The organism is Streptomyces sp. NPDC033216 (genome assembly GCF_055577115.1).
Genome location: NZ_JBVIQK010000005.1, coordinates 111609 through 167980 on the forward strand (window position 1 = coordinate 111609; position 56372 = coordinate 167980).

A 56372-nucleotide genomic window follows, 5' to 3' on the forward strand; every position below is an offset into this window, starting at 1 on the left:
GGCCGTACCGGAGCTGTCGGCACGGCTGGAGCGGGCCGCGCGGCGCACCGCGCCCTTCGCACTGGCCCTGCGCGGCGGCGGGCAGTTCGGGCACGGACGGGCTCTGTGGACCGGGGTGGCGGGCGAGAAGGCGGCGCTGCGGCTGCTGGCCGACCGGGCGGAGGCGGCGGGCCGCAAGGCGGGCCTGGACCTGGGGGAGCACCGCCGCTACCAGGCCCACCTGACGGTGGCCCGCAGCCGCGACGCCGTCGACACGCGCCCGTACGTCGAGTCGCTGCACGCCTTCACGGGCCGCGAGTGGACCGTACGGGAGCTGACACTCGTACGCAGCCACCTGCCGAGGGCCGGGGTGCCAGGGGAGCAGCCGCGCTATGAGCCGGTCGGCCGCTGGGCGCTCGGCGGGGCCGGTTAGGCTCGAAGGGTGGACCCGAAGACCCGGAACCGGATCATGGCCGGTGCGCTCGTGCTGATGTTCGTCGTGGTGGCGCTGACGGCGGCGCTCGGAAGGTGACCGACCGCCGCCGCCGCGGCACACCCGCCTACCAGGCGAAGGCCTCCGGGGACGGACCCGGACCGGGGAACACCTCGTCGAGGCCCGCCAGCAACTCCTCGCTCAGCTCCAGTTCGACCGCGCGCACGGCGGACGCGAGCTGCTCGGCCGTGCGCGGACCGACGATCGGGCCGGTCACGCCGGGCCGGTCGAGCAGCCAGGCCAGCGCGACCTCGCCGGGCTCCAGGCCGTGCTTGTCGAGCAGGTCCTCGTACGCCTGGATCTGCGCGCGGGCCGTGGCGTTCGCGAGGGTGTCGGCGGCCCGGCCGCTCGCCCGGCGCCCGCCCTCGACCTCCTTGCTGAGGACGCCGCCCAGCAGCCCGCCGTGCAGGGGCGACCAGGGGATCACTCCGAGGCCGTACTCCTGCGCGGCCGGGATCACCTCCATCTCGGCGCGCCGCTCGGCCAGGTTGTAGAGGCACTGTTCGCTGACGAGGCCGATGGTGCCGCCGCGCCGGGCGGCGATCTCGTTCGCCTGGGCGATCTTGAAGCCGGGGAAGTTGCTGGACCCGACGTAGAGGATCTTGCCCTGCTGCACGAGCACGTCGACGGCCTGCCAGATCTCCTCGAAGGGAGTGCTCCGGTCGACGTGGTGGAACTGGTAGACATCGATGTGGTCGGTCCGGAGCCGCTTCAGCGACGCGTCCACCGCCCGCCGGATGTTCAGCGCGGAGAGCTTGTCGTGGTTGGGCCAGGCGTCGTCGGTGGCCGCCATGTTGCCGTACACCTTGGTGGCGAGCACGACCTTGTCGCGCCGCTCGCCGCCCTTCGCGAACCAGTTCCCGATGATCTCCTCGGTACGGCCCTTGTTCTCACCCCAGCCGTAGACGTTCGCGGTGTCGAAGAAGTTGATCCCCGCGTCCAGCGCCGCGTCCATGATCGTGTGGCTGGTGGCTTCGTCTGTCTGCGGTCCGAAATTCATGGTCCCGAGGACCAGTCGGCTGACCTTGAGTCCGGTGCGTCCGAGCTGCGTGTACTTCATGGAGCACAAGCCAACGACTTGGAGTGCGCTCCATGCAAGGGGGGACGCGGGCCTCAGACCCCGTACGGTCCGCCCAGCCCCCACCCCTGATACAGCGCCTCGGCGAAGGCGCCGGCCAGGCGGTGTTCGCCGTTCGCGTTCGGGTGGGTCCCGTCGTAGGTGTCGGTGCCGATGTCCCAGGTCTGCGGGACGGAGGCCAGGAGGAGGGGGGAGGGCGGCGCGCTCAGGTCGGCGGCGGCCTTGGCCAGGAGTTCGTTGAACTCGGTGACCTGCGCGCCGAAGGCCTCGTCGGTCGTGGCCCGGATGTTGGGGATCACCGGCAGGAGGACCATGCCGATCTCCGGGTTCGCCGTCCGCGCCTGCTCCACGAAGGCCCGGACGTTCTGCGCCGTCTGCTCGGCGTTGGTGTAGAAGCCCAGGTCGATCAGCCCGAGGGAGACCAGCAGGACGTCGGCCCGGCAGTCGCGGACCGCGTCGCCGACGAGCGGGGCCATGTGGAGCCAGCCCTCGCCCCAGCCGGCCAGGTGGTGGCGGGGGAAGCCGGGGTCGGCGTACGCCAGCGACGTGGGGGCGTCCGCCGCCTTGTCGTACAGCGTCTCGCGGGGGCCGACGAGCGTGACCGGCCCCCCGTACGTCGCGCACAGGTGTCGCCACAAGCGGTGACGCCAGGTGTGCTCGCCCGCGCTGCCGATCGTCATCGAGTCGCCGACGGGCATGATCCTGAGCATCCGCTCATCATGAGGGATGACCGTGGCGCGTGGGATGTGAGTCGGACCACGAGTGAGGAACAGGCGCGCGGGATGGCAGGCTTGGGGCATGCGCCGACCGTCCGCCCTCCTCGCCGGGGCCCTCCTCGTGGGTGCGCTCGCCGCGCCCGCCTCCGCCGCCGACGGCGACAAGAGCTTCACGATCGAGGACCCGCGCATCACCGAGTCGAGCGGTCTGGCCGCCTCCCGCCGGCACCCCGGCGTCTACTGGACCCACAACGACAGCGACGACGGCCCCTACCTCTACGCCGTCGACGGCTCCACGGGCAGGACGGTCGCCCGCCTCACCCTCACCGGCATCGGCACCCCGCGCGACGTCGAGGCGATCTCCGTCGGCCCCGGCAACCGGATCTACGTCGGTGACATCGGTGACAACCTCGGCGGCACCTGGCCGTACGTCTGGATCTACGAGCTGCCCGAGCCGAGGGAACTCAAGGACGCGACCGTACGCGCCACGCAGTACGTCGTGACGTACTCCGACGGCGCCCGGGACGCCGAGTCGCTGCTCGTCCACCCGAAGACGGGGCGCGTCTACATCATCGACAAGAAGGAGGACGGCGGCCACCTGTACGAGGGTCCGGCCGAGCTCTCCGCCTCGGGGAAGAACGTCTTCCGCCCCGTCGCCCCCGTCGACCTGTGGGCCACCGACGCCGCCCTCTCCCCGGACGGCGAACGGCTCGCCGTGCGCGGCTACTTCGGCGGCATCGACTACGACTGGAAAGCCGGAGTCCCCGAGCGGCTGGGCCGCCTCGACGTGCCGTTGCAGCGGCAGGGCGAGTCCGTCACCTTCTCCGCCGACGGCTCGAAGCTGATGTACGGCACCGAGGGCGCCGGGAGTGAGGTGCGGGCGCAGGACGCGCCCGGCGACACCGCGCCGAAGTCTCCTTCAGGAGACGGGCGTTCGGCGGCCTCGGACGGGGACGGGGGTGCCGGGTCGGGCGGGGAGGTGAAGGTGGGGGCGGTCGCGGTGGCGGCCGTCTGTCTGGCGCTGTTCGGCCTCGGCCGGCTGCGGCGGCGGCGCTGAGGCGGGCGTGGCGGCCGAAGCGCACCAGGTGACGTCGGCCATCTTGACGTGTCCATGCGATCCCTCTTCCATGGGGGGTGCGGTTGTGGGAGCGCTCCCACTCGTTCCGGTCCGCACCCTCGAGAGGAAGCAGCGACATGTTCCGCACCTTGCGCAGAGCACTGTGCGCGGCCGCCGCCGCACTCCTGCTACCGCTGATCCCCCTGGCCGCCGCCCCGCCGGCCCACGCCGCGGCCGGCGGAGCGGGGTACTGGCACACCAGCGGCCGCCAGATCCTGGACGCGGCCGGGCAGCCGGTCCGCGTCGCCGGCATCAACTGGTTCGGCTTCGAGACCTCCAACAACGTCGTCCACGGCCTCTGGTCCCGCGACTACAGGAGCATGATCGACCAGATCAGGTCGACCGGTTACAACACCCTCCGGATCCCCTTCAGCGACGACATCCTCAAACCCGGCGCCATGCCCAACAGCATCGACTTCTCCGCCGGGAAGAACGCCGACCTGCAAGGACTCACCGCCCTCCAGGTCCTGGACAAGATCGTCGGATACGCCGGCCAGGACGGGATCAAGGTCATCCTGGACCGGCACCGCCCGGACGGGGCGGGCCAGTCGGCGCTCTGGTACACCTCGGCGGTCCCGGAATCGACGTGGATCGCCAACCTCAGGTCGCTGGCGAGCCGTTACGCCGGAAACCCCACCGTCGTGGGCATCGATCTGCACAACGAGCCGCACGATCCCGCCTGCTGGGGCTGCGGCGACACGGCGAGGGACTGGCGGCTCGCGGCACAGCGCGCCGGGAACGCAGTCCTCTCCGTCAACCCGAACCTGCTGATCTTCGTGGAGGGCGTGCAGACCTTCAACGGCGTCTCCGGCTGGTGGGGCGGAAACCTGATGGGTGTCGCCCAGTACCCGGTGCGGCTCGACGTGCCGAACCGGGTCGTGTACTCCGCCCACGACTACGCGACCAGCGTGGCCCAGCAGAGCTGGTTCAGCGACCCGGCGTTCCCCGCGAACATGCCGGACATCTGGGACAAGTACTGGGGCTACATCTTCAAGCAGAACATCGCCCCCGTGTGGGTCGGCGAGTTCGGCACGACCCTCCAGTCGACGGTGGACCAGAAATGGCTTTCGGCGCTGGTGAGTTACCTGCGGCCGACGTCGACGTACGGTGCCGACTCCTTCCACTGGACGTTCTGGTCCTGGAACCCCAACTCCGGTGACACCGGCGGCATCCTGAAGGACGACTGGCAGACGGTCGACACGGTCAAGGACGGCTACCTGACGAGCATCAAGGCACCGGGCTTCCCGAGCGGGGGCGGAAACCCCGGTGATCCGGGCGATCCGGGTGACCCGGGTGGCGGTACGGCCGCCTGCGCCGCCGCGTACACGGTCGGCGGCGACTGGGGCGGTGGCTTCAACGCCGACGTGAAGGTCACCAACACGGGGACGAAGGCCATCAGTTCCTGGAAGGTGACCTGGACCTGGCCCGGTGCCCAGAAGGTCACCAGCATGTGGAACGCGTCGTACACCCAGAGCGGGACGACGGTCACCGCGACGAACGCGGCGCACAACGGGGCCCTGGCCGCCGGCGGTTCGGCGAGTTTCGGATTCGGGGCGGCGCCGGGGGGCGGGGGTGTGCCGAGTGTGAGCTGTACGGCGGCGTGAGCCGGTGGGCCGTGGGCGGGGGGTGCGCGGTGGCGGCCGGGCGACCCCCGCTGTCCGCCGCCCGCGCCCTCCGTCGTGCGTGCCGTCGGTCGCCCGTGCGGCCTGCCGTGCGCCGAGCGGCGGCAATCAGATCACGTCCGTCAGTGCCCGGCCGGTGGCCCACACCCCTGCCACGGTGAACAGGGCGGTGACGCTCCAGCCCAGCACACCCATCGGGTTGAGGCCGAGGAGGTAGTAGGTGAGCGTCAGATACGGCACGGGCAGGACGAGCCGGCCGCTCCCTCCGGCGACGCAGGCCGGCACGGTCCACACACAGCACGAGGCCGGCCACGGCGACCAGAAGCATCAGCGCCCCCGAGGATGACCAGTTCGGTGCCACGCCGCCCGAAGTGGCGGTTGCCCCCACGTGACACGGTGGACGCCCTCCCTCTGACGCTCTGGCCGGTCCCTCCGGCCCGACCAGGGTCCGTGCACCGGCTCGCGGATTCAATGCCTCGACAGCGGCCGGAGGTTGGGCGCCCGGCAGGTGATCGGAGGGTCCTTCGCAGCGTCGACGTCAAAGGACGTACGGCCGCACCACGTCGTCGTCGGTCTGCCAAGACGGTGACCCCGGTCGGGTCGGGGCCGTCCAACAGGCTTCCTCGCTGGGGAAGGGCAGGTAGCGGCCGGTGGTGCGGGATCGCTTGGACCAGCGGCGCCAGCGGGCGTCGTGGGGGTTCCGCAGCCGCCATACGTAGGGGTCAGGCGCCCGCACCACCGGCGCGAGGTCGGGCATCGCCGGTCCGCGGCGGCGGGGTCGGGCGATCAGTCGGGCGACCGCGTCATGGAGCAGCCGGAACATGAGCCCTCTCCCGGGCGGCCGCCTCCGTACGCAGGAACCGGGCCCACACACACTTCGTGTACGGCTCCTGCCGGCACCCCCAGGCGTCGGCCAGCGCCTCGACGAGCGCGAGCCCGCGACCGCGTTCCTCGTCGGGGTCCGAGTGATGGAGGCGGGGGAGTCTGTTCCGGTCGGGGTCCGAGACCTCCAGCACCAGCTCGGTCCCGTGGAGGGTGAGGGTGACCTGGACCTGGGCGTCGGCCACCCGGCAGTGTGTCACCGCGTTGGTGACGAGTTCGTTGGCCAGGAGAGTGACGGAGTCGACGAGTTGGGCGGTGACCCCCCAATCGGCGAGGGCCTTGCGTACGCGCTGGCGGGCGTCGGGAACGTGCCGTCTGTGCTGGGCAATGCGGAAGGTTTCGGTTGCGGGCATGGGGCCGCCGTACCTCCTGACGTGTCGTCAAGATGCGGAACTGCAAACATCGAACTCTCATGAGGCTAGGAGTGCAGGAGAGGTAGCGGCAACTATTTCAGGTGCATACATGCTGTTGGATATATGTTCGATCGCGTCATGCTCTACATTGTGTCTGCGACAGAGAGGGGGCCGGGATGCCCGTGGGTGGACGACCGACCGTTCGCAGCAGGCGACTTGGCGTTGCGCTCAAGACGTACCGGCTGGCCGCGAAAATGGACCAGGTCCAAGCCGCCGAGGTGATCGCGGCGCACCAGACCAGGGTCAGTCGCATAGAGACCGGGCATGTGTCCGCGCGCCCCCTCGAGATCCGGGCCATGCTGGATGCGTACGGAGTTCACGACCCTGAAGTCAGGCAGAAACTGGAGGAGCTGGCACGCCAGTCGAAGCGCCGTGGTTGGTGGTTGGAGCACGCGGCACACCTGCGGCCGGATTACCTTGACCACATCGCGTTGGAGGACGACGCGACGTATATCCGCGAGTGGCAACCGGTCATGGTGCCGGGGCTTCTGCAGACTCCGGCTTATGCGGAAGCGGTTATCGCCGGAGGTCCCCACTACATCGATCCCGAACGGGTCGCGCAACTGGTCAAGGTGCGCGTGGGGCGACAGGCGAAGATCGACGAGGGCGGAGCGTCGTACACGGCCATTCTCTGGGAAGCGGTCGTCGCGCATCCGCTGGTGAACGTCGAGATTCACCGGGAGCAGTTGTCCGCGATCCTCGAGATCGGAAAGCGGAAGAACGTCACTGTGCAGGTGCTGCCGTTCAGCGCGGGCGTCCTTGCCGGTTACTCCTCCGCCTTCTACTCCTTCAGCTTCGACGAAGAGCCGACGGTCGAAGCCGTCGCGATGGACAACCTACGAGGAACGTCGGTCCTTGAAGGCGCCGAGGACCTTGCCGCTTACGCCAATGCATACGACCTACTACGATCGTCGGCGTTGGCGCCGGACGCGAGTGCGAAGCTCATCCGGGGCGTACTGCGGAGCTTGAGGGAAGACTCATCGTGACCAAGGTTGTAGGCCCCTTCTGGAAGTCGTCGTACTCGGGGCAGGAGAACGCTTGCGTCGAGGTCGCCGACACTTCTTCCGGAGGCCGCGCCGTCCGTGACAGCAAGCAGCCGGACAGCCCGCTGATCGCCGTATCCGGTCAGAGCTGGCGGGCGTTCATCCGGCAGTTCGACTAGGCCACGCCTCAGGACGGCCCTGCGGGCTGGTACTCGGTCGTGGTCTCCGCAGACGGCGAAGGGCGCCCGGTGTGACACCGGGCGCCCTTGCTTGTCGTACGGGAACCGCTACAGCTGCTCGATCACGTAGTCGACGCACTTCGTGAGGGCCTCGACGTCCGCCGGGTCGATCGCCGGGAACATGGCGACGCGGAGCTGGTTGCGGCCGAGCTTGCGGTAGGGCTCGGTGTCGACGATGCCGTTGGCACGCAGGACCTTGGCGACGGCCGCCGCGTCCACCTCGTCGGTGAAGTCGATCGTGCCGATGACCTGGGAGCGCTTGGCCGGGTCGGTGACGAACGGGCTGGCGTACTTGACGTCCTCGGCCCAGCCGTACAGCGTGCGGGCGGAGGTGGCCGTACGGCGCACCGACCAGTCGAGACCGCCCTGGCCGTTGATCCACTCCAGCTGCTGGTTCAGCAGGAACAGCGTGGCCAGAGCCGGGGTGTTGTACGTCTGGTTCTTGCGCGAGTTGTCGATCGCCGTCGGGAGCGAGAAGAACTCCGGGACGTGGCGGCCGGACGCGTGGACGCGCTCCGCGCGCTCGATCGCGGCCGGGGAGAACACGCCGATCCACAGGCCGCCGTCGGAGGCGAAGGACTTCTGCGGGGCGAAGTAGTAGACGTCCGTCTCGGCGATGTCGACCGGCAGGCCGCCCGCACCGGACGTGGCGTCGACCAGGACCAGCGCGCCCTCGTCGGCACCCGCCACCCGCTTGATCGGAGCGGCGACACCGGTCGAGGTCTCGTTGTGCGTGAAGGCGTAGACATCGACGCCCGCCTCGGCCTCCGGGTCGGGGTGCGTGCCCGGGGCGGAGGAGATGACCGTCGGCTCGGCCAGCCACGGCGCCAGCTTGGCCGCCTTGGCGAACTTGGAGCTGAACTCGCCGAAGGCAAGGTGCTGCGACTTGTTCTCGATCAGGCCGTGCGTCGCGATGTCCCAGAAGGCGGTGGAGCCGCCGTTGCCGAGGACCACCTCGTAGCCCTCGGGGAGCTGGAAGAGCTGGGAGATGCCCTCGCGCACCTGGCCGACCAGGTTCTTGACCGGGGCCTGTCGGTGGGAGGTGCCGAGGAGCGACGTGCCGGTGGCGGCCAGGGCGTCCAGCGCCTCCACCCGCACCTTGGAGGGGCCCGCGCCGAATCGACCGTCGGCGGGCTTGATGTCAGCAGGAATCCGGATCTCAGCCACGGGGCGAGCGTATCGGGTGGAGAAACGTGGTCGAAACGTGGTCCGTCCGGTGAGACGCCGTTCGGACGAGGGTCGAGCGGGGCGGGACGGGAGGGGCGTCCCGGCCCTGCCGGCCGTGGGAGCTGCTTTGCTTGAGCCATGTCGGATCTCGAGACCGCGCTGCGCGAGGCCGTCCGCGGTGACGTCGGCTTCGATGTCACGTCGCGGGCCCTGGTCACCATGGACGCGTCCAACTACCGGCGGGTCCCCGTGGGGGTCGTCGCCCCTCGGGACGCCGACGACGTGGCCGCCGTACTGGAACTGTGCCGGGCGCACGGGGTGCCCGTCGTACCGCGGGGCGGGGGCACCTCGATCGCGGGGCAGGCCACCGGCACGGGGGTCGTCCTGGACTTCACCCGGTACATGAACCGGCTGGTCTCGCTGGATGCCGGTGCCCGGACGGCCGTGGTCCAGCCGGGGCTGGTGCTCGACCGGCTCCAGGAGGCCGCCGCCCCGCACGGGCTCCGTTTCGGGCCCGATCCGGCCACGCACAGCCGCTGCACGCTCGGCGGGATGATCGGCAACAACTCGTGCGGCTCGCACTCGGTGGCCTGGGGGACGACCGCGGACAGCGTGCGGGAGCTGGACGTCGTCACCGCGCGCGGGGAGCGGCTGCGGCTCGGGCCGGGGTGGGCCGGCGCGCCGGACGGGCTGCGGGCGCTCGTCGAGGGCGAGCTGGCGCGGCTGCGCACCGGGTTCCCCGAGCTGCCCCGCCGTATCTCCGGATACGCGCTGGACGCGCTGCTGCCGGAGAAGGGCGCCGACGTGGCCCGGTCCTTCTGCGGCTCCGAGGGCACCCTGGGCGTGCTCACGGAGGCGGTGGTCGATCTCGTCGAGGCGCCACGCGCGCGTGCGCTCGCCGTACTCGGCTACGCCGACGAGGGCGCCGCCGCCGAGGCCGCGGCCGGGCTGCCGACGTGGAGGTCCCCCGGCTCGAGCGAGGTCGAGAGGGGGGCAGGGCCGCTGACGGTCGAGGGCATGGCCGCCGACCTGGTGCGTTCGCCGGTGGGGCTGCCGCGTGGCGGGGCGTGGCTGTTCGTGGAGACGGGCGGGGACGTCGCCGGTGAGGCCCGCGCGCGTGCGGAGGCCGTCGTGCGGGCGGCCGACGTCGTGGACGCGCTCGTGGTGACGGACGCCGCCGGGCAGCGCGCCCTGTGGCGCGTCCGGGAGGACGCCAGCGGTACGGCCACCCGGATGCCGGACGGCACGGAGGCCTGGCCCGGCTGGGAGGACTGCGCGGTGCCGCCGGCCCGGCTCGGCCCGTATCTGCGGGACTTCCGCGCCCTGCTGGCCGCGCACGGCCTGCGCGGCACGCCGTACGGGCACTTCGGGGACGGCTGCATCCACGTCCGCATCGACTTCGACCTGCTCACCGAGGCGGGCGTCGGCCGTTTCCGCCGCTTCTCGGAGGAGCTGGCCGACCTGGTCGTGGCGCACGGCGGCTCGCTGTCCGGGGAGCACGGCGACGGGCGGGCGCGCGCCGAGCTGCTGCCTCGGATGTACGGCGAGGAGATGGTCGCCCTCTTCGAACGGGCGAAAGGCGTCTGGGACCCCGACGACCTCCTCAACCCCGGCATGCTGGTCCGACCCGCCCCCCTCGACTCCGGCCTGCGCTTCGCCGTCCTGCCCCGCGAGCCCGTCGACGTGGCCTTCGGCTACCCCGGCGACGGGGGCGACTTCACCGCCGCCGTCCGCCGCTGCGTCGGCGTCGCCGCATGCCGTACGACGACGGAGTCCGGACCCGCCGTGATGTGCCCCTCCTACCGGGCCACGGGCGAGGAACGGCACTCCACGCGCGGGCGGGCCCGGCTGCTGCACGAGATGCTCGCCGGTGAGGTGGTCACCGACGGCTGGCGGTCGGAGGAGGTGCGGGAGGCGCTCGACCTCTGCCTCTCCTGCAAGGGCTGCCGTTCGGACTGCCCGGTAGGGGTGGACATGGCCACGTACAAGGCGGAGTTCCTCCACCACCACTACGCGGGCCGCCGCCGCCCGGCCGCCCACTACAGCATGGGGCGCCTGCCGGTCTGGCTGCGCGGGGTGAGCCGTACGCGCACGGCATCGCTCGTCAACGCGCTGGCGGGGACGGGACCGCTGGCGCGCGTCGCGAAACGGGTGGGCGGGATCGCCGCGGAGAGGGACGTCCCGCGGCTGGCTCGGCAGACGTTCAGCGGGTGGTGGCGGGGCCGGGGGCCCGCGAAAGACCCCGGCGGCTCCGGTCCCCTCGTCGTCCTGTGGCCCGACACCTTCACCGAGCACCTCTCGCCCTCCGTCGGGCGGGCGGCCGTGCGGGTGCTGGAGGCGGCCGGGCTGCGGGTGACGCTGCCGCCGAACCTGCGGATGCGGGGGCGGCCGGTCGGGGACGGGCGGTCCAGGAGCGCGGCGGCCCTGCTGACGGCCCGTCGCGGCCGGGTCTGCTGCGGACTGACGTACTTCTCCACCGGGCAGCTCGACCACGCGCGCGTGGTGCTGCGGCGCACCCTCGACCTGATGGATCCGGTGCTGGAGACGGACGCGCCGGTCGTCGTACTGGAGCCGAGCTGCGCCGCCGCCCTGCGGAGCGATCTGCCCGAGCTGCTGCACGACGACCCGCGCGCGGCCCGCCTCGCCGCCCGCGTCCTCACCTTCGCGGAGACACTGGAACGGCACGCGCCCGGCTGGCGGCCACCGCGCCTCGACCGTCCCGTCGTCGGCCAGACCCACTGCCATCAGCACGCCGTCCTGGGCGACACGGCCGACCGCCGGCTGCGCGAGGCCGCCGGGCTCGACGGCGAGCTGAGTGGCGGCTGCTGCGGACTCGCGGGCAACTTCGGCTTCGAGAAGGGACACTTCGAGGTGTCACGAGCCTGCGCCGAGGAGCAGCTCCTGCCGTCCGTGCGGGACGCCGACCCGGACACGGTGGTCCTCGCCGACGGCTACTCCTGCCGCACCCAGCTCGAACAGCTGGCGGGCGCGCGGGGGCGGCACCTCGCCGAGGCGCTGGCGGACGGGCTGGCGGACGAGGCCGCGCGGGACACGGAAAGCCGCTGACGCGCCCTGTTGCCGGACGTACAGGACGGACGGCGACCTGGAACCGTGCGGTCGGGAGAGGGGAGCCGGGGGAGTGGTCCGGCTCCCTCCTCCCGCCGCACGGCCGGCACCTGTTTCTCCGTCGGCACTCGCGCGTCGGCACCCGCGCGTGCGGACACGCGGGCGCGGAAGGTGTTCGGTCCGCGGGACGGGCGTGGCCGACTCCTACGCTGGCCGGACAAGCCCGTCGAAGGAGCCTCGCGCATGAGCCTGCGTGTCCAGCCGATCACCCGCGACGAGCACCTGGCGTTCGTCGCGGGCCGTCCGTCCGTCAGTCATACGCAGCTCCCCGCATGGGGGGACGTGAAGCCGGACTGGCGGGCGGAGAGCCTCGGCTGGTTCGACGAGCGGGGGGCGCTCGTGGGGGCGGGGCTGGTGCTGCTGCGGCCGCTGCCGAAGCTGAAGAGGTACCTGGCGTATCTGCCCGAGGGGCCGGTCGTCGACTGGTTCGCGGCCGACCTGGCCGAGCGCTGGCTGAAGCCGATGCTCGCCCACCTCGCGGCGCGGGGCGCGTTCTCGGTGAAGATGGGCCCGCCCGTCGTCGTACGACGCTGGAGTGCCGAGGCCGTGAAGGCCGCGATCGCCGACCCGGACGCCCGGCGGCTGCGGGACGCGGAGCCCACCTCGACCGACGCGCGCGCCCTCGACGTCGCCGAACGGCTGCGGGGCGCCGGCTGGCGGCAGGCCGAGCCGGGCGGCGAGGACGGCTTCGCGGCCGGACAGCCGCGGTACGTCTTCCAGGTGCCGTACGCCGGACGGTCGCTGGAAGAGGTCCGGGGCGGCCTCAACCAGCAGTGGCGGCGCAACATCAAGAAGGCGGAGAAGGCGGGCGTCAAGGTCGTCCGCGGCGACCAGGCGGACCTGGCGGTCTTCTACGGGCTGTACACCGAGACGGCCGAACGGGACCGGTTCATCCCGCGGCCGCTGGCCTACTTCCAGCGCATGTGGACCGCGCTCAACGCCGAACACCCCGACCGGATGCGGCTCTACCTCGCCCACCACGACGGCGAGGCCCTCGCCGCCGCCACCATGCTCACCGTCGGCGAGCACGTCTGGTATTCGTACGGCGCCTCGACCAGCCGCAGACGCGAGGTCCAGTCCAACAACGCCCTGCAATGGCGCATGATGTCCGACGCCCACGAACTCGGCGCCGCGGTCTACGACCTGCGCGGCATCACCGACACCCTGGAGGAGGCGAACCACCTCCTCGGCCTCCTCCGCTTCAAGGTGGGCACGGGCGGCCAGGCGGTGGAGTACCTCGGGGAGTGGGATTTCCCGCTGAACCGGCTCCTTCACCGGGCGCTGGGGCTGTACATGGCGCGTCGCTGAGGCCCACGACGGGCCAGGGCTTCCCGGACCGCCGAGCCGCACAGCGGCCTCGCGGAGGGTGGCACGGCGGACAGCGGCCCGGTGAGTGGTGGCACTTCGGACAGTGGCCAATTCACTTCACACCCCTGATGCAGTCCATTACTCTGGACTGCGCAGTACATCGTGATGGACGCCATGGCAGCCGTGGCGCGGAGCCCGCCGAACCCCTGGACCGCCCGTGAACACCCCCGACACCACCGCGCCGACCCGGCAGCCCGCCACCCCGGCCGGTCCGGCCACTCCGGCCACTCCGGACACTCCGGCCGGTCCGGCCACCGGACCGGCCCGGTGGGCCGCCCTCGGTCCCGTCGGCCTGGTGCTCGCCGGAGGGGTGTCCGTCCAGTTCGGCGGCGCGCTCGCGGTGACCCTGATGCCGCGGGCGGGCGCGCTGGGCGTCGTCGCGCTGCGGCTGCTGGTCGCGGCCGTCGTCCTGCTCGTCGTCTGCCGGCCCAGGCTGCGCGGGCACTCCCGCTCCGACTGGGGCACGGTCGTCGTCTTCGGCGTCACCATGGCCGCGATGAACGGCCTCTTCTACCAGGCCGTCGACCGCATCCCCCTGGGTACCGCGGTCACCCTGGAGGTCCTGGGCCCGCTCGCCCTCTCCGTCCTGGTCTCGCGGCGCGCCCTGAACCTCGTCTGGGCCGGGCTCGCGCTCGCGGGCGTCTTCCTGCTCGGCGGCGGGGTCGGCGACCTCGACCCGTGGGGAGCCGTGTTCGCGCTGTCGGCGGGTGCCATGTGGGCGGCGTACATCGTCTTCAGCGGTCGTACCGGCCGCCGCTTCCCGCAGGCGGACGGGCTCGCGCTGGCGATGGCGGTGGGCGCGGTGCTGTTCCTGCCCCTGGGCATCGTCGAGTCGGGCACGAAGCTCCTCGACCCGGTGACGCTCGGCCTGGGCGCGGCAGTGGCGGTGCTGTCCTCCGTCCTGCCCTACACGCTCGAACTCCTCGCCCTGCGACGCATGCCCGCCTCCACCTTCGCGATCATGATGAGCCTGGAACCCGCCCTCGCGGCGGCGGCCGGCTTCCTCATCCTCGACCAGGCCCTGTCCGCCGTGGAGGCGGCGGCGATCGCCCTGGTCATCGCGGCGAGCATGGGCGCGGTGCGGACCCAGGTGGGACGGCGGGGGAGGCCGGCGGTTCCGGAGGCGTGAGGGGTCCGTCCGCGGCGGCACCGGGACGGGGGCCCGAGCCCATAAATCATGCAAGCATGCTTGCTTGTTTCTGGGGGCGCTGCCATGCTCCTGCCCATGGCCGACCCGACGCCCGTGCTCGACGACCTGCGTGCCGAAAGCGACGAACTCGACCGGCTGGTGGCCGGGGAGGGTCCGGATCGCTGGGCCCTGCCGACCCCCGCCCCCGGCTGGAGCGTCGCCCACCAGATCGCGCACCTCGCCTGGACCGACCACTCGGCCCTCCTCGCCGTCACGGACGAGCAGGGGTTCCGGGCCCTGGTCGAACAGGCCCTCGCCGCCCCCGACTCCTTCGTCGACCAGGGCGCCGAGCAAGCCGCCGGGCTGCCGCCCGCCGAGCTGCTGTCGCGCTGGCGGGACGGCCGCGCCGCCCTCGACGAGGCGCTGCGCGAGGCCCCGCCCGGCGCCCGCTTCCCCTGGTACGGCCCCCCGATGGCCGCCGCCTCCCTCGCCACCGCCCGCCTCATGGAGACCTGGGCCCACGGCCTGGACGTGGCCGACGCCCTCGGCGTCACCCGCGCCCCCACCGACCGCATCCGGCACATCGCCCGACTCGGCGTCCGCACCCGCGACTTCTCCTTCGGCGTGCACGGGCTGCCCGCCCCCGCCGACCCCCTCCGAGTGGAGCTCCGCGGCCCCTCGGGCGAGTGGTGGACCTACGGCCCCGAAGGCGCCCCTCAGCGCGTCACCGGCCCCGCGCTCGACTTCTGCCTGCTGGTCACCCAGCGCGCCCACCGCACCGACCTGGCCCTGCGCGCCGAGGGGCCCGACGCCGACCGCTGGCTGGACATCGCCCAGGCCTTCGCGGGGCCGCCCGGCACCGGCCGCCCGCCGAGGGAAGCCACCCGATGACCGCCCGGCCCCTGCGCGTGGGCAACGCCTCCGGCTTCTACGGCGACCGCTTCGACGCCCTGCGCGAGATGCTCACCGGGGGCGAACTCGAAGTCGTCACCGGCGACTACCTCGCCGAGCTGACCATGCTGATCCTCGGCCGGGACCGCCTGAAGGACCCCTCCGCCGGGTACGCCCGCACCTTCCCGCGCCAGTTGGAGGAGACCCTCGGCCTCGCTCACGAACGCGGGGTCAGGATCGTCACCAACGCCGGCGGTCTCAACCCGGCCGGACTCGCCGACGCCGTGAGGGCGTTGGCGGAGCGGCTCGGCATCGCCGTACGCGTCGCGCACGTCGAGGGGGACGACCTCGGGCCCCGGTATCCCGGCAGTCTCACCGCGCACGCCTACCTCGGCGGCTTCGGCATCGCCGCCTGTCTGCGGGCCGGCGCGGACGTCGTGGTGACCGGGCGCGTGACGGACGCGGCCCTGGTCACCGGACCCGCCGCCGCCCACTTCGGCTGGGGGCCCACGGACCACGACCGGCTCGCGGGAGCAGTCGTCGCCGGGCACGTCCTGGAGTGCGGGACACAGGCCACCGGCGGCAACTACGCCTTCTTCGGCGAGCGCGACGGCGACGTCCGCAGGCCCGGCTTCCCGCTCGCCGAGCTGCACGCCGACGGCAGCAGCGTCATCACCAAGCATCCGGGCACGGGCGGCTTCGTCGACGTCGGCACGGTCACCGCCCAGCTGCTGTACGAGACGGGCGGCGCCCGGTACGCCGGACCGGACGTCACCGCCCGGCTCGACACCGTACGGCTCACCCAGGACGGCCCCGACCGGGTCCGGATCGACGGCGTGCGCGGCGAGGCGCCGCCCCCGGACCTCAAGGTGGGCCGCACGCGCCTCGGTGGGTACCGCAACGAGGTCGTGTTCGTGCTGACCGGTCTCGACATCGAGGCCAAGGCGGCTCTGGTGAGGGCGCAGATGGCGGAGGCGTTCGCCAAGGCGACGCCCCAGGAGGTCCGTTGGGACCTGGTCCGCACCGACCGTGCCGACGCGAGCACGCAGGAGACGGCGAGCGCGCTGCTGCGGCTCGTCGTCCGCGATCCCGACCGGAGCGTCGTCGGACGGGCGCTGAGCGGCGCCGCCGTCGAACTGGCGCTGGCCAGCTATCCCGGCTTCCACGTCCTCGCGCCGCCCGGCGAGGGCGCCCCCTACGGGGTGTTCGAGGCCGCGTACGTCCCGCGGAGCGAGGTGGACCACGTCGCCGTCCTCGCCGACGGCCGCCGCGTTCCCGTGCCCCCGGCCGCCGACACCCTCGGTCTGGACGACGTGCCGCAACCGCCGCTGCCCGAGCCACCGCCGGACGGCCCCGTGCGCCGGGCGCCGCTGGGGCTCGTCGCCGGGGCCCGCAGCGGCGACAAGGGCGGGGACGCCAATGTGGGTGTGTGGGTGCGGTCGGAGGCGGCGTGGCGGTGGCTCGCCCACACACTGACCGTCGACCGGTTCCGCGAACTGATCCCCGAGAGCGGCCGGTCGCGCGTGACCCGGCACGTCCTGCCCGGCCTGCGCGCCCTGAACTTCGTCGTCGAGGGCCTCCTGGGCGCCGGCGTCGCCGCCCAGCACCGCTTCGACCCGCAGGCCAAGGCACTCGGCGAATGGCTGCGCTCCCGCCACCTGGACATACCGGAGGACCTGCTGTGACCGTCCTGTCGTCGGCGCTGGACCCCCACGGCCCCGACCACCGAGCCCGCCGCGAGAGCATGCTCGCCAAGCTCGCCGACCTCGACGCCGAGCACGCGAAGGCGCTGGCGGGCGGCGGCGAGAAGTACGTCGCCCGGCACCGCGGGCGCGGCAAGCTGCCGGCCCGTGAGCGCGTCGAACTGCTCCTCGACCCCGACACCCCGTTCCTGGAACTGTCGCCGCTGGCGGCGTGGGGCAGCGAGTACACGGTGGGCGCCTCCCTGGTCACCGGCATCGGCGTCGTCGAGGGCGTCGAGTGCCTGATCACCGCCAACGACCCCACCGTGCGCGGCGGCGCCAGCAATCCGTGGTCGCTGAAGAAGGCACTGCGCGCCAACGACATCGCGCTCGCCAACCGGCTGCCCGTGATCAGCCTGGTGGAGTCCGGCGGGGCCGACCTGCCCTCGCAGAAGGAGATCTTCATCCCCGGCGGCGCGATCTTCCGGGACCTGACCCGGCTGTCCGCGGCCGGGATCCCGACCGTCGCCGTCGTCTTCGGCAACTCCACGGCCGGCGGCGCGTACGTCCCCGGCATGTCCGACCACGTGATCATGGTCAGGGAGCGGGCGAAGGTGTTCCTCGGCGGGCCGCCGCTGGTGAAGATGGCGACCGGCGAGGAGAGCGACGACGAGTCGCTCGGCGGCGCCGAGATGCACGCGCGCGTGTCCGGCCTCGCCGACCACTTGGCCGTCGACGAACCGGACGCCCTGCGCCAGGCCCGCCGGGTCGTGGCCCGCCTCAACCACCGCAAGCCGTACGAGGACCCGGGACCGGCCGAGCCCCCCAAGTACGATCCGGAGGAACTCCTCGGGATCGTCCCCGGCGACCTCAGGACGCCGTTCGACCCGCGCGAGGTGATCGCGCGCATCGTCGACGCCTCCGACTTCGACGAGTTCAAGCCGCTGTACGGGACCAGCCTGGTCACCGGCTGGGCGAGTCTGCACGGCTACCCGGTGGGCATCCTCGCCAACGCCCGGGGCGTGCTGTTCAGCGCCGAGTCCCAGAAGGCCGCCCAGTTCATCCAGCTCGCCAACCAGCGCGACATCCCGCTGGTCTTCCTGCACAACACCACCGGCTACATGGTCGGCAAGGAGTACGAGCAGGGCGGCATCATCAAACACGGCTCGATGATGATCAACGCCGTGTCCAACTCGAAGGTCCCGCACCTCTCCGTCCTCATGGGCGCCTCCTACGGCGCCGGCCACTACGGCATGTGCGGGCGCGCCTACGACCCCCGCTTCCTGTTCGCCTGGCCCAGCGCCAAGTCGGCCGTCATGGGCCCCCAACAGCTCGCCGGGGTGCTCTCCATCGTCGCCCGCCAGTCCGCCGCCGCCAAGGGCCTGCCCTACGACGAGGAGGGCGACGCCGCCCTGCGCGCGATGGTCGAGCAGCAGATCGAGTCCGAGTCGCTGCCCATGTTCCTGTCCGGGCGGCTGTACGACGACGGTGTCATCGACCCGCGCGACACCCGCACCGTCCTCGGCCTGTGCCTGTCGGCCGTCCACAACGCCCCCTACGAGGGCGCGCGGGGCGGCTTCGGCGTCTTCCGGATGTGAGGGACCTTCCAGTGATCACTTCTGTGCTCGTCGCCAACCGCGGCGAGATCGCCTGCCGCGTCTTCCGCACCTGCCGCGCGTCGGGAATCCGAACGGTCGCCGTGCACTCGGACGCCGACGCCCACGCCCTCCACGCGCGCGTGGCCGACACGGCCGTACGGCTGCCCGGCGACACGCCCGCGCAGACGTATCTGCGGACCGACCTGATCGTGAAGGCGGCCGTCGCGGCGGGGGCGGACGCCGTGCACCCCGGCTACGGCTTCCTCTCCGAGAACGCCGACTTCGCGCGCGCCGTCCTGGACGCCGGCCTCGTCTGGATCGGGCCGCCGCCCGAGGCGATCGAGGCGATGGCGTCCAAGACCCGCGCGAAGGCGCTCATGGGGCTCGCCCCGCTGAGCGCCGACGAGGTGACCGAGTCCGACCTGCCGGTCCTGGTGAAGGCCGCCGCGGGTGGCGGCGGACGCGGCATGCGCGTCGTACGCCGCCTGACCGAGCTGACGCCCGCGCTGGAGGGCGCGCGCGCCGAGGCCGCGAGCGCCTTCGGCGACGGCGAGGTCTTCGTCGAGCCCTACGTGGAGAACGGCCGCCACGTCGAGGTGCAGATCCTCGCCGACACCCACGGCACGGTCTGGGCCCTCGGCACCCGCGACTGCTCCCTCCAGCGCCGCCACCAGAAGGTCGTCGAGGAGGCCCCGGCACCCGGCCTCCCCGACGAACTCGCCGACGAGCTGGAGGCGATGGCCGTCCGGGCCGCGCGCGCCGTGGACTACACCGGCGCCGGAACCGTCGAGTTCCTCGTCGCCGACGGCCGCGCCCACTTCCTGGAGATGAACACCCGCCTCCAGGTCGAACACCCCGTCACGGAAGCCGTCTTCGGCCTCGACCTGGTGGCCGAGCAGATCCGCGTCGCGGAGGGCCACCGGCTGGCCGCCGAGCCGCCGCCCGCGCGTGGCCACGCCGTCGAGGCCCGCCTCTACGCCGAGGACCCGGCGGCCGACTGGACACCGCAGACCGGCACCCTGCACCGCCTCGCCGTCCCCGAGGGGGTCCGCCTCGACACCGGCTTCGGCGACGGCGACACCATCGGCGTCCACTACGACCCCCTGCTCGCCAAGGTGGTCGCCCACGCCCCCACGCGCGCGGAGGCCGTCCGCACCCTCGCGGGCGCGCTGGAGCAGGCGACCCTCCACGGCCCGGTCACCAACCGCGACCTCCTCGTCGCCTCCCTGCGGCACGAGGAGTTCCTCTCCGCCCGCATGGACACCGGCTTCTACGACCGTCACCTCACGACCCTCACCGCACCGGCCCCCGACCCGTACGCCCCGCTGGCCGCAGCCCTCGCCGAGGCCCACGGCCGCTCCCGCTTCGGCGGCTGGCGCAACCTGCCCTCCCAGCCGCGGACCCGGCGCTATCTCCTGGCGGGCGAGGAGCACGAGGTCCGCTACCACCACACCCGGACCGGCCTCACGGCGGACGGCGTGCACGTCGTCCACACCGACGGGTCCCTCGTCGTCCTGGAGGTGGACGGGGTACGGCGCCGGTTCCAGGTGGCCCGCTACGGCGACCGCGTCCACGTCAACGCCGGCATTCTCACCGCCCTGCCCCGCTTCCCCGAACCCGAGAACCAGCGGGCCCCCGGCTCCCTGCTGGCCCCGATGCCCGGCACGGTCGTCAAGCTCGCGGACGGCCTCGTCACCGGATCGAGTGTCCGCGCGGGCGAACCGATCGTGTGGCTCGAAGCGATGAAGATGCAACACGTCATCTCGGCACCGGCGGCGGGGACGCTCACGGCGCTGCCGGTGACGACGGGACAGCAGGTGGAGGTCGGCACCTTGCTGGCGGTAGTGCGCACAGCCTAGGCGCGCGGGGCCGTGTCGACATGCGGCTCCGCCGCGTGGGCCCGCCCAGCCACACCCGATCCGCACGCGAAGGAGCCACCATGACCACCCTGATCGAGTCCGACGAGCACAAGGCACTGAGGGCAGCCGTCTCCGACTTCGCCCGGCACCACCCGCCCGGGACCGCGAACCTCTGGCAGGAAGCCGCCAAGCTCGGCTACATCGGCGTCAACCTCCCCGAGGAGTACGGCGGCGGGGGCGGCGGCATCACCGAACTCTCCCTCGTCCTGGAGGAACTCGGCGCCGCGGGATCCCCCCTGCTGATGATGATCGTCAGCCCGGCCATCTGCGGCACGGTGATCTCCCGCTTCGGCACGGACGCCCAGAAACGGGAGTGGCTCCCCGCCCTCGCCGACGGCTCCCGCCTGATGGCCTTCGGCATCACCGAGCCCGACGCCGGCTCCAACAGCCACCGCATCACCACCACCGCCCGCCGCGACCAGGTGAGCGGCGACTGGCTGCTGACCGGCCGCAAGGTGTTCGTCTCCGGCGTGGACATCGCCGACGCCACCCTCATCGTCGGCCGCACGGAGACCGCGTCCGGCGCAGCGGGTCGCACGGGCCTCAAGCCCTGCCTGTTCATCGTCCCGCGCGACGCGCCCGGCTTCACCCGGCGGCCCATCGACATGGAACTCCACGCCGTCGAGAAGCAGTTCGAGCTGGTCCTGGACGACGTACGGCTGCCCGCCGAGGCGCTGGTCGGTGGGGGCCCCTCCCACGCTATCGGCAGCGGGGGAGACGACGCGGGGTTGCTCCAGCTGTTCGCCGGCCTCAACCCGGAGCGCATCATGACGGCCGCCTTCGCGATCGGCATGGGCCGCCACGCACTCGGGAAGGCGATCGCGTACGCCCGCGAGCGCACCGTCTGGAAGACCCCCATCGGCGCCCACCAGGCCATCGCGCACCCCCTCGCGCAGGCCCACATCGATCTCGAACTGGCCCGTCTGATGATGCAGAAGGCGGCCCGTCTGTACGACGCGGGGGACGACGTCGGCGCGGGGGAGGCCGCCAACATGGCCAAGTACGCCGCCGGGGAGGCCTGCGTGAAGGCGGTCGACCAGGCGGTGCACACCCTCGGCGGCAACGGCCTCACGCGCGAGTTCGGCCTCGCCTCGTTGGTCACGGCCTCGCGCGTGGCTCGTATCGCCCCGGTGAGCCGGGAGATGATCCTGAACTACGTCTGTCACCAGACCCTGGGCCTGCCCAAGTCGTACTGACCGTCCGGACACCCGCCGGCCGGCGAGGAGGAACCATGTTCCGCAGCGAGTACGCAGACGTCCCGCCCGTAGACCTCCCCATCCACGAAGCCGTGCTGGGCCGTGCCGCCGAGTTCGGCGACCTGCCCGCCCTCGTCGACGGCACCGACGGCACCACCCTCACCTACGAGCAGGTGGACCGGTTCCACCGGCGGATCGCCGCCGCCCTCTCCGAGGCCGGCGTCCGCAAGGGCGACGTACTCGCCCTGCACAGCCCCAACACGATCGCCTTCCCGACCGCGTTCTACGGCGCCACCCGCGCGGGGGCCACCGTCACCACCGTGCACCCGCTCGCCACCGCCGAGGAGTTCGCCAAGCAGCTCGGCGACTCGGCGGCCCGCTGGATCGTCACCGTCTCCCCACTGCTGGGAACGGCCCGCAGGGCGGCCGAACTGGCCGGCGGTGTCGACGAGATCTTCGTCTGCGACAGTGCCGCCGGGCACCGTTCACTGATCGACATGCTCGCCTCCGCGGCTCCCGAGCCGCAGGTCACCATCGACCCCGTCGAGGACGTCGCGGCCCTGCCGTACTCCTCGGGCACCACGGGCGTCCCGAAGGGGGTGATGCTCACCCACCGGCAGATCGCCACCAACCTCGCCCAGCTCGAACCGGCGATCACGACGGGCCCCGGCGACCGCGTCCTGGCGGTTCTCCCCTTCTTCCACATCTACGGCCTCACCGCCCTCATGAACGCGCCGCTGCGCAAGGGCGCCACCGTCGTCGTGCTGCCCCGCTTCGACCTGGAGACGTTCCTCGCTGCCATCCAGAACCACCGCATCACCGGCCTGTACGTGGCCCCGCCGATCGTCCTCGCCCTGGCCAAACACCCGGCGGTCGCCGAGTACGACCTGTCGTCCCTGCGGTACGTCATCAGCGCCGCCGCTCCCCTGGACGCCGGCCTCGCCGCCGCCTGCGCCGCGCGCCTGGACCTGCCGCCCGTCGGCCAGGCCTACGGCATGACGGAACTGTCGCCCGGCACCCACGTCGTTCCCCTGGACGCCATGCGCGACGCCCCCGCCGGCACCGTCGGCAAGCTGATCGCCGGCACCGAGATGCGCATCGTCTCCCTCGACGACCCCGACCATGACCTCGGCGTCGGCGAAGCCGGCGAGATCCTTATCCGCGGCCCCCAGGTCATGAAGGGATACCTGGGCCGCCCCGACGCCACCGCCGCGATGATCGACGGCGACGGCTGGCTGCACACCGGCGACATCGGCCGCGTCGACGCCGACGGCTGGCTGTTCGTCGTCGACCGGGTCAAGGAGCTCATCAAGTACAAGGGCTTCCAGGTGGCCCCCGCCGAACTGGAGGCGCTGCTGCTCACCCACCCCGGCATCGCCGACGCCGCCGTCATCGGCGAGTACGACGGCGACGGCAACGAGGTGCCGCACGCGTACGTGGTCCGCCAGCCGACCGCACCCGACCTCTCCGAGGGAGAGGTCGCGATGCACGTCGCCGAGCGCGTCGCCCCGTACAAACGCGTCCGCCTGGTCACCTTCATCGACACCGTGCCCCGTGCCGCCTCGGGGAAGATCCTGCGCCGCGAACTGCGGGAGCGCCCATGACCGCACCGGAGAAGGCACCTCGGACGGCGTCGGAAGGAGCAGCATCCATGACCCCGCTGGTCGGCCGTACCCGTGACCGGGGCGTCGAGACGCTCAGCCTCGACGCCACCGACACCCGCAACGCCCTCTCGGCGCCCCTGGTCGCGGAACTCGCGGACGCGCTCACCGACTGCGCCGAGGACCCCGACGTCCGCGCCGTCGTCCTCACCCACACCGGCGGCACCTTCTGCGCCGGCGCCGACCTGCGCGAGTCTCCCCCACCGGCGGCTTCTCGCGAGCGGGGGGAGGCCCCTGGCCCGGACGTCTTCGTCGCCCTCCTGCGGCAGCTCGTCGAACTGCCCAAGCCGGTCGTCGCCCGCGTCACCGGGCACGTGCGCGCCGGGGGGCTCGGCCTCCTCGCCGCCTGTGACATCACCGCCGCGTCCACCGCGTCGACGTTCGCCTTCACCGAGGTACGCGTCGGGGTGGCCCCGGCGGTCATCTCCCTGCCGCTCCTCGCGCGCACCGACCCCCGCGCCCTGTCCCGCTACTACCTCACCGGCGAACGCTTCGACGCCCCCGAGGCGGCCCGCATCGGCCTGCTCACCGCGACCGGCGACGACGTCGACGCCGTGCTCACCCCCGTGCTGGACGGCCTGCGCAAGGCCTCGCCCCAAGGGCTGGCGGAGACGAAACGGCTGCTCACGGTTAGGGTGCTGGAGGCGTTCGAGCGGGACGCGGCCGATCTCACCGCGCTCTCCGCCCGACTGTTCGCCTCCCCGCAGGCCCGCGAGGGAATGACGGCCTTTCTCGAACGACGGGAACCCGCATGGGCGTTGTGAGCCCGGTCGACCGCGACCGCGCCCCCAAGCAGGACCGCAGCCGGGTCACCCGGCAGCGGCTCCTGGAAGCCGCCGTGGCCTGCCTCGCCGAACGCGGCTGGGCGGGCTCCACGGTCTCCGTCGTCGCCGAACGGGCAGGCGTCTCCCGCGGCGCCGCCCAGCACCACTTCCCCACCCGCGAGGACCTCTTCACCGCCGCCGTCGAATACGTCGCCGAGGAACGCTCCCTCGCCCTGCGCGCCCTGTTCCCCCAGGGCGCGGCGGGTGACCGCCGCGCCGTCGTGTCGGCCCTCGTCGACCTCTACACCGGCCCGCTGTTCCGGGCCGCCCTGCACCTGTGGGTCGCCGCCTCCAACGAGGAGCAGCTCCGTTCGCGCGTCACGGAACTGGAGGCCCGCGTCGGCCGCGAAACCCACCGCATAGCCGTCGACCTGCTCGGCGCCGACGAGTCCGGACCGGGCGCCCGAGAAACCGTCCAGGGTCTCCTCGACATGGCCCGCGGCCTCGGCCTCGCCAACCTCCTCACCGACGACGGCCCCCGCCGCGACCGCGTCGTCACCCAGTGGGCGGCCCTGCTGGAACAGAACCTCGGCCGCTGAACGAGAACCGGTCCCGGGCGACCGCGGGGAGGAAGCGGCACGCCCTCACGGGCTGAGCCGCTCCACCCGCCAGCCGCCGTCCGTCTCCGCCACGTACCGCAGACGGTCGTGCAGCCGGTTCTCCCGGCCCTGCCAGAACTCCACCGACTCCGGCACCACCCGGAAACCGCCCCAGTGCGGCGGCACCGGCACCTGCTCGCCCTCCGGATAGCGGGCCGCCAGCTCGGCGTAGGAGGCCTCGAGGTCGGCGCGCGACGCGATCACCGCGGACTGCGCGCTCGCCCACGCGCCGAGCTGCGAGCCGTGCGGCCGGGTCCGGAAGTACGCCGTCGTCTCGTCCCTCCCGGTGCGCCGGGCCACGCCCCGCACGATGACCTGCCGGGCCATCGGATGCCACGGGAACAGCAGGGAGACGTGGTGGTTCTCCGCGAGGTCGCGCGCCTTGCCGGAGTCGTAGTTGGTGTAGAAGACGAAGCCCTGCTCGTCGAAGTGCTTCAGCAGCACCGTGCGGGAGGAGGGCCGCCCCCGGGCGTCCGCCGTGGACACGACCATGGCGTTCGGCTCGAACAGGTGCGCCTCCGCCGCGGCCTGCTTGAACCAACGCGCGAACTGCTCCACGGGAGTGGCGGCCAGATCGGCCTCGTCGAGGCCCTCCGCCCGGTACTGCTTGCGCATGGAGGCGGGATCGGGAGAGACGGTTTCTGCGTGGTCCACGCCGTCATCTTGCCGCACCGGAGCCACCGGCAGCAGTACCCGCCCGTCCGAAGGTGGCACTGAGTGCCGCGGCACTCCCCAAAGGTGGCACTCGGGGATATGGTGCTGATGCCATCCCGGTCGGGTGACCACCGACCACACGGGGCATCACCGGGGTGACCGCCCAGGACCGCGAGTCCCCGCACGGACCGTGGATCCACCGGCGCCATCTGTCGCACACATCACGAGGAGCCGCCTGATGTCCGACTTCGTACCCGGACTCGAAGGAGTCGTCGCGTTCGAGACGGAGATCGCCGAACCGGACAAGGAGGGCGGCGCACTCCGGTACCGGGGCGTCGACATCGAGGACCTGGTGGGCCACGTCTCCTTCGGCAACGTATGGGGCCTGCTCGTCGACGGCGCCTTCAACCCCGGACTGCCGCCCGCCGAGCCGTTCCCCATCCCCGTCCACTCCGGTGACATCCGCGTCGACGTCCAGTCCGCGCTCGCCATGCTCGCCCCCGTCTGGGGTCTCAAACCGCTCCTCGACATCGACGCCGAGCAGGCCCGCGAGGACCTCGCCCGCGCCGCCGTCATGGCGCTGTCGTACGTCGCCCAGTCCGCCCGCGGCCAGGGCCGCCCCATGGTCCCGCAGAGCGAGATCGACAAGGCGCAGTCCGTCGTCGAGCGATTCATGATCCGCTGGCGTGGCGAGCCCGACCCCAAGCACGTCGCCGCGGTCGACGCCTACTGGACCTCCGCCGCCGAGCACGGCATGAACGCGTCCACCTTCACCGCCCGCGTCATCGCCTCCACCGGCGCGGACGTCGCCGCCGCCCTCTCGGGCGCCGTAGGAGCCATGTCCGGCCCCCTGCACGGCGGCGCGCCCTCGCGCGTCCTGGGCATGATCGAGGAGATCGAGCGCACCGGCGACGCCGAGGCCTACGTCAAGCAGGCCCTCGACAGGGGCGAACGCCTCATGGGCTTCGGCCACCGCGTCTACCGCGCCGAGGACCCCCGCGCGCGCGTGCTGCGCCGTACCGCCCGCGAGCTGGGCGCCCCCCGTTTCGAGATCGCCGAGGCCCTGGAGAAGGCCGCCCTGGCCGAACTCCACGCCCGCCGCCCGGACCGTGTCCTGGCGACCAACGTGGAGTTCTGGGCGGCCATCGTCCTCGACTTCGCCGAGGTCCCCGCGCACATGTTCACGTCGATGTTCACGTGCGCCCGCACCGCCGGCTGGTCGGCGCACATCCTGGAGCAGAAGCGCACCGGCCGCCTGGTGCGCCCCTCCGCCCGCTACACCGGCCCCGGCTCCCGCGCCCCCCAGCAGATCGAGGGGTACGCGGACATCGCCCACTGAGCCGGACGACAGGGGATCACGCGGGGCTGAGCAGCTCCGCGTGATGCCTCTCGGCCACCAGCGGATGGGCCCGCAGCTTGCCCTTCAGTTCGTTGAAGCCGTACTCCGCGAACAGCGGGTTGGCCGGATCGTCGGTCACCCCGGGGGCGGCGGACGCGTGCGGGAAGGGCAGGGGCTCCACCCGCGCGTCCAGCCGCGGGTTGTAGAAGAACGGCACGGAGAACCGCTCGACCGCGCTCGGCGGCGACACCACCCGGTGGTTGGTGGCCAGCAGGTACCCGTTCGTCGCCACCTCCAGCAACTCACCGAGATTGACGACGAACGCCCCCGGCAGCGGCGGCACGTCGTGGAACAGCCCGTCCTCACGCTGCACCTGGAGCCCGCCCACCTGGTCCTGGAGCAGCAGCGTCAGGAACCCGTAGTCCTTGTGGGCGCCCACGCCCTGCCCGGCTCCGTCCCCCGCGCTGCCCGGATAGCGCACCAGCTTCAGGTGCGGGTGCGCCCGCTCCCCGAACACCGGGTCGTAGAAGTCCGCGGGCGCCCCGATCGCGGCGAGCAACTCGTGCAGCAGCTTCTGCGCCACCCCACTGAGCCGCTCGACCCAGCGCAGCGCGGCCACCCGCAGCTCGGGCAGCCCGGCGGGCCACTGGTTGGGCCCTTCCAGCCACCAGTAGGCGGGCTCCCCGGGACCCGGCACCCGCGCCGGCCGCTCCGCCCCGATGTCCAGCTGGTCCCGCCAGTCCTGCCGGCCGCCGGTCCGCTCGTCGCCGGTGCGCGTGTAGCCACGGAAGTGCGGCGAGTTCACGTTGTCGATCGCCAGCCGCTCGGCCTCGGGCAGCGCGAAGAACCGCCGCATCGCGGAGAGCAGCGCCTTCGTCTCCTCCTCTGCCACCCCGTGCCCCACGAGCTGGAAGAACCCCACGTCGTGCGCGGCACTGTGCAGTTGTGCGCGCAACAGGTCGCGGGCCCGCGGCCCACGGTCGGCGGCGGAGAGATCGATGATCGGCAGTTGCTGGTACGACGGGTTCGTCGACACGTTCGTCATGGTGCGTCCGCAAGGTGTACGGGTCCCGCGCGAGCGCCGTGGGTGGGGCGGGCGCACGGGTGCCAAGTGGGCAGAGAGGTGGGACGTGGGCGGTTGCTGAACCGCGAAGGGGGCCGGACAGCTCAGAAGGAGCGTCGACAGCCCATGCTCGTGACGCGGACGTAGTCCACGTGGCGGCGCCGAACGAGCGAAAGCATGCGATCAGGGTACTCCCTGCCCACGCATTCGTACGTGGCGCACATCACGTACCGAAGATTCCACGGTGGGGCGGCTCTGCGCCGGTGGGGCCCGCGAACGCGGGCGACCCGCGAGTCTGGCCCTCCGAGGGAGGGGCCGGCCGGACTTACCGGCGACTCGCGGGTCGGGTGACTGCGTTGAACTGGCCGGCTACGTGCGCTCTCGCACACGTGGGTCCGGCACCGCACTACGGGGTGTGGTGGCAGGCCGCTAGCCCGCAGTCACCTCACGAGTCCGGGAATCACACATCTACCGGATCACCTCCTTTCAGCGTGTGACGACACCTTAAGAACCGCCCCGCCGCCCTATCAACCCTTTTTCGGAAGGCCGTGCGCGAGACCGGTGGACGTGGGTTCTCCGCTCACCTGGCGTTCCCGCACGACTTCCCCCATGGCCGAGCGGCGGGCCGTCCTCGGCGGCTCCCCCTCCGAGGAGCGGATCGGACACGCGCGGGCCGTCGTCGACGGTGAACCCGTGCACGTGTCGGGGACGACCGGCTTCGACCACGCGACGACGACGATCTCGCACGACGCGGTCGAGCAGGCCGAGCAGTGCCTGCGCAACATCGGGGCCGCGCCGACGCAGGCGCGGGGTGCGGGTTCGCGGACGTCGTGAGGGCGCGCTGCCTGCTGCCCGAGCGGGCCGACTTCGAGCCCTGCCGACCGGTGCTGCGCGGCTGCTTCGGCCAGGTGCGGCCGGCGGCGACGATGACGGTGTGCGGGCGGACGGACCGCGGATGAGGATCGGGACCGAGGTGTGCGCCCGCCGCCCCGAGGCCGGCCCCACGACCCCGTTGACCCCCGCCGGGCAGCGCGATTGTCTGGTGCCGTGACCGATCCTCGTCTTCGTATCGCGCCTGTTTCCGGTGCGGCCATGCTCGAACAGTGGCGGCAGGTCCACAACGCCGTCGTGCCCCCGGCCGCCATGTCCCCCGGCGACGCACGCGCGCGTGCCGACCGCTACCGCCTGGAGAACGCCTACCTCGGTGACGTCCTCGTCGGCTGCTCGACCGTACGGCCCCCGGAGGGCGACGAGGCGGTGGCGACCGTCATCGCGCGTGTGCTGCCGCCGTACCGCCGACGCGGCCACGGCACCGCGCTGTACGGCAACGGTCTGGCCCACGCGCGTGAGATGGGCGCCCGGGCCGTGGAGACCTGCGTGCTGGCCGTCAACGAGGACGGTCTGCGATTCGCCGAGGCACGCGGGTTCGTCGAGACGGAGCGGTATGTGTTGGACGGCGCGAGCGATGTCTGGGTCGACCTGCGGCTGGCCGCGCTCTAGCGGGCCGAGGGTATCCGGCGGGACGGAAGGCACCCGGCCGGACCGGCGCACAACGATTCCTCGGCAATCTTGCGGGAACCATATGTGGGCTGCGTCACGTTCAAGTTGAATGAGGGGCACGTGAGCGAACCTGAGGGGGTCCAGGTGAGTGCTTCCCGCCGTAGTGGGACCACCGACGAACTGGGACCGGACGAGCCCGAGCGGCCCGGCCCCGAGGGTCCCGACGGCTCGGATCTGCTCGCCGCGCTGCTCGACGGGATGGACGCGGCCCTGTGCGCCTTCGACGCCGACGGCGTCGTCACCCACTGGAACCGCGAGGCGGAGCGCATCCTCGGCTGGACCGCCGCGGAGGCGGTCGGCCGGCACGGCTTCGCCGGCTGGGCGGTGCGCGAGGCGGACGCCGGGGAGATCGAGGGCCGGCTGATGGCGGCCATGCGGTCGCCCGGCCGGCAGGTGCACGAGTTCGCGCTGGTCACCAAGGCCGGCGGCCGGGTACTCGTGCGCACCCAGTCCGCCGCGGTCCGTGGGCCCGACGGCGAGCCCGCCGGGCTGTACTGCGCGTTCAGCGAGGTGCACACCCAGATCGACCTGGAGCGCTCCATCGCGCTCAGCGAGGCCCTGTTCGAGGACGCGTCCTGGGGCGTGGTCCTCGTCGACGCCGACCTGCGCCCCGCCGTCGTCAACGCGCACGCGGCCCGCGCGCTCGGCACCGGCCGCACGGCGGTCCTGGGCCGTCCGCTGGGCGACCTGCTCACGCGGGGCGTCGAGGAACTGGAGAACGCGCTGACGCACGTCCTCGCCGAGGGCGCCCCGCCCGCGCCCGCCGAGATGTGGGTGGGCGTGCGGACCCCGGACGGCGGCGAGACGCGGCGCTGCTGGCGCAGCGGGTTCGTGCGGCTCGCCTCGCCGCTCGCCGAGGAGCCGGTGCCGCTCGGCGTCGGCTGGCTGTTCCAGGACGTCACCGAGGCCAAGCAGGGCGAGCAGGAGGCGTCGCTGCTGCGGTTCCGTACGAACCAGCTGCACCGGGCCGCGCGGGCGGCCGCCGAGTGCGAGGACCCGGCCGAGGCGGCGACGGTCCATCTCGACTTCGCGCTCGCCGGGTTCGCCGACCATGCCGTGATCGACCGGGTCGCCGGCGCCCCGAGGGCGGACGGGGAGTCGGGTGCCCCGCCGCGACTGGTGCGGGTGGCGGCCACGCCCTCGGGCGCGCCGGGCCCCAGCGTCCTCACCGGCCACGCCGGTCTGCCCGTGCGGTACGCGGAAGGCCACCCGGCCCTCCAGTGCGTGGCCCGCGCCGGCTCGGTGCGCGCCTCCGCGGGCAGTGCGGCGCCGGACCAGGCCCGCGAGTGGGCCCGCGCGCGGCAGTGGCCCGAGGACACCGTGCACGCGCTGTGCGCGGTGCTGCGCAGCCGGGGCCGCACCCTGGGCGTCGTGACGTTCCTGCGCACGGCGGGCCGTACGGCCTTCGAACGCTTCGACTCGGCGTACGCCGAGGACGTCGCCGTCCGGATGGCCGCCGGCCTCGACCTCGCCGACCTCGCGGCTCTCCGCGGTCCCGCCGGGAGCGGTGGCGACGCCTGACGCGCGCCCGGCGTTCGCTCCCGGCCCGGTTCTCAGTGCCGGTAGAAGATCCGGTCCCGGTACTCGTCCATGATCCGGCCGTTCCACTCGTGGCCGCCGTCGATGTTGCCGGAGCGCAACAGCGGGGGCTCGATGCCGCGCCCCGCGAGGGAGGCGGCCGCGGTGGCCATGACCGCCTGGAGAAGGGCCGTGGTGACGACGGTGGAGGCCGGCGCGAACGGCGCGGGGACGGTGTCCAGGGTCAACTCGGCGTCGCCGACCGCGATCTTCGAGTCGAGGACGAGGTCGCAGTGATCCTTGAGGAACGTTCCCGACGCGTGCCGGGACTTCGTCTCGGTGGCGTACGCCACCGAGGTCACGCCGATGACCTTCACGCCCAGGGCGCGCGCGGTGAGGGCCATCTCCACGGGAAGGGCGTTGCGGCCCGACAGCGAGATGATCACCAGGACGTCACCCGCCCGCACCGGCGAGGTGTCCAGGACGGCGCTCGCCAGGCCGTCGACGCGCTCCAGGGCGGAGCCGAGAGTGGCGGGGACGACGTCGACGCCGACGACGCCCGGCACCGCGAGCAGGTTCATCAGGGCCAGACCGCCCGCGCGGTAGACGACGTCCTGCGCGGCGAGCGAGGAATGGCCCGCCCCGAAGGCGAACAGGCGTCCGCCGGAGGCGACGGTGTCGGCGAGGAGGACACCGGCGGCCTCGACGGCCCCCGCCTCCTCGTCGCGGACCCGTCGCAACAGGCCGATCGCGGCGTCGAAGAACTGGGCGGCGGGCGTGCGGTCACTCATCCGAGGGGCCCCTTTGCCGAATCCGGTGTCCGTGTCCGTGTCGCGGATCACCGTGCGGTCTGGACCAGCACGCTGTCAATACGGCGGAGGAGGGCCCGCGGGGGCGGAGCGGGCCGCTCGGGCAGCGCCGGGAACGCGGCGGGGACGGCCCGGGGGCCGCGGGCGGCGGGGCGGTCCGGGAGGGGCCCGCTCCGCCCCTGGCGCCGCCCGGACGCGCCGAGCCGCAGCGCGGTGCCGCACGGCCGGCCGAGGACCGCGGCGCCGTCCCGCGGACGCGTCGGCGAAGGCGTCATCGAAGGCGTCATCGGTGTCCGGCGCCGTCGGCGGGCCGTCCGGGGCCGACCTGCCGGGATCCGGCCTCGAACCCGCCGTGACCCCCTCGTTCCGGCGGCGCGGCACGCTTGTCAGTGGTATCCGGCAGAATTGAGGCCAGGGCCAGGGCCAGCGCACGAGCCGGAGAGCCGTCCAGCCTCCGGCAATCTCATCGAGGGGCACGTATGTCCGGACTGATCGACACCACGGAGATGTATCTCCGCACCATCCTCGAGCTGGAGGAGGAAGGTGTGGTCCCCATGCGCGCCCGGATCGCCGAGCGGCTCGACCAGAGCGGGCCGACGGTCAGCCAGACGGTGGCCCGCATGGAGCGGGACGGCCTGGTCTCCGTGGCCAGCGACCGGCACCTGGAGCTGACGGACGAGGGCCGCCGCCTCGCCACGCGCGTGATGCGCAAGCACCGCCTGGCCGAGTGTCTCCTCGTCGACGTGATCGGCCTGGAGTGGGAGCAGGTCCACGCGGAGGCGTGCCGCTGGGAGCACGTGATGAGCGAGGCCGTCGAGCGCAGGGTCCTCGAACTGCTGCGCCACCCCACGGAGTCGCCGTACGGCAACCCCATCCCGGGCCTGGAGGAGCTGGGCGAGAAGGACATCGCCGACCCCTTTTTGGACGAGGGCATGGTGTCGCTGGCCGACCTGGACCCGGGCGTGGAGGGCAAGACGGTCGTCGTACGCCGCATCGGCGAGCCGATCCAGACGGACGCGCAGCTGATGTACACGCTGCGGCGGGCGGGTGTGCAGCCGGGCTCGGTGGTGAGCGTGACGGAGTCGGCCGGCGGTGTGCTGGTCGGCAGCGGCGGTGAGGCGGCCGAGCTGGAGACGGACGTCGCCTCCCACGTGTTCGTCGCCAAGCCGTGAACGAACCGGCGAGCGGGCGCCGGGCCACATGCTGAGCGCTGTTCAACTCAAGGGGTCGCCGGGTCGGTTGGCGCGTCCTGTCGATCTCGCCGAATCGGTGGTTCCCTGTGTCGAATCGCAGCGCTCGGGCGTCGCGCGTGCCAGGCTGTCGCGTGAGGCACACGACCTGAGGGGGCGGGATGAAGCGTCGCGGACCATGGGAGGGCCCCGGCGCCTCGCGGCGCCGGGGCCTGTCCTCCCCTGTTCTGACCTGGAGCCCCGAGCTCTCAAGGTCATTCCCCTCGGACCGGTTTCCCCGAGCGGTCCGCCTCCTGATGAAGGTCTCCCCTGGGCGGCGGCGATCATTCCTTGAGCGTGGTCACTCGAACGAGGGGTGTTGCTCGCCGAAATGGGTGTTTTCGAATGGGCATTCGATAGCCTGCCCGTGAAGTGCCGGCGGCGGTACGACGGCAGACACGACGCGTGACCGGACCGGCCGGCTCGAGCGGGAGCGAGGGGTCCGAGCGGAGCGAGGGGGTGCCAGGACCTATGGCGCGACGCATCGACGTGACCGGGGCCGGCGGCGTACGCCTGGCGGCCTGGGAGTTCGGCGATCCGCCCAAGGAGGACCCGACGGACAACCGGTCGGAAGCGATGATTCCGGCGCAGTCGACCGGAGAGAGCGGGGCGCGCTCCGGGCCGGCGGCACCCGAGCGCACCACCGGTGTGCTGTTACTGCACGGTCTGATGGGCCGCGCCTCGCACTGGGCGTCCACCGCCCGCTGGCTCTCCGAGCGGCACCGTGCGGTCGCCCTCGACCAGCGGGGCCACGGCCAGAGCGACAAGCCGCCGCGAGCCGCCTTCACCCGTGAGGCGTACGTCGAGGACGCCGAGGCCGCACTCGAACAGCTCGGCCTCGCCCCCGCCGTCCTGGTGGGGCACGCCATGGGCGCCCTGACCGCCTGGCAACTCGCCGCCAAGCGCCCCGACCTGGTCTCCGGCGTGATCATCTGCGACATGCGGGCCTCCGCGCTCGGCGCGGCCTCGCAGCGCGAGTGGGCCGACTGGTTCAAGTCCTGGCCCGTTCCCTTCGCGACCCTCGCCGACGTCCGCACATGGTTCGGCGAGGACGATCCCTGGGTGGAGCGGCCCAACCCCGCGCGCGGGGAGTTCTACGCCGAGGTGATGCAGGAGTCCCCCGACGGCTGGCGCCCCGTCTTCGAACCCGAGCAGATGCTGAAGTCCCGCGAGACCTGGGTCTACGACGCCCACTGGGAGGAACTCACCCAGGTCCGCTGCCCCACCCTGGTCGTCCGCGGCCTGGACGGCGAACTGGGGCGCGCGGAGGCGCAGGAGATGGTGCGGGTGCTGCCACGCGGGGAGTACGCGGAGGTGGCCGACGCCGGGCATCTCGTCCACTACGACCAGCCGGAGGGGTGGCGGACGGCGATCGAGCCGTTCCTGGACGGCGTGCTGGCGCGGTGAGCGGGCCGCCGAGGGCCGGCAGGCGCCGTCGGCCCTCGTTCACCGCGGTCAAACCCTCCGCCAGGCGGGCCGCCGTACGCAGGGGGCGAGGCGCGGGCCCGCGCCGTGACCGCGGCTCCGCGGGCCGCCCCCCAAGGCAGCGGTGTCACACCCCAGCGGTCGCCCCCGCGCCGACACGCGGCCAGATCGCCACGGCGCGCCGACCAGGGCGCACGGCAGGGTGGCGGTGACCATGCCGCCGCAGACCGCGATCCACGCCGGTCCCGCCCGACCGGGGGCCACGGGCCGGCAGCCCTGCGCGGGACGTGGGGTGGGGTACGGGAAACGGAGCGAGGTCCAGGCGACGGGCGCGGCGGGCCACTGTTGTCCACCGAGCCCGCCGGCATCGCCACGGTGGCAACAGCGGCCCGCTGCCACCAGCGAGGCCGCCGCCGGCGCCCGCACCAGCGGCCGGGGCCGCAGCGGCGGCAGCATCACCAGCCGCGCCGCGCACGGACGTCGTGGCTGGACCGTACGCCGGGGCACCGTGCCCGAAGAGGGGCGCGGCGTGTCAGCGGGCGCCTTTCCGATCCCTCCCGCAGGCGTACGCCAACGGGGAGACCAACTCCTCCGCATCCGGCAGCCAGCGATTCGCAGGCGTGGGACGGCGGGCCCACTGCACGGCACCGCGCGACCCGAACCGGGTCGGCGGCGCCGCCACGTACGCCCCCTCGCCCAGCGCGACGAGATCGATGGACGACAGCGTCCACCCCAACCCGCCGACCAGGTCCGCCACCTTGACCGCAGCCCCGGGAAGAACGAAGAAGTGCATCCGCCGGTTCGGCGCCAGCGTGACAGGACCCAGCGTCAACTCCATCCGCTCCATCCGCGCCAGCGCCAGGAACCCCGCCGTCTCCGGCACGGAGATCGCGTCGAAGGTGCGCCCGGTCGGCAGCAGGATCGACGCGTGCGGCTGCGACTGCCACATGCGCCGCGCTGCGGTCGCGCCGCCCGTCGCCTGCGTCGCCCAGTCGGGCCGGGACGGGTGCGCCCCGGGCGCCGGGCACGCCGGGTCGCCGCAGGAGCAGCGCTGCACCCCGTCGACGGCTTCCAGCCACGTGCCGGGGAAGACGTCCCAGTGACGTTCCTCGGCGTAACGAACGGCAATCTCCGGCAGCGATTCCCCGCGCTGCTTCGGGATCTGGGTGGCCTGGGCGCCCGCGATGGTCTCTTCCACGATGAACACAACTCCGGGTGTCACCGGGGGTTACGGGCCGCCCACGTGCGCGGGGGAGGAGCATCGATTCCGCGTCCGGGGCGCACGGGTGCATCGGTGGGGGCGCGCGCGAGGAAGGAGCGCGGCAGCGGGTAGGCACGCTTGGGGGCGGCTTCCGCCTTTACCCAGGCAATCCTCGCATGTCTCGCATTCTCGTCGTATCCGCGGGGCATTGATCTTCACGGCCGGAGCTTTTCGGTGGAAGACACATCAACTCGGTGCGCGGGCAAGGCACCGCAGCCACAGGGGGTAGTGCCCATGGCCGCAAGGCCTCTCGTCGCGCGGCAGCCGAACGAACGGTTGCAGGCGCTCATCCAGGAAGCGGGATGTTCGAACGCCGGGCTCGCCCGCCGCGTGAACATGTGCGGCGCGGAGCACGGTCTCGACCTGCGCTACGACAAGACGTCCGTGGCCCGTTGGCTGCGCGGACAGCAGCCGCGGGGCCGCGCCCCGGCGATCATCGCCGAGGCCCTGGGCCGCAAACTCGGCCGTACGGTCACGATCGACGAGATCGGCATGGCCAACGGCAAGAACCTCGCGTCGGGTGTCGGTCTCCAGTTCTCGCCGACGGTGCTGGGGGCCATCGAGCAGGTCTGCGAGCTGTGGCGCAGTGACGTGGGCCGCCGGGACTTCCTCTCGGGATCGTCCGTGGCCGCCTCCGCGCTGGTCGAACCCAGCCGTGACTGGCTGATCTCCTCGCCCGACGCGCAGGTGGCGCGCACGGCGGGCCCACGGGTGGGCCCGTCCGACGTGGCGGCCGTGAAGGCGATGACCCAGGCGCTGGTCGAACTTGACCACCAGTACGGCAGCGGGCACGTGCGCCCGGTCGTCGTGCACTACCTCAACAGCGTCGTCTCCGGCCTGCTCGCCGGCTCGTACCGGGAGGCGGTGGGGCGCGAACTCTTCGCCTCCGTGGCCCGGCTGACCGAACTGGCGGGATACATGGCCGTCGACACCGGCCAGCCCGGCCTCGCCCAGCGGTACTACATCCAGGCCCTGCGCCTCGCCCAGGCCGCGGGCGACCGCGGCTACGGCGGCTACGTGCTCGCCGCCTCCATGAGCCATCTCGCCGCCCAGCTCGGAAACCCGCGCGAGATCGCCCAGTTGGCGCGGGCGGCACAGGAGGGCGCGAGGGGGCGGGTGACACCGCGCGCGGAGGCCATGTTCCACGCCGCCGAGGCCCGCGGGCACGCCCTCATGGGCGACGTTCGGGCGGCGCAGGTGGCGTCCGGGCGGGCCGTGTCGGTGCTGGAGGGGGCCGATCCGGCGGCAGGGGACGACCCGGCGTGGATCGCTCACTTCGACGAGGCCTATCTGGCCGACGAGTTGGCCCACTGTCACCGCGACCTCGGGCAGGCCGAGGCGGCGGCCCGGTGCGCGCAGCAGTCGCTGGCCGGGCATCCGGAGAGCCGGGCCCGCAGGCGGGCCATCGGCTATGTGCTGTTGGCCACGGCGCAGGTGCAGCAACGTGAGGTCGAGCAGGCCTGCAACACCGGCCTCAAAGCAGTGGAGTTGCTGGAGACGCTCCGCTCCAACCGGGGCGCCGAGTACCTGGAGGACCTCCAGCAGCGGCTGGAGCCGTTCCGGGAGGAGCCCGTGGTCAGGGAGTTCGGGGCGCGACTGGATCTCCAGACCGCCGCGTGAACAACCGGGGCGCCGTGGCGTGAACGGCCGGCGAACGACCCGCCTTCGCACGACCAGTGCGTATACAGCGCACGGCGCTCCGGTTCCGTCACCCGTCGCACGGGAGGGAGATCATGACCTGAGCTGCGTGGCACGGGGTTCCGCGAACCCGGTAGCGTGAGCCGACGATTCCGAAGGTCCCCCATCAGTAGGAGTCCCGGTGACGCAGAGTGGACAGGGCGAGGAGCCCTCGGCGCGGACCGCGCGCGAAGGCATCGTGCTGCCCTCCGACGGCGGGGAACCCCTGCTGCCGGGCACGACGCACGGCCCGCGGCAGGATCCCTACGCCGGGCGGCGCGGGCAGCAGCAGTACGACCAGCAGCCCCCGCCGTCGACGGGCCCGCCGGCCGATGGGCAGACCTGGGGCGGGCCCTGGGGTCCCGAACAGCAGCAGGACCAGCAGCCGGGCCGGCAGCAGGGGCAGGCCTGGCCGCCCCCGGCGGCCCAGCCGCAGTGGGACGGGGACCGGCAGTGGGACACCCCCCAGCCCATGGGCCCCGAGGCGTGGCGCGCCGCCCCGCAGTCCGGGCACGGTCAGGGCGCCGGCCCGCTGCCGCCCGAGGGCGCCCCCGCCCCGTCGACGTACGGCCACGGCGTGCCCGCCGCGCCGCTGCCGCCCATGGCCGACGGCGCCACCCAGTACATACCCCCCGTCCCCGCGCCCGTGGACGAGGGCGCGACGCAGTACCTGCCGCCCGTCCCCGCGCCCGGACCCGCGCCCGTGGACGAGGGCGCGACGCAGTACCTGCCGCCCGTCGCGTCGGGAGCCCTGCCGCCCGAGTCCCCGTCGGAGTCCACCCATTTCCTGGGCCGCGCCCAGCCCGACGGTCCGGGACCGCTGCCCACCCACGGCGGGCAGCACGGCTCCCACACCGACGCCGACGCCACCCAGTACATCCCGCCCGTGACCGGCGAGAGCCCGTACGGCGCCGGCGAGAGGCAGCCGCCCCCCGAGTTCGACAATCTCTTCCGCAGCGGCCCCGCCGACGACGGGCCGGCCGGGTCCACGCAGCAGATGCCGCGCTTCTCCGAGCCCGAGCCCCCCGGCTACGGCGCCCGCCCCGCCGCCCACGCCCAGCCCTCCTACACCCCGCCCGGCGGCGGCTCCGGCGGCCGGCGCGCGATGCGGGACGACGACGACCACAGGGCGGGCGGCGGCCGTAGCGGCTCACGGATGCCGTTGTTCGCGGCGATCGGCGTGGCCCTCGTCGTCGTCGGGGTCGGCGCGGGCGCGCTGCTCTCCGGTGGGGGCGGTGACGACCAGGGCGACGACGACAAGACCGTCGCCGCCTCGACGCCCGCCACCGAGGGCTCGCCCTCGGCGTCCGCCGACGCCGCCGAGCAGCAGGCGATCGCCCTGGACAAGCTGCTCGCGGACAGCGGCAGCAGCCGGGCGACCGTCATCAGCGCGGTGGCCGACGTGAAGAGGTGCGACAGCCTCGCCGAGGCCGCCGCCGACCTGCGGGACGCGGCGAAGCAGCGCACCGGCCTGGTGACCGAGCTGTCCGGCCTGACCGTCGACCAGCTGCCGGACCACGCCGCGCTGACCACCGCGCTCACCAAGGCCTGGCAGGCCTCCGCCTCCGCCGACAACCACTACGCGGCCTGGGCCGACCAGGTGGCCGCCGAGAAGGGCAAGCTCTGCAAGAAGGGCCAGGCCCGCAGCACGGGCCAGACGCAGGAGGCCAACCGCGCGAGCGGCACGGCCACTGCCCAGAAGGCGAAGGCCGCCAAGCTGTGGAACGCGATCGCGAAGACGTACGGACTGACCGAGCGGCAGCCGACGCAGCTGTGACCCCGAGGGGCCCGACCCGCGTCGGCCGGGCCCGCGTCGGCTCGACCCGCGTCGGTCTCAGTGGACGTCCGCGTTCTCCAGCGTCCCGGTGACGTCGACGAAGCCCTCCCGGGCCGCCGCCAGCCGGCCCTGCCGGACGGTCTGGAGGGTCACGTCGGCATTGACCAGGCGCGGGAATCCGATCGAGGCGAGCTGGTCGGTGAACTCCCAGCGCAGGGTCGGCGTGAGCCCGCCCGTGCTGATCCTCAGGCCGTCGTCGAGGGCGCCGGTGACGGTGTCGGCGGTCACCGCGCCGCCGCCGAGCGACTCCACGACCTTCCTGAACACGGTGTAGGCGATCCAGGTGGTCTGCACGCCCGTGTCCGTCGGGTCGATCCGGGTGTCGGAGAAGGCGCTCTCGCTGATCACCTTCTTCATGGGGTCCCAGCGCGGGTCGCTCGCCACCGGGTACCAGCCGGTGAAGTACGCCCCCTCGAAGGCGCTGGAGGCGCCGCCGGTGGAGTTGACGACCGTCTGGTCGACGCTGCCGAGGACGGTGGCGGTGCTCACGTCGGGGTAGTCCTCGCGGGCGCGCCGGAAGGAGTCCATGAAGGTGCCGGTGCGGTCGCCGAGCGCGGGGACGACGCACCCGTTGTCGGCTTCGCCGGTCCGGTCCGCGGCGGTCGCCTCCTTCAGGGAGGCGACCGCCTGGGCCGAGTACTCGGTGGCGTCCTCCGCGGCCAGCTGGTCCACGGCCTTGTCGTGCCCGCCCGTGGTGAGGCCGGCGTCGAGCATGGGGGGCAGGGCGTCGCCGGCGATGGTGTCGGGACGTACGAGGACGACGCGGCCGCAGTCGGCGGCGAGTTCCTTGCCGAGACCCGCCAGCAGGGCCGGCTGGCCGCCGTTGACGGGGTAGGAGAGCGGGCTGGTGAACTCGGCGCCGGTGACGCCGTAGCCGCCGATGTAGGGGATGCCGGCGCCCTCCAGGTGCGGGAGGAAGGACTCGGAGTGCTGGCTGTAGGAGCCGATGACGGCTACCGCGTTCGCCTTGACCGCCCGCCGGGCGCACTTGGCGGCGCCCACGGCGTCGTTGTGGTCGTTGCAGGTCAGGACCTCGAGCTTGCGGCCGTCGAGCCCGCCGTCGGCGTTCACCCACCGGGCGTAGGCGCGGGCGAAGGCGGGCATGCCGGGTTTGTTGGTGGCCGCGGTGCCCTCGGGCGCCCAGGTCATGACGACGATGGAGTCGTCCCCGGAGCCCCCCGTGGCCCCGGGGACGAGCCCGCAGCCGGCGGCGAGCGAGGCACAGGTCACCAGGGCGCCCGCCGACAGGGCGGCGGATCTGAAAGGCCTGGTGGGACGGAGGAACCCGGGGAGGAAGGTGCTTCGCGTGCGCTGCCTGCCGGTCATGTCCACGCACGATTCCGTGAGCGCACCAACCTCGGAGTGACTGACGGTCGACACGAGGTGACGCGGAGGTGAATTGCGGGGGCTCGTGAGGCCCGCGGGACGGGGAAACGTACGATCGATGACCGTGCAAGGTTCGGAGAACTCTTCCCGTCGCGGCCGTCGCTCCTCCACCATGGGCGGCATGCCACTCAACGACATGCCGTGGTGGCGCTGGCGCAGCAATGTGCGCTCCGCGCTGCACATGCTCTCCGATCCGGTGTTCCAGCGGGACGTCTGGCTGGCCGGCGCCGACGGATACGGGGACGTCACCGACGCCGTGTACCGCCTGGTGGAGGACACCTGGCTCGACAACTGGTCCGCCGAGAAGTACGTCGGCACGATCTTCCGCGACTCGCAGGAGGCCGCGCTCGTCGACACCGCGGTACTGCGCGTCCTGCGGATCATGCACCAGGTCGGGCCGGACGCCCCGGTCTCCGCGTACGTCAACCACGAGGGCTGGCCGGACGCGGTACGGGCGGCGCGCGACGCCCACGTGCGCCTGGCGGTGGCCGACGGGGAGGAGCCGGACACCCCGCCGCGCACGCTCGAGGTGCTGCGGATCATGACGAGGACGGCGTGACGGGGACGGCGTGACGGGGACGGAGTGACGCGGGGCGGAGTGACGCGGGGCGGCCCGCAGTGGATTCCGTCCTGCGGACGGAGTTCCTGCGGCAACGACCTGTCATGAGACCCTGTGCTGCATGAGTGAGCAGTCCACCCGCGCCACGGCGAGCCTCGCCGACCAGTACGTCCTCACGCTGTCCTGCCCCGACAAGCAGGGCATCGTGCACGCCGTGTCGAGCTACCTGTTCATGACCGGCTGCAACATCGAGGACAGCCAGCAGTTCGGCGACCACGACACGGGACTGTTCTTCATGCGCGTCCACTTCTCGGCGGAGTCGCCGGTGACGGTGGACAAGCTGCGCGCGAGCTTCGCGGCGATCGGCGACTCCTTCCACATGGACTGGCAGATCAACCGGGCCGACGAGAAGATGCGCATCGTCCTGATGGTCAGCAAGTTCGGCCACTGCCTGAACGACCTGCTGTTCCGCGCCCGGACCGGCGCGCTGCCGGTGGAGATCGCGGCCGTGGTGTCCAACCACACCGACTTCGCCGAGCTGGTGGGTTCGTACGGCATCCCCTTCCACCACATCGCGGTGACGAAGGAGAACAAGGCGGAGGCGGAGGCGCGGCTGCTGGAGATCGTCCGCGAGGAGAGCGTCGAGCTGGTCGTGCTGGCCCGCTACATGCAGGTGCTCTCCGACGACCTGTGCAAGCAGCTCAGCGGCAAGATCATCAACATCCACCACTCGTTCCTGCCGAGCTTCAAGGGCGCCAAGCCGTACCACCAGGCGCACGCGCGGGGTGTGAAGCTGATCGGCGCGACGGCGCACTATGTGACGGCCGACCTCGACGAGGGGCCCATCATCGAGCAGGAGGTCGAGCGGGTCGGGCACGACGTCACGCCGGACCAGCTCGTGGCCGTCGGGCGGGACGTGGAGTGCCAGGCGCTGGCGCGAGCCGTGAAGTGGCACGCGGAGCGACGGATCCTGCTGAACGGGCGGCGGACGGTCGTCTTCGCGTAGGCGGCCCCGCCTCCCAGGGGTGACTCCTACATCCGGCTCAGGGACGCCGCCGCGGACAGTACGTCGCTGATGGCCGCCCGGTCGCCCACCTGGCCCGCGGCCGCCTCCTCCGGGGAGACATGGCCCGCCGCGAGGCGGCAGAACTCCACGTCGTCCAGAGCCACATGGGCCACCTCGTGGTCGGCTGAGCCCACCGCGGCCGGCGAGTCGAGGGGGATGAGCCACTCACCGCCGCCCCGTCCCTCGATCTCCAGGCGCAGGCTGCGGCCGGGCCGGCCCGCGGGCACCAGGTGCCGGCGGTCGCCCGGCCCGGCGAGTCCGGTGCGGCGGCGTTCGGCGAGGACGGCCGGCAGCATCCGGGCGGCCAGGTCGACCATGCCGCGCAGGTGGCGCGGCGCGGGCGGGTCGTAGGGGTAGTCGACGGCCTCGGCGATGTCCACGGCGTGCACCCAGCACTCGAAGGCCCGGTCCACCAGCGCGTCCCGCAGCGGCAGTTCGAAGTCGCCGTACGGCACGGGAAGGGTGCCGGGGCCTCCCCCACGCTCGGGTTCTCCCGCGCGGGAGGTACCCCCACCGGTGAAGGACGCCGTGCGGACGACCGCATGGGTCTGTTCTCGCCAGGGCCCGCGCACCGACCGCGTCGGCGGGAAGTGCGAGGCCTCCCAGAACGCCTCCGTCCGCTCGGCGGGCGATCCCGCCGGCTTGCCCGCGGGGGCGCCCGTGACCGGACCCAGCGGATCGTCGAGCCCGAGGGCGATGGCGACCAGGCCGTCGACCGCGATCAGGTGGGCGATGACACCGGCGACGGTCGTACGGCGGCTGGTGGCGTCCTTGCCGCGGAACCAGCGCAGCCGCACGGGTGCGTGCCACTCGGCGTCCCCGAAGTCCTGGAGCAGCGCGTCCAGCCGCGCGGTCTCCGCGTCGTACGCCATCGCCCAGTCCGGCACCGGGATGTGAGGCGGGCGCCGCTCCAGGCAGCTCTCCAGGACGCGGGTGCGCAGGCCCGGATCCAGGTCCAGGCTGTGGGGCCGCTGGAGCAGGCCGACCGCCTCCCGCAGTCGCCGTGCCTCGTCGGCGCAGGCTCCGCAGTCACCGAGGTGTTCCTCGACGGCTGCGGTCTCCTCGGCCGAGCAGGCGGCCAGCGCCCAGGCTCCCAACAGCGCCTTGAGCACCGGGTGTTCCAGGCGGAGGGCCGCGGGGGCGACGGGTTGCGGGGCGGGCAGGGGGAGTTCACCGTCCCCCGCCGGGGTGCGGGACAGGGGAATGCGGCCGGCCTCGGTGTCCTCGGGAGTGACCGTGGCGCGCTTGTTGCGGTCCTCGCGGCCGTGCTCACCCTCCTGCTCACGGGGGCAGTCGTCGAAGTGATCGTCGGTCATGCCGCACCCCCGTAGCGTCCGGGCGGGGCGCCGGGGGCGGCGGCGTCGTGAGCCGTGGAGAGCAGTTGCAGGCCGAGGCGGAGCCGGCGACGGGCCTCGTCCTCGGTGACCCCGAGGTCGACGGCGGTCTGGCGGTAGTCGCGGCGCTGGAAGTACGCCAGTTCCAGTGCGGCGCGCAGCGGGGTCGGCATCGACTGGACGATGTAGTCGGCGCGGGCGGCGACCGAGGCGTGGCGGACCTTCTTCTCCAGTTCCTCGGTGCTGCCGGAGCCACCCGGCACGAGCGCCGCGGTTTCCGTGGCGCGCAGCCGCTGCACGGCCAGACGGTGGGTCAGGGCGGCGACCCAGGTGCGCAGGGGGCCCTGCCGGGGGTCGTAGGAGTCCGGGTGCTCCCACACATGCGCGAAGACCTCGCGGGTGACGCCGTCGGCGGCCCGCTCGTCTCCGAGCACGCGGTGGGCGAGGCCGTGCACCAGCGAGGCGAACCGGTCATACAGCTCACCGAGGGCGGCTGCCTCCCCACGCGCGAGTCGCTGCTGCATCTCGCGGTCCCAGCGGGGCGGTGCGTCCTTCTTCGCCATGCGGCCCCCTCGGCCCTGCCCGTGCCCGGCGCCCCCACCGGGGCCTGTCGCTGTCCAGCCTGCGTGCTGCGTCATCTCGAATGTAGTCGGCACGTCCGAGGACGCACGCCCCTTTGGCGCAATGTGCGCCCCCCGCCCTCCGGGGGTGGTAAAGGCGTCCCTCCGGGCATCTACCCGCCATGGTCCGGGTCAGGCTGGATGGGGTTGGATCAGGTGAGATCAGGTGGGACCGCGTCAGATCGGTTCAGAACAAGATTAATCGAAGCCTGATCTGGTGGGATCGAACAGGACTGAAAGCGACCAGAACAAGCCTCTTTCTCTTATTGACTGTTTTTTGCTCGGAGTTTCGGGGAACGGCCGCTGGGCAGCCGCGCTGCGAGGAAGCGAAGGGACAGCTTCCGTTCGGGCGGATGAAGGGCGTGGTGGTGGCTTTCAACGTGACCGGCGGTGAGCAAGGCGGATGGGCCGTGCTCCGCGTTTCGGGCGAGCTGGACCTCGTGACGTCGCCCGTGCTGCGTCAACGGGTCCACGACGAGGTGGCCGAGGGCCGCCACAGTCTCGTCCTGGACCTCTCCGGGGTGCACTTCTGCGACTCCAGCGGGGTCGGCGTCCTCATCGCCTGCCGACGGCTGATCCGCTCCTGCCAGGGACGCCTGCGACTGATCCTGCCGGCGCGCGGCGCCGTCGACGACTCCCACGTCAACCGGGTCCTGGGCGCGCTGGGCGTACGTCGGCTGTTCGACGTCTACGGCGATGTCACCGAGGCCGTGGACGAGGACACCGAACCGCTGACGGCCTAGGGAGCCGCGAGCCGGCTCCGGTGAACCGCGTCACGGTTTCCGCCACATCGGCCACACCCGCGTACCGGAATTCCCCCGGTCTTGGCACAGGAGTCGCCTTCCCGCCGTCCCGGGGTCGCCGGCGTCGTACGCTCCCCTGCGGACACCCGCACCCACACCCACACCCGACGTGATGACGTAAGGCGGCCAGAGACATGGTGAGCAGCGAGTACGAGCGCAGGATCGCCGCCCGGTTCGCCACCTTCGACCAGGACGGCAACGGCTACATCGACCGCGTGGACTTCGCCTCGGCGGCGAAGGCCGTGCTCGCCGAGTTCGGTGTGCCGGCCCGGTCCGAGCGGGGGCAGGCACTGTACGCCGGTGCCGAGGCGTTCTGGCAGGGCATGGCCGGGATCGCCGACCGGGACGGGGACCAGCGCATCACCCGCGACGAGTTCGTCGGCGGGGCGGTCAAGCGACTCCGTGACAATCCCGAACGGTTCGGCGAGATCGCCAGGCCGTTTCTGCACGCGGCGCTCGCCATCGCGGACGCCGACGGAGACGGGCGGGCCACGGTCGACGACACGGTGCGGGTGCTGAAGGCACTCGGCGCGAGTGAGGAAGTCGCCCGCAGGGCCGCGGCCGTACTGGACGCGGACGCGGACGGGGAGGTGGGGGAGGCGGAGGTCGTGCCGGCGTTCGCCCGCTACTTCACCGTGCTGGAGTAGGTGGACGTCGCGGGGCTCCGCCCCGGACCCCGTCCTCGCCCACCCACCCGCCCCAGTCGGTCAGTTGGGAGGGGACCGTCACGGGGCTCCGCCCCGGACCCCGGCGGGGACTGCCGTCCCCGCATCCCTGCCCGCGGGTGCTGCCGTCCCCGCGCCCCTCGCGGGACTGCCGTCCCGGCACCCCTCCCCGCACCCCTCCCCGCGGACACCCCCCGCACCCCCACAGGCCCAGCCGTCCCTCAACCCCCCGTCCCTCAACCCCCCGTCCCCGCGTATCTCTCCCGGAGCCTGTACTTCAGCACCTTCCTCAGCGTCTCGTTCCGTGGCAGTGCCTCCACCACCTCCAGTTGTTCCGGCAGCTTGTGCACCGACAGGCCGGCCGCGCGCAGGTGCGACCTCATCGTCTCCAGGGTCAGTCGTCCAGCGCCTTCCGACGGCTCCACCACCGCGCACACCCGCTCGCCCCGTTCCGGGTCGGGGAGGCCGATGACGGCCACGTCCGCCACCGCGGGGTGGGTGTGGAGGAGGTCCTCTATCTCCTTCGCCGAGATGTTCTCGCCCTTGCGGATGATCACGTCCTTCAGGCGGCCGGTGAGGACCAGGTGGCCGGTGTCGGTGACGTGGCCCAGGTCGCCGGTGCGGAGGAAGCCGGACGGGTCGAAGGCATCCGCCGTGCGGGCCGGGTCCAGGTAGCCCTGGCAGACCGCCTCTCCGCGCAGGCGTACCTCGCCGTCCACGATCCGTATCTCCATGCCCCGCGGGGGACGGCCCTCGGTCGTCGCCAGGTCGTCCGCCGTGTCGTCGGGGGAGCCCATGGTGATCATCGGCACCTCGGTCATGCCGTAGCCGTGGGTGAGCTGTACGCCCATCTCGCGGACCACCGCGTGGTACAGCTCGGGGGGCTTGGGGGCTCCGCCGCCCGCGAGCAGGCGGAGGGTCGGGATCAAGGGGACGCCCGGTCGCCTGCGCTGTTGCGCCAGGAACATCGAGTAGAACGCCGTCGAGCCGCCCGCCACCGTCACGCCGTGCCGACGGTACTCGGTGAGCGCGTCGGGCAGGGCGAAGTGCTCGAACATCACCGCCGGGAAGCCGTACAGGAGCAGCATCACGGTGTAGTCGGGGCCGGCGATGTGGGCGTAGGGGAAGGCCATCGAGCCGACGTCGGCCGCCGAGAGGCGCAGTGCGTGGGCCAGGCAGGAGCCGCCCGCGATCAGGGAGCGGTCGGTGTGCAGGACGCCCTTGGGGTCGGAGGTCGTGCCCGACGTCCAGTAGATCCAGCGCACGGAGGTGCCCTCGGAGGGTGGGGCGGGAAGTGCCGCCGGGTCGCCGTCGGGCAGGTCGTCGTACGCCTCGAAGACGCCCCTGGCGCCGAGCCGCCGGGCCATCCCGGTGTGGTCGAAGCCGCGCCAGACGCCCGGTACGGCGAAGAACTCCGCCTTGGACTCGCGCAGCGCGAAGCCCACCTCGCGGTCCCGGTAGAAGGGGATGACGGGGGTCTGGACGGCGCCCAGGCGGGCCAGGGCGAAGGACAGGACGGCCGTCTCCAGGCGGGTGGGGAGCTGCCAGGCGACGACCGTGCCGGGGCGTACGCCCATGTCGTACAGGCCCGCCGCGGTGCGTTCGGCGCGGTCGCGCAGGGCGCCGAAGGTCAGGGCTCGGTCGCCCTGGAGGAGGACGGGACGGTCGGGGGTGAGGGCGGCGCGGCGGTCGAGCAGGTCCCAGAGGGTGCGGGACGCGCTCAGGGCGTGGGCGGTGTCGGTCACGGCTACCCCCTGAATGTGCTGACGGACAGTCAGACAGTGGGCGAAGCGTAGGGCCGGGTGCCTTGTCGGTCCAGGGGTGCGGGGCTAGCCTGCCCGCAGAGCTAATCTGACGCATCGTCAGAAAAGCGGATCGTGTCGGCCCGGCGGAGGGGACCCATGACCGAACTGCCCCGCATCATCAGCGTCGACGACCACGTCATCGAGCCCGCACACCTCTTCGAGACCTGGCTGCCCCACAAGTACCGCGACCGCGGGCCGAAACCGCTCACCGCGGGCATCGGCGAGCTGGCCTACGTCGGCGGCAAGTACCGGATCACGATGGACCCGGACGGCCCGCCCACCGATTGGTGGATCTACGAGGACCTTCAGTTCCCGTACAAGCGCAACATCGCCGCCGTCGGCTTCGACCGCGACGAGATGACCCTGGAGGGCATCACGCGGGCGGAGATGCGGCCCGGGTGCTGGGATCCGGCGGAGCGGCTGAAGGACATGGACCTCAACCATGTCGAGGGCTCCCTGTGCTTCCCGACCTTCCCCCGCTTCTGCGGGCAGACCTTCGCCGAGGCGCACGACAAGGAGGTCGCCCTCGCCTGCGTGCGCGCCTACAACGACTGGATGGTCGAGGAGTGGTGCGGCGACAGCGCCGGCCGGCTCATCCCGCTCTGCCTCATCCCGCTGTGGGACGTGGGCCTGGCGGTCGCGGAGATCCGGCGCAACGCCGCCCGCGGGGTGCGCGCGGTGACCTTCTCCGAGATACCCACCCACCTGGGCCTTCCGTCCATCCACTCCGGTTACTGGGACCCGTTCTTCGCGGTCTGCCAGGAGACCGGCACGGTCGTCAACATGCACATCGGGTCCTCGTCCCAGATGCCGGCCGCCTCCCCGGACGCCCCGCCCGCCGTCCAGGCCTCGCTCAGCTTCAACAACGCGATGGCGTCGATGATGGACTTCCTGTTCAGCGGGGTGCTGGTGAAGTTTCCGGCGCTCAAGCTGGCCTACTCGGAGGGCCAGATGGGCTGGATCCCGTACGCCCTGGAACGCGCCGACGACGTCTGGGAGGAGCACCGCGCCTGGGGCGGGGTGCGCGGTCTGGTCCCGGAGCCGCCGTCGACGTACTACTACCGGCAGATCTTCTGCTGCTTCTTCCGCGACAAGCACGGGGTGGCGTCGCTGGACGTCGTCGGGCGGGACAACGCCACCTTCGAGACCGACTACCCGCACGTCGACTCGACCTTCCCGCACACCAAGGAGGTCGCCCTCGACCACGTCGAGGGCCTCGACGACGAGACCGTCCACAAGCTGATGCGCGGCAACGCCATCCGCATGCTCGGCCTCGACCTCGACCGCTGATGGATCTCGCGGACAGCGCCGAGGAGGCCGGCTTCCGGGCCGGGCTGCGGGAGTGGCTGGCCAGGGCGCTCCCCACCCTCCCGCCGAGGCCGTCCCCCGCCGACTGGCCGGGGCGCAGGACGTACGACCTCGGCTGGCAGCGGATGCTCTACGACGCCGGGTACGGGCACGTCCACTGGGACGCCCCGCCGGGCCTGCGGCTGATCTTCCTGGAGGAGACGGAGAGGGCGGGCGCACCCTATGTGGGCGCCAACTTCGTCGGACTGCTGCACGCCGGGCCGACCGTCGCCGCCGAGGGCACGGACGCGCAGCGGGACCGCTGGCTGCCGCCGATCCTGCGCGGCGAGGAGGTCTGGTGCCAGGGCTTCAGCGAGCCCGGCGCCGGATCCGACCTCGCGGCACTGCGCACGCGCGCGAGGCGCGACGGCGACCACTACGTGGTCAGCGGCGCCAAGATCTGGACCTCGCACGCCGAGGTCGCCGACTGGTGCGAACTGCTGGTGCGCACCGACCCGGAGGCGCCCCGGCACCGAGGGATCACCTGGCTCGCCATGCCCATGGACGCCCCCGGCATCACCGTACGGCCGCTGCGGACGCTCGCCGGGTCCACCGAGTTCGCCGAGGTGTTCCTCGACGAGGTGCGGGTGCCGGTCACGCACCGCGTCGGGGCCGAGAACGACGGCTGGCGGGTGACGATGGTGACGCTGTCCTTCGAGCGCGGCACGGCGTTCGCGGGCGAGGTGGTCGCCTGCCGGCGGGTGCTCGGCGAACTCGCCCGCGAGGCCCGGCACAGCGGCCGCTGGGACGACCCGGCGCTGCGCCGGCGGCTCGGCAGGCTCAACGCCGAGTTCCGTGCCCTGTGGCGGCTCACGCAGTGGAACGTGAGCGCGGCGGAGGCCTCCGGGGGAGTGCCGGGCCTCGGGGGTTCCGTCTTCAAACTGAGGTACGCGCAGGCACGCCAGGACCTGTACGACTCCGCCGCCGACGTCCTCGGCGACGCGGCCCTCGACCTCGACCGGCCCTGGGTGCTCGACCGCCTGACCTCCCTGTCGTACACCATCGCGGCCGGGACCTCGCAGATCCAGCGGAACATCGTGGGCGAACGGATCCTGGGGCTGCCGAAGGGACGATGACGTGCGTTTCCAACTGAGCGGGGACCAGCGGGCCCTGCGGGACGGGGTGCGGGGGGTGCTCGCGCGCCGCTTCGGGCCCGACGGCCTGAGGGCTGCCGCCGGCCGGCCGGCCGTGCTCGACCGGACCCTGTGGCGGGCGCTCGGCGAGGCCGGGTTCTTCGCGCTGCGGCTGCCGGAGTCGGAGGGCGGAGTCGGACTCGGCCTGCCGGAGGCGGCGTTGGCGTTCGAGGAGGCGGGGCGCGCACTGCTGCCCGGCCCGCTGATCGCCACGCACCTCGCGGCGGGGAGCGTTCCGGGCGCCGCGAGCGGCGCGACCGTGGTGACGGCCGTCGACGGGGGTTTGGTGGAGTGGCTGGCGGAGGCGGACGTGGTGGTGGGGGGGCCGGTGGGCGAGCCGGGCGCGGTGGCGGTGCGGTCGGTGGATCCGCTCACGCCGTTGCACCGGGTCCCCGCGCAGCCCGCTGTCTCGGACGTCACCCCCGACCCCGTCGCCGTTCTTCTCACCGCCTCCGAACAGCTCGGCGGCGCCACGCGAGCGTGCGAGCTGGCCGTGCAACACGCCCGGACCCGGCAGCAGTTCGGACAGTCGATCGGGGCCTTCCAGGCCGTCAAGCATCTGTGCGCGGACCTGCTGGTGCGGGTGGAGGTGGCGCGTGCCGCCGTCTACGCCGCCGCCGTCACCGCCGACCCCGCCGACATCGCGGCGGCCCGGCTCCTCGCCGACGAGGCCGCCGTACGGGGTGCGCGCGACTGTCTTCAGGTGTACGGCGGGATGGGGTTCACCTGGGAGGCGGAGGTGCACCTGCTGCTGAAGCGAGCATGGGTGCGCACGCGGCGTTCGGGGGGCGATACGCCGAGTGAGGAACTGTTGGCGGGCGAGCTGCTGTCCGCGACGGGCTCCGAGGGCACCTGCCTGCGGTGATGGGCCCCGGCCGGGAGCTGTGTCGATGATCGTGGCACCGACTGGTCACGGAGAGTGAAATACGGTTGTGGCCGAGGCGTGACCCGTCACGGGCCGGAGTCGGGGAGTCGCTCCGGTACCTTCTGTGGGATGCGAGTGGCTACGAGCGCGAGCCGTGCCGGTGGTGCCCCCCGGGCAGTGCCGGATGCGACGGTGCGCGCCCCTGCTCGCAGGCCGGACGGGCGCGGGAGCATGGCCTGTTCGACTCCCCGCAACGAGCGTCGCACAGTATGCCGCACGCGTACTCCTTCGCGCTGGAATATGCCCGAAGCGCTTGTTGAGGTGACTCTAGGTCAACCAAGCTGTCTCGTAAGGGAATCACGTTCCGTCACTCCGCCTCTGGCCGTTGTTCTGGTCATGCGGAAAATGGCTACGATCGTGGCCCTCGTCGTCATGGTGCTCACGTGGCTTGCGTGGCTCACGTGGCGCGCGGCCATGTGTCCGCCGGTTCGGATGGTGTGAGCGGTGCAGGTGCTTCAGGTGCAGTTGGAGATCCGGCCCGACCCCGCTGAAGTGGGTCGCGCCCGGCGGTGGGCCCGTTCGCGTCTCGCCGGGTCCGGGATAGAGGCCGACGAGCCCCTCGCCGAGACGCTGATCCTGCTCGTCTCCGAGCTGGTCACCAACGCCGTGGTGCACACCGGCTGTCCGGCCGTGCTGCGGCTCTTCCTGCCGGGCGGCGCCGCCGTCGGGGAGGCCACCGTCCGGCTGGAGGTGGCCGACAGCAGCACCAGGGCGCCCGTGCCTCGCTGTGTGGGCGACGAGGCGACGGGTGGCCGTGGGCTGGCCCTCGTGGACGGCCTCGCGGACCGCTGGGGCTGGAGCGTCGAGGGCCCCGGCAAGCGCATCTGGTGCGAACTCGACCGCTGCACCCGCCCGGTCGAGAGCGCGGACCGCGGAAGGACGGCTGACCGCGGCGGTATGGCCGACGGTGGTGTCGCGGCCTTCCAGGAGCCGGTCTACGGCGGGTTCGCGTACGAAGCCGTCTGATGTCGCGCGGCACGACCTGACGGGCCATGACATGGCGGGCCATGACATGGGGGAGCATGACGTGACGGGCACGATGTGACGGGCGCGGTGCGGCGAGGCGGGACCGGGCGGGCGTGACGTGACGAGGCGTGTCCGTCACGGCGCATGGTCGTACCGGGTGCCGGACGGTGCGGGAGGCTCGGGGCATGGATGCAGAAAGCGCTGTCGGTCCGGCCGGGCCGGGTGGCGGTGCGCCTGGGTGTGCTTCCGTGCGCGCCCATGACAAATGGGGCGCAAGTCACAAATCCCCGATCGGGTGTTGACGACGGGTGTCCATTTGATCACGCTTGTGGTCAGCGATTCGCCGCGAGGGGACGACGAGGATTCCGGTGACGGGAGTCCTCGCCGAGTGCGGGTCGTGATTCGGCGTCGGGTCCCTCAGGGCCGGGGGAGACCGGGGCGGGTACGCCGAGTCGGATGGTGGCGCGCGGTGCCGTGCTCGGGGCGGGCAGCGGCGCGCCGCCATCCGGCGTCATCCTTCGACCCGTTGGCCGATGCCGCCCGTCGCCGCCGCCCGTCGCCGCCGCCCGCTGTCCGTCGCCCGTCGCCCGCCGTCCGTCGCCCGTCGCCCGTCGCGCCCGCAGGGTGGCCGTCAGAGGACGGCCACGGGCGCCACCGGCGTTCCGGTACCGCCGGCGAACGGCTCCGGCATCGCGGACAGCAGGAACGTGTACCGCTCCTGTTGTCCACAGGCTGTGGACAACTTTTCGAGATTCCAGTTCTGACCCTGCATCATGCCCATCTCCACCAGGTGGAGCGCGTGCACCGGCAGCCACAGGTTCTCGATCTCGGGCGGGAACACCTCGAACGTGAGGGTGTCGTTCGCGACCGCCGCCACGTCGCGCGCGTGGAACCACTCCGGCGTGCGCACCGACAGGCCCGGCGACGGATGTGCGTACCCCTGCCGGTCCCCGGTGAGGTAGAGCCGCATCTGTCCGGTCCGCACGAGCACGATGTCGCCCGCCCGCACGCGCGTCCCCGCCAGTTCCTCCGCCGTCTCCAGGTCCTCCGGGGTGACCGCGTGCCCGCCGGCCAGCCGGTCGACGCCGCGCGCGCGGGCCACGTCCAGCAGCACCCCCCGTGAGACGACGTGCCGCGCCTTGTCGATGCCGCTGAACCCGGCGCCGCCGTGCGCGGTGACGGTGCCGGCCGGGCGGCCGTTGTAGATCCGGCCCGAGTGCGAGACATGGGGCAGCGCGTCCCAGTGGGTGGCCGCCTGGAGGCCCATCGTCACGACGTCGTCGCTGCACGCCACCGTGCCCGGCCCGAAGATCTCCTGATTGATCTGCACCATCGCGTGCAGGGGGTTGACCCGCCCCGGAATCATCCCGGTCTGCACGCCGTCCTCGCGCAGCGGCAGCGCGAGCGGGACGCGGCGTCCGGTGCGCACTTCGGTGACCGCCCGCCGTACGACCTCGTCGGTGATCAGGTTGAGGGTGCCGATCTCGTCGTCGGTGCCCCAGCGCCCCCAGTTGTTGACGCGCTTGGCGATGTCGTGGAACTCGACGGGCAGTGCCATTCGATGCCTCCCCGGGGCTTGTCGCCGGGTGTCCGACGGGACATAAAATCTAACGGTCCGTCAGAAACCGCGGGAAGGGGCCGGGCGTGGGGAACTTCTTGACCGGCAGGGCCGTCGCCGTCACCGGCGCCGGGCGAGGCATCGGCCGGGCGGTGGCGCTCGCCGCGGCGGCCGAGGGCGCGAGCGTCGTCGTCAACGACCACGGTGTCCGCGTGGACGGGGCGTCGCCCTCCAGCGAGGTCGCCGAGGCCGTCGTCAAGGAGATCGAGGCGGCCGGCGGCCGGGCCGTCGCCGTCGCCGACGACATCTCGACGATGGCGGGGGGACAGCGGGTCGTCGACTCCGCCCTGTCCGCCTTCGGGCGGCTCGACGGAGTCGTGTGCGTGGCCGGCATCCTGCGCGAGCGCATGCTGTTCAACATGACCGAGGACGAGTGGGACCCGGTCATCGCCACCCATCTGAAGGGCACCTTCACGGTGTTCCGGGCCGCGTCCGCGGTGATGCGCGCCCAGCGCTCCGGCACCCTCATCGGCTTCACCAGCGGTAGCCACCAGGGGTCGTACTCCCAGGCCAACTACAGCGCGGCCAAGGGCGGGATCATCTCGCTCGTGCGCAGCGCCGCGCTGGGGCTGCACAAGTACGGCGTGACCGCCAACGCGGTGGCGCCGGTGGCCCGTACGCGGATGTCCGCCGGGGTGCCGATGGATCTCGCGGAGATCGGGGAGCCGGAGGACGTGGCCGCGCTGGTGGTGTACCTGCTGTCCGAGCGGGCGCGCGAGGCGGGGGTGACCGGGCAGGTGTACACGGTGGCGGGGGCGAAGATCGCGGTGTGGGCGCAGCCACGTGAACTGCGTGCGGCCTACGCGGAGGGGGGTGCGTGGACGCCGGAGCGGATCGCTGACGTGCTGCCGCGGTCGGTGGGGGTAGACCGCATGCCGTTGCTGCCGCCCCGGTGAGGGCCGGTCGGTCGGGTGCGGGCTGTCCGTGGCCGGCCGCCGGTGGCGATCGCTGGTCGCGCCCTCGTTGGAGCCGCATGTCGACGCGGTCCCGTGTCCCTGTGGGTCGAATCCTGTTTCCCCCGATGTGAGGAGTTGGCCGTGGAGTTCGGGTTCTCCGCTCTCGACGAGGCCTTCCGGGCCGAGTCCCGGCAATGGCTGGGGCTGCATGTCCCGCACGCCGCCGGACGCCGCGCCTGGGAGCGGACTCTGGGGGCCGACGGATGGATCGGGATCGGGTGGGGGGAGGGCGGGTACGGCAACCGCACCGCCACCCTCACCCAACAGGTCGTCTGGGCGGAGGAGTACGCGCGGTCCGGGGCGCCGGGGCGGTCCGGGCACATCGGGGAGAAGCTGTTGGCGCCGACCCTGCTCGCGCACGGCACGGTCGAGCAGAAGGAGCGCTTTCTGCCGCCGATCGCCGCCGGGGCAGAGCTGTGGTGCCAGGGTTACAGCGAGCCGGAGGCCGGATCGGATCTCGCGGGGGTGCGGACGCGGGCGGAGCGGGTGGCGGACGGGTCGTACCGGGTCACCGGGCAGAAGGTCTGGACCTCCCTCGCCCAGGAGGCCGACTGGTGTTTCGTGCTCGCGCGGACCGATCCGGAGTCGACGCGCCACCACGGGCTGAGTTTCCTGCTCGTGCCGATGGACCAGCCGGGGCGGATCGAGGTCCGTCCGATCCGGCAGCTGACCGGGACGAGCGACTTCAACGAGGTCTTCTTCGACGGGGCTCACGCGCGGGGGAGTCATCTCGTCGGTGCGGAGGGGGACGGCTGGCGGGTCGCCATGAGCCTGCTCGGCTTCGAGCGCGGCGTGTCCACGCTGGCCCAGCAGATCGGCTTCGCCGAGGAGTTGGGGCGCGTGGTCCGGACGGCCGTGGCGACCGGCGCCGTCGACGATCCCCTCGTACGGGACGGGCTGGTGCGGCTGTGGGCGGAGCTGCGCGCCATGCGGTGGAACGCGCTGCGGACGCTGGGGGGTGCGGCGGGGCCCGGCGCGCCCAGTGTGGCCAAGCTGCTGTGGGCGGGCTGGCATCAGCGGCTCGGGGAGCTGGCGGTGCGGGTCAGGGGCGCGGAGGCGGGGGTGGGTCCGGCGCCCTGGTCGCCCGCCGCACCGTACGAACTGGACGAGACGCAGCATCTGTTCCTGTTCTCGCGGGCCGACACGATCTACGGCGGTTCGGATCAGGTCCAGCGCACGATCATCGCCGAGCGCGTGCTCGGCCTGCCCAGACAGCCCAAGGGATGGGGGACGTGATGCGGGGCGTGGTGTTCGACGGGAAGCGGGCCGAGGTCGTCGACGACCTGGAGGTACGGGAGCCGGGGCCGGGGGAGGTGCTCGTCGCCGTGTCGGCGGCCGGGCTGTGCCACAGCGACCTGTCGGTGGTCGACGGGACGATTCCCTTCCCGGCGCCGGTGGTGCTCGGGCACGAGGGTGCGGGCGTGGTGGCGGCGGTGGGCGCCGGCGTCACGCACGTGGCGGCCGGGGATCACGTCGCGCTGTCCACGCTCGCCAGCTGCGGGACGTGCGCGGAGTGCGACCGGGGGCGGCCGACGATGTGCCGGCGGGCCATCGGGCGGCCCGGCCGGCCGTTCTCGCGGGGCGGGCGGCCGGTGTACCAGTTCGCGTCCAGCTCGGCGTTCGCGGAACGCACGGTCGTCAAGGCGGTGCAGGCCGTACGCATCCCGCAGGACATCCCGCTGCCGTCCGCCGCGCTGATCGGCTGCGGGGTGCTGACCGGCGTCGGGGCGGTCCTCAACCGCGCGCGCGTGGACCGCGGGGACAGTGTCGTCGTGATCGGCACGGGCGGGATCGGGCTCAACGTGCTCCAGGGCGCGCGGATCGCGGGCGCGTTGCGGATCGTGGCCGTCGACGCGAACCCGGCGAAGGAGGCGGTGGCACGGCGCTTCGGGGCCACCGACTTCCTCACCTCCACCGAGGGGGTCCGGAAGGTGCTGCCGACGGGCGCGGACCACGTCTTCGAGTGCGTCGGCCGGGTGGAGCTGATCCGGCAGGCCGTCGACCTGCTCGACCGGCACGGCCAGGCGGTGCTCCTCGGGGTGCCGCCCGCCACCGCGGAGGCGTCCTTCCGTGTCTCCTCCCTCTTCCTGGACAAGTCGATCCTGGGCTGCCGCTACGGGGCGTCCCGGCCGCAG

The 56372-nt window shown here is 72.8% G+C and carries 50 protein-coding genes (2 of these 50 cut by a window edge); 35 read left to right on the forward strand and 15 right to left on the reverse strand.

What is annotated here, in order from left to right; genetic code table 11:
• Positions 1–412 carry the 3' portion of an RNA 2',3'-cyclic phosphodiesterase gene (gene thpR / locus ACZ5Y0_RS12240; protein WP_469128567.1) on the forward strand. The gene continues 161 nt to the left of window position 1, outside the view, so 412 of the gene's 573 nt are visible here — the last part of the coding sequence; its start codon lies off the left edge, out of view; its stop codon occupies positions 410–412.
• A gap of 127 nt (positions 413–539) precedes the next feature.
• Here thpR and ACZ5Y0_RS12245 read toward each other — a convergent pair whose 3' ends face one another.
• Together ACZ5Y0_RS12245 and ACZ5Y0_RS12250 are read right to left on the reverse strand one after the other, a co-directional pair.
• Positions 540–1532, reverse strand: coding sequence for an aldo/keto reductase (locus ACZ5Y0_RS12245; protein WP_469128568.1), 993 nt, complete (start codon positions 1530–1532; stop codon positions 540–542).
• Positions 1533–1585: 53 nt separating this feature from the next.
• Positions 1586–2260 (reverse strand): GDSL-type esterase/lipase family protein, encoded by a 675-nt coding sequence (locus ACZ5Y0_RS12250; protein ID WP_469128569.1) that lies wholly within the window; start codon positions 2258–2260, stop codon positions 1586–1588.
• 88 nt (positions 2261–2348) lie between these two features.
• Here ACZ5Y0_RS12250 and ACZ5Y0_RS12255 point away from each other — a divergent pair, with 88 nt between their 5' ends.
• Both ACZ5Y0_RS12255 and ACZ5Y0_RS12260 read left to right on the forward strand, forming a co-directional pair.
• Entirely contained in the window at positions 2349–3323 is a 975-nt protein-coding gene (locus ACZ5Y0_RS12255) for a WD40 repeat domain-containing protein (RefSeq protein WP_469128570.1), read from the forward strand.
• Between the two features lie 137 nt (positions 3324–3460).
• Positions 3461–4987 (forward strand): cellulase family glycosylhydrolase, encoded by a 1527-nt coding sequence (locus ACZ5Y0_RS12260; RefSeq protein WP_469128571.1) that lies wholly within the window; start codon positions 3461–3463, stop codon positions 4985–4987.
• A 126-nt stretch (positions 4988–5113) separates the two neighbouring features.
• On the opposite strand, the gene ACZ5Y0_RS12265 is transcribed toward ACZ5Y0_RS12260, so the two are convergent.
• The 3 genes from ACZ5Y0_RS12265 to ACZ5Y0_RS12275 form a co-directional block, all read right to left on the reverse strand.
• Positions 5114–5245 (reverse strand): hypothetical protein, encoded by a 132-nt coding sequence (locus tag ACZ5Y0_RS12265; RefSeq protein ID WP_469128572.1) that lies wholly within the window; start codon positions 5243–5245, stop codon positions 5114–5116.
• Positions 5246–5543: 298 nt separating this feature from the next.
• On the reverse strand, positions 5544–5828 hold the full coding sequence (locus ACZ5Y0_RS12270) for a hypothetical protein (protein WP_469128573.1): 285 nt from the start codon (positions 5826–5828) through the stop codon (positions 5544–5546).
• The gene (locus ACZ5Y0_RS12275; RefSeq protein ID WP_469128574.1) at positions 5809–6240 is read right to left on the reverse strand and encodes an ATP-binding protein; all 432 of its coding nucleotides are present in this window, start codon (positions 6238–6240) and stop codon (positions 5809–5811) included. The genes ACZ5Y0_RS12270 and ACZ5Y0_RS12275 overlap by 20 nt, the downstream gene beginning before the upstream one ends.
• A 176-nt stretch (positions 6241–6416) precedes the next feature.
• Here ACZ5Y0_RS12275 and ACZ5Y0_RS12280 point away from each other — a divergent pair, with 176 nt between their 5' ends.
• Positions 6417–7286, forward strand: a complete 870-nt coding sequence (locus ACZ5Y0_RS12280; protein ID WP_469128575.1) for a helix-turn-helix domain-containing protein — start codon at positions 6417–6419, stop codon at positions 7284–7286.
• Positions 7283–7462 (forward strand): DUF397 domain-containing protein, encoded by a 180-nt coding sequence (locus ACZ5Y0_RS12285; RefSeq protein WP_469128576.1) that lies wholly within the window; start codon positions 7283–7285, stop codon positions 7460–7462. Before ACZ5Y0_RS12280 ends, ACZ5Y0_RS12285 begins: the two co-directional genes overlap by 4 nt.
• Before the next feature lie 108 nt (positions 7463–7570).
• On the opposite strand, the gene serC is transcribed toward ACZ5Y0_RS12285, so the two are convergent.
• The gene (gene serC / locus ACZ5Y0_RS12290) at positions 7571–8689 is read right to left on the reverse strand and encodes a phosphoserine transaminase (RefSeq protein ID WP_469128577.1); all 1119 of its coding nucleotides are present in this window, start codon (positions 8687–8689) and stop codon (positions 7571–7573) included.
• Positions 8690–8827: 138 nt separating this feature from the next.
• Here serC and ACZ5Y0_RS12295 point away from each other — a divergent pair, with 138 nt between their 5' ends.
• The 11 genes from ACZ5Y0_RS12295 to ACZ5Y0_RS12345 all read left to right on the forward strand — a co-directional run bounded on the left by ACZ5Y0_RS12295 (position 8828) and on the right by ACZ5Y0_RS12345 (position 24622).
• Positions 8828–11755: an FAD-binding and (Fe-S)-binding domain-containing protein gene (locus ACZ5Y0_RS12295; RefSeq protein ID WP_469128578.1), complete on the forward strand. Its 2928-nt coding sequence runs from the start codon at positions 8828–8830 to the stop codon at positions 11753–11755.
• 243 nt (positions 11756–11998) lie between these two features.
• Entirely contained in the window at positions 11999–13123 is a 1125-nt protein-coding gene (locus tag ACZ5Y0_RS12300; RefSeq protein WP_469128579.1) for a lipid II:glycine glycyltransferase FemX, read from the forward strand.
• A 217-nt stretch (positions 13124–13340) separates the two neighbouring features.
• Positions 13341–14312: an EamA family transporter gene (locus ACZ5Y0_RS12305; RefSeq protein ID WP_469128580.1), complete on the forward strand. Its 972-nt coding sequence runs from the start codon at positions 13341–13343 to the stop codon at positions 14310–14312.
• Positions 14313–14408: 96 nt separating this feature from the next.
• Positions 14409–15203, forward strand: coding sequence for a TIGR03084 family metal-binding protein (locus ACZ5Y0_RS12310; protein ID WP_469128581.1), 795 nt, complete (start codon positions 14409–14411; stop codon positions 15201–15203).
• Positions 15200–16888 (forward strand): acyclic terpene utilization AtuA family protein, encoded by a 1689-nt coding sequence (locus tag ACZ5Y0_RS12315; RefSeq protein ID WP_469128582.1) that lies wholly within the window; start codon positions 15200–15202, stop codon positions 16886–16888. Before ACZ5Y0_RS12310 ends, ACZ5Y0_RS12315 begins: the two co-directional genes overlap by 4 nt.
• Positions 16885–18483: an acyl-CoA carboxylase subunit beta gene (locus tag ACZ5Y0_RS12320; protein ID WP_469128583.1), complete on the forward strand. Its 1599-nt coding sequence runs from the start codon at positions 16885–16887 to the stop codon at positions 18481–18483. The genes ACZ5Y0_RS12315 and ACZ5Y0_RS12320 overlap by 4 nt, the downstream gene beginning before the upstream one ends.
• Before the next feature lie 11 nt (positions 18484–18494).
• Positions 18495–20342, forward strand: coding sequence for an acetyl/propionyl/methylcrotonyl-CoA carboxylase subunit alpha (locus ACZ5Y0_RS12325; RefSeq protein ID WP_469128584.1), 1848 nt, complete (start codon positions 18495–18497; stop codon positions 20340–20342).
• Positions 20343–20422: 80 nt separating this feature from the next.
• Positions 20423–21598 carry an acyl-CoA dehydrogenase family protein gene (locus ACZ5Y0_RS12330; protein WP_469128585.1) on the forward strand — a complete coding sequence of 392 codons (1176 nt, stop codon included), beginning with the start codon at positions 20423–20425 and terminating at the stop codon, positions 21596–21598.
• A 35-nt stretch (positions 21599–21633) separates the two neighbouring features.
• Positions 21634–23202 carry a 4-coumarate--CoA ligase family protein gene (locus ACZ5Y0_RS12335; protein WP_469128586.1) on the forward strand — a complete coding sequence of 523 codons (1569 nt, stop codon included), beginning with the start codon at positions 21634–21636 and terminating at the stop codon, positions 23200–23202.
• Between the two features lie 47 nt (positions 23203–23249).
• On the forward strand, positions 23250–24023 hold the full coding sequence (locus ACZ5Y0_RS12340; protein WP_469128587.1) for an enoyl-CoA hydratase family protein: 774 nt from the start codon (positions 23250–23252) through the stop codon (positions 24021–24023).
• A complete protein-coding gene (locus ACZ5Y0_RS12345; protein ID WP_469128588.1) occupies positions 24011–24622 on the forward strand; it encodes a TetR/AcrR family transcriptional regulator in 612 nt (203 codons plus the stop codon). The genes ACZ5Y0_RS12340 and ACZ5Y0_RS12345 overlap by 13 nt, the downstream gene beginning before the upstream one ends.
• A 45-nt stretch (positions 24623–24667) precedes the next feature.
• Here ACZ5Y0_RS12345 and pdxH read toward each other — a convergent pair whose 3' ends face one another.
• On the reverse strand, positions 24668–25297 hold the full coding sequence (gene pdxH, locus ACZ5Y0_RS12350) for a pyridoxamine 5'-phosphate oxidase (protein ID WP_469128868.1): 630 nt from the start codon (positions 25295–25297) through the stop codon (positions 24668–24670).
• Positions 25298–25574: 277 nt separating this feature from the next.
• On the opposite strand from pdxH, the gene ACZ5Y0_RS12355 reads away from it, so the two are divergent.
• Positions 25575–26675, forward strand: coding sequence for a citrate synthase 2 (locus ACZ5Y0_RS12355; RefSeq protein WP_469128589.1), 1101 nt, complete (start codon positions 25575–25577; stop codon positions 26673–26675).
• Positions 26676–26691: 16 nt separating this feature from the next.
• Here ACZ5Y0_RS12355 and ACZ5Y0_RS12360 read toward each other — a convergent pair whose 3' ends face one another.
• Complete coding sequence (locus ACZ5Y0_RS12360; RefSeq protein ID WP_469128590.1) at positions 26692–27720, reverse strand: isopenicillin N synthase family dioxygenase; 1029 nt, start codon at positions 27718–27720, stop codon at positions 26692–26694.
• A gap of 627 nt (positions 27721–28347) precedes the next feature.
• Here ACZ5Y0_RS12360 and ACZ5Y0_RS12365 point away from each other — a divergent pair.
• The 3 genes from ACZ5Y0_RS12365 (at position 28348) to ACZ5Y0_RS12375 (ending at position 30819) form a co-directional block, all read left to right on the forward strand.
• Positions 28348–28572: a RidA family protein gene (locus ACZ5Y0_RS12365; protein WP_469128591.1), complete on the forward strand. Its 225-nt coding sequence runs from the start codon at positions 28348–28350 to the stop codon at positions 28570–28572.
• A 258-nt stretch (positions 28573–28830) separates the two neighbouring features.
• On the forward strand, positions 28831–29238 hold the full coding sequence (locus ACZ5Y0_RS12370; protein ID WP_469128592.1) for a GNAT family N-acetyltransferase: 408 nt from the start codon (positions 28831–28833) through the stop codon (positions 29236–29238).
• Between the two features lie 144 nt (positions 29239–29382).
• Positions 29383–30819 carry a PAS domain-containing protein gene (locus ACZ5Y0_RS12375; protein WP_469128869.1) on the forward strand — a complete coding sequence of 479 codons (1437 nt, stop codon included), beginning with the start codon at positions 29383–29385 and terminating at the stop codon, positions 30817–30819.
• 32 nt (positions 30820–30851) lie between these two features.
• Here ACZ5Y0_RS12375 and ACZ5Y0_RS12380 read toward each other — a convergent pair whose 3' ends face one another.
• The gene (locus tag ACZ5Y0_RS12380; RefSeq protein ID WP_469128593.1) at positions 30852–31607 is read right to left on the reverse strand and encodes an SIS domain-containing protein; all 756 of its coding nucleotides are present in this window, start codon (positions 31605–31607) and stop codon (positions 30852–30854) included.
• 497 nt (positions 31608–32104) lie between these two features.
• On the opposite strand from ACZ5Y0_RS12380, the gene ACZ5Y0_RS12385 reads away from it, so the two are divergent.
• Positions 32105–32797, forward strand: a complete 693-nt coding sequence (locus tag ACZ5Y0_RS12385; protein ID WP_469128594.1) for a metal-dependent transcriptional regulator — start codon at positions 32105–32107, stop codon at positions 32795–32797.
• 528 nt (positions 32798–33325) lie between these two features.
• Complete coding sequence (locus ACZ5Y0_RS12390) at positions 33326–34261, forward strand: alpha/beta fold hydrolase (protein ID WP_469128595.1); 936 nt, start codon at positions 33326–33328, stop codon at positions 34259–34261.
• 550 nt (positions 34262–34811) lie between these two features.
• On the opposite strand, the gene ACZ5Y0_RS12395 is transcribed toward ACZ5Y0_RS12390, so the two are convergent.
• On the reverse strand, positions 34812–35486 hold the full coding sequence (locus ACZ5Y0_RS12395; RefSeq protein WP_469128596.1) for a bifunctional DNA primase/polymerase: 675 nt from the start codon (positions 35484–35486) through the stop codon (positions 34812–34814).
• A gap of 288 nt (positions 35487–35774) precedes the next feature.
• On the opposite strand from ACZ5Y0_RS12395, the gene ACZ5Y0_RS12400 reads away from it, so the two are divergent.
• Positions 35775–37160: a transcriptional regulator gene (locus tag ACZ5Y0_RS12400; RefSeq protein ID WP_469128597.1), complete on the forward strand. Its 1386-nt coding sequence runs from the start codon at positions 35775–35777 to the stop codon at positions 37158–37160.
• 199 nt (positions 37161–37359) lie between these two features.
• Positions 37360–38994, forward strand: a complete 1635-nt coding sequence (locus ACZ5Y0_RS12405) for a hypothetical protein (protein ID WP_469128598.1) — start codon at positions 37360–37362, stop codon at positions 38992–38994.
• Positions 38995–39051: 57 nt separating this feature from the next.
• On the opposite strand, the gene ACZ5Y0_RS12410 is transcribed toward ACZ5Y0_RS12405, so the two are convergent.
• Complete coding sequence (locus tag ACZ5Y0_RS12410; RefSeq protein ID WP_469128599.1) at positions 39052–40380, reverse strand: ABC transporter substrate-binding protein; 1329 nt, start codon at positions 40378–40380, stop codon at positions 39052–39054.
• Positions 40381–40498: 118 nt separating this feature from the next.
• Between ACZ5Y0_RS12410 and ACZ5Y0_RS12415 the strand changes: the two genes are divergently transcribed.
• Together ACZ5Y0_RS12415 and purU are read left to right on the forward strand one after the other, a co-directional pair.
• The gene (locus ACZ5Y0_RS12415; RefSeq protein WP_469128600.1) at positions 40499–40999 is read left to right on the forward strand and encodes an SCO4402 family protein; all 501 of its coding nucleotides are present in this window, start codon (positions 40499–40501) and stop codon (positions 40997–40999) included.
• 121 nt (positions 41000–41120) lie between these two features.
• Positions 41121–42005, forward strand: coding sequence for a formyltetrahydrofolate deformylase (gene purU / locus ACZ5Y0_RS12420; protein WP_469128601.1), 885 nt, complete (start codon positions 41121–41123; stop codon positions 42003–42005).
• Positions 42006–42031: 26 nt separating this feature from the next.
• Here the strand turns inward: purU and ACZ5Y0_RS12425 are convergent, their stop codons facing one another.
• Together ACZ5Y0_RS12425 and ACZ5Y0_RS12430 are read right to left on the reverse strand one after the other, a co-directional pair.
• Positions 42032–43381, reverse strand: a complete 1350-nt coding sequence (locus ACZ5Y0_RS12425; RefSeq protein ID WP_469128602.1) for a zf-HC2 domain-containing protein — start codon at positions 43379–43381, stop codon at positions 42032–42034.
• A complete protein-coding gene (locus ACZ5Y0_RS12430; protein ID WP_469128603.1) occupies positions 43378–43962 on the reverse strand; it encodes a sigma-70 family RNA polymerase sigma factor in 585 nt (194 codons plus the stop codon). Before ACZ5Y0_RS12430 ends, ACZ5Y0_RS12425 begins: the two co-directional genes overlap by 4 nt.
• 419 nt (positions 43963–44381) lie before the next feature.
• Between ACZ5Y0_RS12430 and ACZ5Y0_RS12435 the strand changes: the two genes are divergently transcribed.
• Positions 44382–44762 carry an STAS domain-containing protein gene (locus ACZ5Y0_RS12435; protein ID WP_469128870.1) on the forward strand — a complete coding sequence of 127 codons (381 nt, stop codon included), beginning with the start codon at positions 44382–44384 and terminating at the stop codon, positions 44760–44762.
• Between the two features lie 194 nt (positions 44763–44956).
• Positions 44957–45469 carry an EF-hand domain-containing protein gene (locus tag ACZ5Y0_RS12440; protein ID WP_469128604.1) on the forward strand — a complete coding sequence of 171 codons (513 nt, stop codon included), beginning with the start codon at positions 44957–44959 and terminating at the stop codon, positions 45467–45469.
• 254 nt (positions 45470–45723) lie between these two features.
• Here the strand turns inward: ACZ5Y0_RS12440 and ACZ5Y0_RS12445 are convergent, their stop codons facing one another.
• Positions 45724–47232, reverse strand: a complete 1509-nt coding sequence (locus ACZ5Y0_RS12445; RefSeq protein WP_469128605.1) for a class I adenylate-forming enzyme family protein — start codon at positions 47230–47232, stop codon at positions 45724–45726.
• Positions 47233–47388: 156 nt separating this feature from the next.
• On the opposite strand from ACZ5Y0_RS12445, the gene ACZ5Y0_RS12450 reads away from it, so the two are divergent.
• The 4 genes from ACZ5Y0_RS12450 to ACZ5Y0_RS12465 all read left to right on the forward strand — a co-directional run bounded on the left by ACZ5Y0_RS12450 (position 47389) and on the right by ACZ5Y0_RS12465 (position 51663).
• Positions 47389–48582 carry an amidohydrolase family protein gene (locus tag ACZ5Y0_RS12450; RefSeq protein WP_469128606.1) on the forward strand — a complete coding sequence of 398 codons (1194 nt, stop codon included), beginning with the start codon at positions 47389–47391 and terminating at the stop codon, positions 48580–48582.
• On the forward strand, positions 48582–49715 hold the full coding sequence (locus tag ACZ5Y0_RS12455) for an acyl-CoA dehydrogenase family protein (RefSeq protein WP_469128607.1): 1134 nt from the start codon (positions 48582–48584) through the stop codon (positions 49713–49715). The genes ACZ5Y0_RS12450 and ACZ5Y0_RS12455 overlap by 1 nt, the downstream gene beginning before the upstream one ends.
• A gap of 1 nt (position 49716) precedes the next feature.
• Positions 49717–50637: an acyl-CoA dehydrogenase family protein gene (locus ACZ5Y0_RS12460; RefSeq protein ID WP_469128608.1), complete on the forward strand. Its 921-nt coding sequence runs from the start codon at positions 49717–49719 to the stop codon at positions 50635–50637.
• A gap of 519 nt (positions 50638–51156) precedes the next feature.
• Complete coding sequence (locus ACZ5Y0_RS12465) at positions 51157–51663, forward strand: ATP-binding protein (RefSeq protein WP_469128871.1); 507 nt, start codon at positions 51157–51159, stop codon at positions 51661–51663.
• A gap of 631 nt (positions 51664–52294) precedes the next feature.
• Here ACZ5Y0_RS12465 and ACZ5Y0_RS12470 read toward each other — a convergent pair.
• A complete protein-coding gene (locus ACZ5Y0_RS12470; RefSeq protein ID WP_469128609.1) occupies positions 52295–53221 on the reverse strand; it encodes a cyclase family protein in 927 nt (308 codons plus the stop codon).
• An 86-nt stretch (positions 53222–53307) separates the two neighbouring features.
• Here ACZ5Y0_RS12470 and ACZ5Y0_RS12475 point away from each other — a divergent pair, with 86 nt between their 5' ends.
• From ACZ5Y0_RS12475 to ACZ5Y0_RS12485, 3 genes are all read left to right on the forward strand, one after another.
• Positions 53308–54177: an SDR family oxidoreductase gene (locus tag ACZ5Y0_RS12475; protein WP_469128610.1), complete on the forward strand. Its 870-nt coding sequence runs from the start codon at positions 53308–53310 to the stop codon at positions 54175–54177.
• Positions 54178–54318: 141 nt separating this feature from the next.
• Entirely contained in the window at positions 54319–55473 is a 1155-nt protein-coding gene (locus tag ACZ5Y0_RS12480) for an acyl-CoA dehydrogenase family protein (protein WP_469128611.1), read from the forward strand.
• Positions 55473–56372, forward strand: partial view of a Zn-dependent alcohol dehydrogenase gene (locus ACZ5Y0_RS12485; protein ID WP_469128872.1) — the 5' portion only. The gene runs 150 nt beyond the window's last position; only the first 900 of its 1050 coding nucleotides appear in the window; its start codon is at positions 55473–55475; its stop codon lies off the right edge, out of view. The genes ACZ5Y0_RS12480 and ACZ5Y0_RS12485 overlap by 1 nt, the downstream gene beginning before the upstream one ends.

Excerpts from the sequence above, each read along its gene's own strand:
- ACZ5Y0_RS12245 (WP_469128568.1), bottom strand. The coding sequence starts at position 1,532 with ATGAAGTACACGCAGCTCGGACGCACCGGACTCAAGGTCAGCCGACTG.
- ACZ5Y0_RS12415 (WP_469128600.1), top strand. The coding sequence starts at position 40,499 with ATGACCGTGCAAGGTTCGGAGAACTCTTCCCGTCGCGGCCGTCGCTCC.
- ACZ5Y0_RS12430 (WP_469128603.1), bottom strand. The coding sequence starts at position 43,962 with ATGGCGAAGAAGGACGCACCGCCCCGCTGGGACCGCGAGATGCAGCAG.
- ACZ5Y0_RS12260 (WP_469128571.1), top strand. The coding sequence starts at position 3,461 with ATGTTCCGCACCTTGCGCAGAGCACTGTGCGCGGCCGCCGCCGCACTC.
- ACZ5Y0_RS12390 (WP_469128595.1), top strand. The coding sequence starts at position 33,326 with ATGGCGCGACGCATCGACGTGACCGGGGCCGGCGGCGTACGCCTGGCG.
- ACZ5Y0_RS12385 (WP_469128594.1), top strand. The coding sequence starts at position 32,105 with ATGTCCGGACTGATCGACACCACGGAGATGTATCTCCGCACCATCCTC.
- ACZ5Y0_RS12365 (WP_469128591.1), top strand. The coding sequence starts at position 28,348 with ATGGCCGAGCGGCGGGCCGTCCTCGGCGGCTCCCCCTCCGAGGAGCGG.
- ACZ5Y0_RS12470 (WP_469128609.1), bottom strand. The coding sequence starts at position 53,221 with ATGGCACTGCCCGTCGAGTTCCACGACATCGCCAAGCGCGTCAACAAC.
- purU (WP_469128601.1), top strand. The coding sequence starts at position 41,121 with ATGAGTGAGCAGTCCACCCGCGCCACGGCGAGCCTCGCCGACCAGTAC.
- ACZ5Y0_RS12345 (WP_469128588.1), top strand. The coding sequence starts at position 24,011 with ATGGGCGTTGTGAGCCCGGTCGACCGCGACCGCGCCCCCAAGCAGGAC.
- ACZ5Y0_RS12310 (WP_469128581.1), top strand. The coding sequence starts at position 14,409 with ATGGCCGACCCGACGCCCGTGCTCGACGACCTGCGTGCCGAAAGCGAC.
- ACZ5Y0_RS12300 (WP_469128579.1), top strand. The coding sequence starts at position 11,999 with ATGAGCCTGCGTGTCCAGCCGATCACCCGCGACGAGCACCTGGCGTTC.
- pdxH (WP_469128868.1), bottom strand. The coding sequence starts at position 25,297 with ATGCGCAAGCAGTACCGGGCGGAGGGCCTCGACGAGGCCGATCTGGCC.
- ACZ5Y0_RS12410 (WP_469128599.1), bottom strand. The coding sequence starts at position 40,380 with ATGACCGGCAGGCAGCGCACGCGAAGCACCTTCCTCCCCGGGTTCCTC.
- ACZ5Y0_RS12295 (WP_469128578.1), top strand. The coding sequence starts at position 8,828 with ATGTCGGATCTCGAGACCGCGCTGCGCGAGGCCGTCCGCGGTGACGTC.
- ACZ5Y0_RS12425 (WP_469128602.1), bottom strand. The coding sequence starts at position 43,381 with ATGACCGACGATCACTTCGACGACTGCCCCCGTGAGCAGGAGGGTGAG.
- ACZ5Y0_RS12400 (WP_469128597.1), top strand. The coding sequence starts at position 35,775 with ATGGCCGCAAGGCCTCTCGTCGCGCGGCAGCCGAACGAACGGTTGCAG.
- ACZ5Y0_RS12275 (WP_469128574.1), bottom strand. The coding sequence starts at position 6,240 with ATGCCCGCAACCGAAACCTTCCGCATTGCCCAGCACAGACGGCACGTT.
- ACZ5Y0_RS12255 (WP_469128570.1), top strand. The coding sequence starts at position 2,349 with ATGCGCCGACCGTCCGCCCTCCTCGCCGGGGCCCTCCTCGTGGGTGCG.
- ACZ5Y0_RS12440 (WP_469128604.1), top strand. The coding sequence starts at position 44,957 with ATGGTGAGCAGCGAGTACGAGCGCAGGATCGCCGCCCGGTTCGCCACC.
- ACZ5Y0_RS12450 (WP_469128606.1), top strand. The coding sequence starts at position 47,389 with ATGACCGAACTGCCCCGCATCATCAGCGTCGACGACCACGTCATCGAG.
- ACZ5Y0_RS12380 (WP_469128593.1), bottom strand. The coding sequence starts at position 31,607 with ATGAGTGACCGCACGCCCGCCGCCCAGTTCTTCGACGCCGCGATCGGC.
- ACZ5Y0_RS12250 (WP_469128569.1), bottom strand. The coding sequence starts at position 2,260 with ATGCTCAGGATCATGCCCGTCGGCGACTCGATGACGATCGGCAGCGCG.
- ACZ5Y0_RS12335 (WP_469128586.1), top strand. The coding sequence starts at position 21,634 with ATGTTCCGCAGCGAGTACGCAGACGTCCCGCCCGTAGACCTCCCCATC.
- ACZ5Y0_RS12355 (WP_469128589.1), top strand. The coding sequence starts at position 25,575 with ATGTCCGACTTCGTACCCGGACTCGAAGGAGTCGTCGCGTTCGAGACG.
- ACZ5Y0_RS12370 (WP_469128592.1), top strand. The coding sequence starts at position 28,831 with ATGCTCGAACAGTGGCGGCAGGTCCACAACGCCGTCGTGCCCCCGGCC.
- ACZ5Y0_RS12340 (WP_469128587.1), top strand. The coding sequence starts at position 23,250 with ATGACCCCGCTGGTCGGCCGTACCCGTGACCGGGGCGTCGAGACGCTC.
- ACZ5Y0_RS12270 (WP_469128573.1), bottom strand. The coding sequence starts at position 5,828 with ATGTTCCGGCTGCTCCATGACGCGGTCGCCCGACTGATCGCCCGACCC.
- ACZ5Y0_RS12455 (WP_469128607.1), top strand. The coding sequence starts at position 48,582 with ATGGATCTCGCGGACAGCGCCGAGGAGGCCGGCTTCCGGGCCGGGCTG.
- ACZ5Y0_RS12360 (WP_469128590.1), bottom strand. The coding sequence starts at position 27,720 with ATGACGAACGTGTCGACGAACCCGTCGTACCAGCAACTGCCGATCATC.
- ACZ5Y0_RS12280 (WP_469128575.1), top strand. The coding sequence starts at position 6,417 with ATGCCCGTGGGTGGACGACCGACCGTTCGCAGCAGGCGACTTGGCGTT.
- ACZ5Y0_RS12330 (WP_469128585.1), top strand. The coding sequence starts at position 20,423 with ATGACCACCCTGATCGAGTCCGACGAGCACAAGGCACTGAGGGCAGCC.
- ACZ5Y0_RS12315 (WP_469128582.1), top strand. The coding sequence starts at position 15,200 with ATGACCGCCCGGCCCCTGCGCGTGGGCAACGCCTCCGGCTTCTACGGC.